Raw genomic sequence first — 44,632 nt, forward strand, 5'->3', positions numbered from 1 at the left:
TAAAACAGCTATCTTCTAATAGCTTAGGAGCCTATGATACTCAAAAAAATGAGTACATCAACGCACAAAGAATAAAAATTAGTGAGTCTAATCGCATTGAAGACCTTCTCAACATAAAGAAAGATCTGAGTACCAAGCTATTGGAAATTCTTCAATTTGAAAAAGCACAGTGTGATGAACTTTTAAAACAGCTATCTTCTAATAGCTTAGGAGCCTATGATACTCAAAAAAATGAGTATATCAACGCACAAAGAATAAAAATTAGTGAGTCTAATCGCATTGAAGAACTTCTCAATATAAAGAAAGACTTGAATGCCAAGCTATTAGAAGTAAAAAAATTCGTTCTGGAGCGTGAGAAAACCGTATGTTGTACTCTTTTGGAAAATATGAGGCATTATGGATTAAATAAAAATGATACAAATACAATGGAGTCCTTCATCGTAATCCAACAAACTAAAATTAGGGCAGCCACCAACGTTCAGGAGATAGAAATGATTAAGCATGAAATCAATGGACAAAAATTAAATTTAACATTTTTTAGGTTACCAGAGCATGTGGATAAAGATATGGAAGATCCGATATCCGAAGAGGAAAATATGGAAGTTGATTCAAATCCTTGTAAGTAATAATAGTAAATAGACCCTAAAAATATGACATAAAAACCAAATGAGGACACGCCCTCAACTTGTGAGATAAAAAATGATGATGAATACATTTACCAAATTATGTAAACAACTAAATTTAACTTCGACATATGAACATCAGTCTTCACTATTGAACTTAGAAAAATGGTGTTATAAGCATATATCTCAAGATATACGTTACCATGGGTCTGATGCCGAGCGATACCTAAAATATTTGACATTGGCTTCTGACTATCTGAATAATTTTTTACCTCAGATCCCTGAAAATCTTGCCCAAAAAATGCCTCAATATAATCATCTTAATGTTATTCAATATGCAGCACAACAAGGCTATGATCGATTTATTTCTGAATTACCTGCTTCTTCCGAGAAGGTAATTAATAAAGGAGATAAATATGATATGACTCCTTTGCATTATAGTGCTATCAAGGGTTTTGTATTTAGTATGTGCGCATTATTAGCTAAAGGAGCTGATCCGAGCAAAGTAAATGCCCAAGGACAGTCTCCTATACATAGCACGTTGATGCTCCCTGTATCCTATGATGAGGGATTGATTCAGCGCAAGATAGCTATTTTTCGAGCGCTTAAGTCACCCAAGTTGCTTACAATGAAAGATGGTGATGGAAATACATTGTTACATTTAATGGCAGCGGGCCCATTTCATGAACTTATGGCAGAGCTACTTCAGGATTACCAAGAGCTGGTTTTTTGGGAAAATAATATTTTCCACTATCCTATTCATATTGCCATTTTAAATCGGCAACAAAAAGTTGTAGATTTGCTACTCGCTGTTAAAGGAGTCGCAACCAAGAAAGATAGCCGCGCTCTTGTTCCCTTGCATTATGCTGCTTGTCACGGCTCTCTTGGCATAATGGAGTCTTGCTGTAAGGTTACAGATCTTGATATTCGTGATGATGAAGAAAGAACTCCTCTCCTTTGGGCTGCATCTGTAGGCAATCAAAGCGCTCTTGAGTTATTGATTAAAAAAGGAGCCGATCCTCTGCTTACTGACTATCAGGGATTATCCATCTTGCATCATGCAGTTATTAGAGAAGATGAAGCCATGGTATCTTGGATAGTCAATAATGAATCCCTTCTTCTTAATCAGCCTGATAGAGAAGGTAATTCGCCACTTTATTATGCTCAAATGGCTAGTCCTATTGAAAAACTTCTTTTGAGTAAAGGAGCAATAAACATGGAAAATACAAATACATCATTTTCATGTCGTTAATTATAGGGCACTCAAGTGTTAACATTGTAACAAGGTCACTGGGCCATCATTGCACAGATGAATTGTAACCGTTTCAGCCCTTTTGTATAAAAAATTTCTTTTATTTACAAAGAGGTTGAATGTTTACCAAGCAAAAAACATCACGATTTATCATGATGTCTTATCCAATTTTTTACGTGATATCATCTATCTTAAAAATATGTCTGTTGCTTCTAACCAAAGCTACAGGCTAATTAAGTAACGTTCCAGTTCAGCAAATAGTTAACATTGGCGTGTGAGACTCGTTGAACCACAATCAGCATGCGTCTGGCCCTTGTTTGGAAATTTCTTTAGTTGCATAGATTAATGCGTCAATAATTCCTGATTCGCGATCGGAATGCCCTGCATCACGAACTATTCGTAAGTTGGATGCTGGAATTGCTTGGTGTAGTTCATAAGCTCCTGCTAATGGGGAAATTAAATCAAAACGCCCATGGACAATATAAGTAGGGATATGTCTTATTTTGTGGATATTCTCTAAAACCTGATTCTCTCTAATAAAGAAATGATTAGTGACAAAATAAGATTCTAAGGTAGCAAGAGCTAAGGCAAAATGCGGGTCACTGTACTGATCAATAACGTACAAATGAGGATGCAAACTGCAACAACGTGCTTCCCAAAGTGCCCAATTTTTAGCCGCAGCCATACGTGCTAATTCATTAGAGCCTTGCAGGCATTGCGCATAATATTCAGGAATTGCATTCAGCATATTCGCAGGGACATGGTGGATGAATTCTTGCCAATAATCAGGATAAACTAAATTTGCTCCTTGTTTGTAGAACCAGTCAATATCTTCTTGTCGGCCTAAAAAAACTTGATGTAGCAAAAGAGCTTTAATTTGTTGTGGAAATTTTTGTGCGTAGAGTAAAGCAAGTAAAGAACCCCAACCGCCACCGGATAAAACAAATTCTGATAATTTTAAAAAATCTCTTAAGGTATCAATATCGCTGAGCAATAAAGCTGTATTATTTTCACGTGTTTCCATATGAGGAGTTGAACGTCCACAACCGCGTTGATCAAAAAGGATAATGCGATAATGTTGTGGATCATAAAAGCGTCTTAAATAACCTTCGGTGTTACATGCTCCAGGACCAGGGTGTAAAACAATGACTGGGATTCCTTCAGGATTACCTGTTTCTTCAACATAAAGTGTATGCATATCACTGACTTTTAATTCATGATGTGCATAAGGTTTAATTGCTGGGTAGAGGGAGTGCATGTTAATCCTTTAAGAATCAGTCTTATCAAATTCTCTTATTTTGCGCTTGGAATCTCTTTTATGCAAGAGGTCGTGCTCCTAATCGTGAAAGTAATATGCTAAAATTGTACATCAAATACTCTTTGTTTTTATCCTTTAAATTGATGATAATAGCCTCTCTTTTTTTGTTGGAATAAGCTTCTATGACCGATGTACTTCTCAAAGGCCTAAATGAACGACAGCGCGAAGCAGTGACTGCACCTTTAGGTAATATTTTGGTGTTAGCTGGAGCGGGTAGTGGTAAGACTAAGGTTTTAGTCAGTCGTATTGCCTGGTTAATTAAAGAAGAGCATTTGTCACCGCATGGAATTCTTGCGGTCACCTTTACAAATAAAGCGGCAGGTGAAATGAGAGCGCGTTTGAACAGTATGCTTGCTACTCCTGTTTTAGGGTTATGGGTTGGAACATTCCATGGATTATGCCATCGCTTGTTGCGCCGTCATTACCAGGAGGCGAATTTGCCAGAGCAATTTCATATCTTAGATTCTGAAGATCAGGCACGGGTAATTAAACGGGTGATCGCTTCCTTAAATCTAGATTTAGAGCAATGGCCTGTGAAACAAGCACAATCGTTTATTAATGGGCGTAAAGATGAAGGAGTACGTCCGCAGCATGTACATACTTTAAATTATGGTCCTGGTAAAACTCTACTTGCTATTTACACTGCCTACGAGCAAGCTTGCCAAACAGCAGGAGTGATTGATTTTGCAGAACTGTTGTTGCGAACTCATGAGTTATTACGAGATAATCCTGAACTTTTGGCGCATTATCGCCAACGTTTTCAAGCCATTCTCGTTGATGAGTTTCAAGACACTAATACCATTCAATATGCGTGGATTCGCCTTTTAGCTGGTGATAACACTGCAGTTTTAGCAGTAGGGGATGATGACCAATCCATTTATGGATGGCGTGGGGCTAAGGTTGAGAATATTCACCAGTTCATCAATGATTTTAAAGACACCAATATTATTCGTTTAGAGCAAAATTACCGTTCTACCGGAACCATTCTTGAAGCTGCCAATGCCTTAATTACTCATAACAGCTCACGTATGGGTAAAGACTTGTGGACTGCGGGCAGTGCTGGTGACAAAATTGTTGTGTTTAATGCTTTTAATGAATTAGAAGAAGCACGCTTTGTGAGTGAACGGATTATGATGGAAATCAATCAAGGCGTTAGTGCGAATGAGATTGCCATTTTATATCGTTCAAATGCGCAATCACGAGTAATTGAGGAAGCCTTATTGCGCGCTGGCATTGCTTATAAAATCTATGGTGGTTTACGCTTTTTTGATCGCGCAGAGGTCAAAGATGCTTTGGCTTATTTACGTTTATTGGTTAATTCAGGTGATGATACTGCTTTTGAGCGGGTAGTAAATTTCCCAACGCGTGGTATTGGTGAAAAAACATTAGATGATGTCCGTAGTTATGCAAAGTCAGAGCAATGTTCTTTATGGCAATCTGCAAAAACTTTATTACAGTCGGGTCAAATGCCACAGCGAGCGAGCTCTGCTCTAGCTAAGTTTATTGATTTGATTGAAGAGCTGCAACACAATACTGCTGATATGGAGTTAGATGAGCAATTGTCTTTAGTGATCCAGGTAAGTGGCTTATACGCTCATTTTGGTAAAATTAAAGGTGACAAATCAGAATCACGTTTAGATAATTTACAAGAGTTAATTAACGCTGCAAAACAATTTCGTTATGAACAGAGCGCAGAGGAGGAATTACCTTTGGTGAATGCGTTTTTAGCTCATGCTTCTTTAGAGTCCGGAGAAATGCAAGCTGAAGATCATGAGAGCTCCGTTCATTTAATGACTCTGCATGCAGCCAAAGGGCTTGAATTCCCCATAGTTTTTCTTGTTGGAATGGAAGAAGGCGTATTTCCTGGAAAGCAATCGTTAGAAGAGCCTGGACGGTTAGAAGAAGAAAGACGTTTATGTTATGTGGGTATGACACGTGCTATGCAGAAATTGATTATCTCTTATGCTGAAGTCAGACGCCAATATGGGCGTGAAGAATATCATCGCCCTTCACGATTTTTACGTGAATTGCCTAAGGCATTACTCGATGAAGTACGTGTTAAAGCACATTTCCAATCAGCACAAGTGCGCTCTCGCAGCAAAGAGCAAGTGATGGTAAAAACTCAAGCGCAAGAAATTGGTTTACCTTTGGGACAAGGGGTGACTCACACCAAATTTGGTCAAGGTGTGGTTTTGGCTGTAGAAGGGAGTGGTGCTCATACTCGAGTGCAAATTAAATTTCGTGAGCATGGTGTGAAGTGGCTGGTATTAGCTTATGCCAATTTAGCGTTAGAATCATAAAATCTTGTTAGCGAAATATAAACAGACCCTATTGAATTTTTTTTTCGTGGATGCTAGGGTGCGTTTGAAGTTAGTTTTATAACTATAATTAAGGGGAACTGTGTGAACTTAACAAAACTATTAACAGTAGGAGCTCTTGCAGCATCTTTAGCATCACCTGCAATGGCAGATGACAATACTGCTCCTTCGATATCTGAGGCACAAAAAAAAGAATTTGAAAAGATTGTGCATGATTATCTAGTGGCTAATCCAGAAGTATTACTAGAAGCTTCTCAAGCGTTGCAACAAAAACAACAACAAAACATGCAACAACAAGCTCAATCTGCGATTAAAGAAAATCCAGAACAATTATTCCAAGGTAAAACTACAGTTGTTGGTAACCCAAAGGGAAGCGTAACTATTGTTGAGTTTTTTGACTATCAATGCATTCACTGCAAAAAGATGTCACCTGTGATTAATGGCTTAATCAAAAAAGACAGTGACTTAAGAGTAGTATACAAAGAGTTTCCAATTTTTGGTAAGAGCTCTGAGTTGGCTTCAAAAGCTGCTTTGGCTGCAGGCATGCAAAATAAATATCAAGCAATGCATAATGCTTTAATCAGCGTTGATAAACGTTTAAATGATAAAATCATTATGGATCTTGCTAAGTCTCTCGGTTTAGACATGAAGAAGTTTAAAACCGATATGGACAGCAAAGAAGTAACTGATGTATTAGAAGCAAACCGTGCTTTAGCTGAAAAATTACATTTGATGGGTACTCCTGCATTTATCGTAGCTTCTACTCCAGACGGTCAATTTAAAGTAGGTTCTGAGCCTTCATTTGTTCCCGGTGCAGCAAGCGAAGAATCACTACAAGAATTAATTAAAAAAGCTGCGGGTAATTCCTGATTTAATCGATAAATTGGATGTGCTGCATGGCTGTGGCACATCGAATTGTGCTTCTCCTTTAATAGGAGGAAATAGGAACTGATACACTGTAGGTTTGGCCTTGGCTCAACAAATAGGCCAGGCTCAACCTACGTGGGAATTGATAGTCACCAGCACAAATTCTGCGTTAATCAGTGCTAATTTTGAGATCTTCATGACAAAACCAATGACCTTTCAAGATATTATTCTCACTTTGCAGCAATATTGGGCTGCTCAGGGTTGTATTATCTTGCAACCTTTTGATATGGAAGTGGGAGCGGGTACTTTTCATCCTGCAACTTTTTTAAGAGCTATTGGCCCTGAGCCATGGTCTGCTGCTTATGTACAACCCTCAAGGAGACCAACAGATGGTCGTTATGGAGATAACCCCAATCGGGTGCAGCATTATTATCAATTTCAGGTGGTGCTCAAACCATCGCCATTAGATATTCAAGATAAATACCTGGATTCATTGTGTGCTTTGGGTGTTGACCCCTTAGCTGATGATATTCGCTTTGTTGAAGACAACTGGGAGTCGCCGACTTTAGGTGCCTGGGGCTTAGGCTGGGAAGTGTGGCAAAATGGTATGGAGGTGTCGCAATTTACTTATTTCCAACAAGCAGGTGGTTTACCTTGCAAGCCTGTTACTGGCGAGTTGACCTATGGTTTAGAGCGCTTGGCAATGTACATCTTGAGTGTGGATAATTTATTTGATTTGCCTTGGAGCAAAACGGCAAATGGTATTGTGACTTATGGCAATGTATTCCACCAAAATGAAGTGGAAATGTCGGCATATAATTTTGAACATGCGAATGTCGATGAGTTATTTAGACAATTTGATTATTATGAGCGTGAAGCACAAAAGTTGATTGCCTTACAATTGCCTCTCCCAGCGTATGAAATGGTCATTAAGGCATCGCATTCATTTAATCTTCTTGATGCACGTAAAGCCATTTCAGTTACTGAAAGGCAACGTTATATTTTACGAGTAAGGCACTTATCCAGAGCAGTGGCGCAAGCTTATTATGAAGCACGCGAAGCTTTGGGTTTTCCAATGGCAAAAGGTGTGTAATGGTCAAAGATTTTATATTTGAATTAGGATGCGAAGAATTGCCTTCCGGTGCTGTTTGGCTTTTGGCTGATGAATTTGCTAACCAAATGATCGCAGCTTTAGACAAAGCACAATTAAGCTATGGGCAAGTGAAACATTTCGCTACACCACGTCGCATTGCCTTAGTGATTAGTGATTTACAAGAGGAACAACGCCCACAAGTCATTACCCGACGTGGCCCGGCTGCTGCTGCTGCTTATGATAAAGAGGGTAATCCAACATCGGCGTTAATGGGGTTTGCTAAATCTTGCGGTGTAGCGTTAGATAAGCTTACCAAAATTGGTACAGATAAGGGTGATTGGATTGTCTTCGAGACGCAAACTAGCGGTAACAAAACCAAAGATTTATTACCACTCTTAGTCAGCCAATCTTTAGCGGCCTTACCAATAGCAAAACCCATGCGCTGGGGAGCTGGTGATGATGAATTTGCAAGACCGGTGCACTGGGCAGTCATGCTGTATGGTGATGAAATCATTGAGCATCAGATTTTAGGCATTAAAACTGGACAAGACAGTCGTGGGCATCGTTTCCATTATCCTCAGGCAATTACGATTAGGTCTGCAAAAAGTTATGAAGACCAGCTGAAGGGAGGCTTTGTTGTTGCTGATTTTGCACTGAGAAAGCAAATTATTAAAGAGCAAGTCGAGCAGTTAGCCCTGTCCAAGCAGGCTACAGCAGTAATGCCTGAAGATTTGTTGGATGAGGTGACTTCTATTGTTGAATGGCCACAAGCTTTGCTGGCCAATTTTGAAGAAGAGTTTCTTGAGGTTCCAGCAGAATCTTTAATTGCTTCCATGCAATCGCATCAAAAATGCTTTGCTTTGAAAGATGCTCAAGGTAAGTTACTGCCGCATTTTATAACGGTTTCTAATATTGTCAGTAAGAATCCACAGCAGGTGATATTAGGTAATGAAAAAGTGATGCGTGCTCGTCTAAGTGATGCGGCTTTTTTCTATAGACAAGATAAAAAGCAACCTTTAAGCCAGCATATTCTGGCAACTGAACAGGTTGTTTTTCAAGTAAAGCTAGGTAGCTTGCAGGATAAGGCCTTACGTATTAAAGCGTTAATGACTGATTTAAGCTCGATGTTGAACTTACCTTTGCAACAAGCACAACGCGCAGCTGAGTTAAGTAAATGCGATCTAATGACGGGTATGGTTGGGGAGTTTCCAGAGTTGCAAGGGTTGATGGGGTATTATTATGCGCTTAATGATGGTGAAGCACCTGCTGTAGCACACGCTTTAAATGAGCAATACATGCCTCGTTTTGCTGCAGATGAATTGCCTCAATCTGATTTAGGTCTTGCTTTGTCTTTAGCTGATCGTATTGATACTTTAGTGGGTATTTTTGCCATTGGTCAAAAACCTTCTGGAGTAAAAGATCCCTTTAAATTAAGACGCCACGCTTTGGCAGTAGTTCGTATGTTAGTGTCTACTTCAGCACCACTAAATCTTAGTACTCTTCTTGAACAGGCAGTGACTCATTATGGTAATTCACTAACAATCGCTCCTGATTTAATAAGTAACTTAAAATCATTTATTCTCGAGCGCTTGCAGTCTTATTATCAGGGGCAAGGCTTTAGTGTGGATTTAGTTCATGCAGCGCGAGCGCGTCAAGATGAATGGTTTTATGATTTAAACAAGCGGTTACATGCGTTACAAAGTTTTGTAAATTTATCAGAAGCAGCAACTTTATCCGCTGCATGTAAGCGGGTAAATAATTTGCTGCATCATGCCGGCAAACAAGCTCTCTCTGTTGAGGTCGATGAGCAATTTCTGGAAGAAGGCGCTGAACGGTCTTTATACATTCATATCAATAAAATAGAACAATCTGTAGAGCCTTTATATTTTTCTGCAGAATATGGTTCTTTGTTAAAGTTGCTTGCTAGCCTAAAAGAGCCTATAGATGCTTTTTTTGATCAGGTGATGGTCATGGTAGATGATGAGAAGATAAAAGCTAATCGTTTAGCATTATTGGTACGCTTGCAGGATTTATTGCAAGGTGTCGCCGATATTTCTCTGTTACAGCTCTCATGATGGATATTTCTATCGTAGGCTATGAGCATGAAAGCCTACGAGATAAAGCACAATCTCTTGCGGAATCACTTCATTTTACTTTAGACAAGGAGGCGAATCCTTGTCTTTTTGTGACAACAAAACGGCTGACTTTAAAAATTCCACACTTTTCTTTACTCTATCCTGAGCTGGAAGCGGCCAGCTGGAATAAGAGAAAACAAGAAGGAAAAAAACAAGGGTTAGTACGTGCATGTAAGCCTAGTTCGGGTTTGAAAATTATTGATACAACCGCAGGGTGGGGGAGAGATGCGGCTGTATTAGCCAGTTGTGGTGCGGAGGTGCTGATGATTGAGCGTCATCCAGTTATGGCTGCTTTATTAACTGATGCGTTGCGGCATAGCACTGAGCAACAACAGAAATTACCTTTATCGTTGCATCAGGGAAGTGCTTATGCATTTTTAGATGCTTTAAGGCCAGAGGATTATCCCGATGTAATTTACATCGATCCTATGCATCCTGAGCGGAGTAAATCTGCGTTGGTAAAAAAAGAAATGCAGGCTTTACAGCAAATGATTGGTGCAGATGAAGATGCCTTAGACTTAATTGGTATGGCGGTAAAACGAGTTAAGCAACGGGTTGTGGTTAAATGGCCGCAGAATAAGAAACCCTTATTAGCAGCAGATGCGTTTATTGTTGGTAAAACGATACGTTTTGATATTTATTTTGCTAGGTTCTGTGAAAATTTCTACCGCATCCATATGTGGGCTCCCGCCAAATGCAAAAATCCAGAAAAAGCGTAAGTAGTTTTATCAAAGCGAGAAAAAATTCTGCGAAAATGCTTCAATTTAGAGAAAAAAGCCTCGATTAGAAAGCGTTCCTTATAAAGTGCTTTATCTATTTCTCTGGTAACCGTTCACACAATGGCGTCAACTTAAGGATTTTTAAATAGAGTTGTAGGTTGGGCCTTGGCCCAACTGGTATCATCATAACCTATTGTTGGGCCAAGGCCCAACCTACGATTTTCCTTAACTTAATGACAGAGAGAAAGAGGAAATAGCCTTAAGTTGACGCCATTAACCGTTCACACGGGTTGCAAAACAGCTAAATTTTTTTGAGGAGAAGCCCACTGATGTAGGGCTTCAATAATAAATGCCAAGACGTCTGTAATCGTTCATCCATGGGCACAAGTTCGTACTGAAAAGTAGTTACTGGGGGCAACATTATTTCGGGAACGCAAACGGGCAGGTAAACGTTCACGTGAATGAGCGCTTGCGCGAGCTATTTAATTTTTTAATACTTCAAAATTGAGTGCGATTGCCATGGCTTTGGAACCTGGGTAGAAACCAACAGTTATAACCCAGGAGGACTGATCACTGACTTTTAACCAAATTCAGCTAACTCTTCTTTTAACCGCTTTTCTTCAAATAAATCTTCTATTTTTCTGCGTCTTTCTAATTTTGTAGAGGGATTTGCTTCTGTTGTTATCGTTGCACTGGCACTAAAATCTTCTTGATCATTTTCGTCTTCATCAAAACCGCGAGTACTCATAGCCACTCCTTAGCATTAGGTCCGTTTAATCCATTATAAAATAACAGAATTTAATCAGGAGGAGTAGTGAAATTTTTTAAGCATAGTCGTCTGAGAGAGTAAATTTGTGGTTCTCTTGCATTGAATCAAGAGAACCAAGAACTTGAAGGAAGTAACTCAAATTATTTAATCTGGTATTTTTCTTGCTCTTCGTCATCTTCTGGTATTGATTTCGTCTCAAGGCTTACGTTTTCTTGAGGTTTTTCTTTAGCTTTTTCTTCGCCTTTAAGTCTGAGCTCTTCCATTGTTTTTTTCATCGCAGCTAAATCATCTTTGTTGGATGCTTTTTGAATGGGTTTTATTCCTTCTAATTCTTTACGAATAGCTTCAGCCCGACTAAGAATTGCTTGAAGTTCATGTTCTCTACCTCTATACAGCTTTTCTTTAATTGAATCATACTTTCTACCGTCTTTTTCATCTTTTTCTATGGCATCAAAAGCAAGCAGCATTTTGCCGTTAACATTTAATCTAATTTTGTCAGGAGGAAATCCACATTTAAGTGCTGCTTCAAATGCTTGACGTGCTCTTTTTTCTGCTATTTCTTGATTGCCAAAGTCACTAAGGGTGAACATGATGCCATCTGCTCCTGAAGCACGTACTGTTTGTGCCAAAGTAAGCAAATCATCTTCTTCCTTATCTCGAAAGTAGTAGTAAGGACTAGTAATTCTTTTGTCTAGTGTTAATTCAAATACAGGCGGATCATAAGAAATTTTTTTGAGCGGATCTTTATATTTTTGCTTTATCTCCTTACCACCTAAGGTCTGAATAACCTCAAGTTGTTCTAATTTTACTGAAGTAATGGAGTATTTGTCTGGGGTCACATGCACTTGCAGTCTTTGATCAATAGCTTCCCCTAGTTTCATTTTGTTTTCAAAAGCAATACGCTCGATTATACGACGCATGTTTGCATTGTCTTTGTGCAAACTGGCGATGAGTAAAAATGCTTTTAATTCATTTTGAGAAGCATTATGAAGTTTATTAAGTGACTCTTGAGTGGATTTATCAAAATCAGCCAAGGCTTGCTTATGTTTTTCTTGCAAATCTTTTTGGATGCTCTCTTTTACATTCGGCAGTTGAGCATCAGAGACATTAAGCGCTTTTTTAATATTTTCCCTAAAAGCATTATCATCAGTAAATTTCTTTTCTAGACGCTGAATTTCTAGTTTTTGCTGGGCTTCAATTCCTTTTCTACCTTCATCGACAGTATATCTCATAGTATCAATAAGACTAGAAGCTTGACGCTCATTGGGTACCTTTTCAAGTAACTGTTTAAAAGTTCCTATATTTCCTTCATAAATATTTTGCGCTTTTTGATAATCATCTGATAATTGCAGTACTTCATTAAGACCAGATTGCACTGCATTGATAGCATTTTGTTTTTCTGGATTCTTGCTTTCTTTAAGTTTTTTGATTACATCAGATGGGGTAGTTGCATTTTCTAGATCCGAAAAATCCCCGGCTCTGTTTTTGGTATAGACGCTATATGCTTCAGCACTAAAGGTAGTGCCTTTGGGGAGGCCTATATTATGCTGATATTCTGTTAAGAGCGCCTGTTGGGCTTGTGGGGAGTAACGCTCTGGAAAAGGCATAGAATCACCTATGATTTTATTTATTGCAGCTCGTTCAGAAATCTTATTAGAATTGGAGTTACTGTACGATGGATCGGATAATAACATTTCTCGAACATACTGAAAAAAACTTGGCATAATTCTACCTCTAAAATATTAGTTTAGATAAATTATAGCATTATTCCATTAAGGTAGAATTAAGCTAAATGTGATTTCTAATAACTCTTGGGTGATATAATTATTGGAGAATTACCAAGCTGGAATAGCTGCATCTCCAAATAATTGTTTTGCTTTTTCTTTAACTTCTTCTGAATTCAGTGCCTTAACAAACAGCTCTAATTGTTCTTTTTTAGGACTGTCGCTGCGGATTACGATAACATTGGCATAAGGTGAATCTTTATCTTCTATAAATAAGGCATCATGAGAAGGAGATAATCCAGCGGGCAATGCAAAGGTTGTATTAATTACTGCGGCGTCAACATCAGGCAATACACGAGGCAATTGGGCGGCATCCATTTCTTTAAATAGGAAGTGATGAGGATTATCGGCAATGTCTTGTAAGCCAGTGTTATTAGTACTTTTTAGAGTAATTAAATGCCCTTTCTCCAACAATTGTAGGGCACGCATTTCATTGCTAGGATCATTAGGAATCGCAATTGTGGCGTTTTCAGGAAGATCTTTTAACTCTTTATATCTTTTAGAATAAATACCGACTGGGTACACAAAAGTTCTGCCAATAGGTTCAATAGTGTAATGATGCGCTGTGATGGCTGCTTGTAAATAAGGTAAATGTTGGTATACATTAGCATCTAAGCTGCCATCCTGCAACGCTTCATTAGGCAAATTGTAATCATTGAATGACACCACTTTAATATCTAAATTGTATTTATTTTTGGCTACTTCTTTAGCCGTTTCAATCAATTCAGTTTCTGGCCCAGCAATAGCGCCGATTACTAGTGTGTTTGATGATGGCTTATTACAAGCAACCAAGCTAAAAAGTAACACGATACAAGTTAAAATCCGCATTAATCACTCCAAAGTCAATAGTATATAAAATAGGTATCAGGTTAATGAGTACAGCGTTTCGCCAAATAATCACCAAACATTTGCATGAGTTGTACCATAATAATGAGTACAATTACCGTTGAGATCATTACTCCAGCATTAAAGCGTTGATAACCATAGTTAATGGCTAAGGTCCCTAAACCGCCAGCACCAACAGTACCTGCCATTGCTGAATAATTAACTAAGGTAATTGCTGTGACCGTAATGGCATGGATTAGCGCAGGTTTTGCTTCAGGTAATAAAATTTGAGTGATAATTTGCCTGGTGTTTGCTCCCATGGCATGTCCTGTTTCTATTAAACCCATAGGTAAGCTTTGATAAACATTATCTACGAGTCTAGCAAAGAAAGGGATGGCACCAATAGTAAGTGGTACTATGGCAGCATTTATGCCAATTGAGGTACCCACAATAAAACGGGTAAATGGAATAATGGCAACTAATAAAATAATAAAAGGGATAGAACGTGCCATATTAACCAGTATCGATAAAAACTTATGCACTCTTGGTTGTGATTTAATGTGATTTGATGAATAAAGCAGAGTTCCTAAGAGCAAACCAAAGATGACTGAAAATGCAGTACTGATTGCTACCATATATAGGGTTTCGCCGGTTGCTATTAATAAATCATATGCCATCGGGAAGGACATAACCTATAACCTCCACAGTTAATTTAGCTTGTTCACAGCGCTCAATAAATGCTTCCAAAAGAAATTGATGAGCGGTCAATTCTACTATTAAAACGCCGCAGGTCACTGTGTCGAAACGGTCAATATTGGCCAATAAGATATTGATGTCTAGGTTTAATTCACGGCTGGTTTGACTGATAAATGGTACTGTTGCTTCCTTTCCTTGGAAAAAAAGACGCAGAAGCGGTTGCTCGGTCGCATAAGAGGAAAGTTTATTGATAAGACATTCAGGAAGCTCGGGGCTAAGTTGTGCATAAAGCATGCTGCGTGCCACACTCTCTTTTTTAGTGAAAACATTTGCCAAAGCGGTAGTTTCAATCAATTTACCTTGTTCAATCACTGCCAAACGGTTACAGATTCGTTTTACTACATTCATTTCATGCGTGATTAAGACTATGGTAATTCCATATAAGAGATTGATTTTTTTAAGTAAGGTTAAAATAGAATCCGTTGTTTCTGGATCTAAAGCCGAGGTTGCTTCATCACAAAGTAAAATTTTGGGTGAGCAGCTTAGCGCACGAGCAATAGCTACGCGTTGTTTTTGGCCACCACTGAGCTGATTGGGGTAGGTGAATTTTTTATCGCTTAGATCAACAATGGGAAGTAATTCTTCAATTTTGTCGCGAATAGATTCTTCACTCATCCCTTGAATGCGCATGGGCAAAGCAATATTGTCATAAACAGTTTTGGAATGGAGTAGATTAAACTGCTGAAAAATCATAGCCATTTTATGGCGAGCAAAAGCTAAAGCTTTTGGCGTAAGAGTTATTAAATTTTGGCCATCTATGATTACATCGCCTGCATTGGGACATTCTAACAAATTAATGCATCGTAATAAAGTAGATTTTCCAGCTCCACTTTTACCAATGATACCGAAAATTTCCCCCTCCTGAATAAACAGATCAATGTCTTGCAACACGGGTTTACCAGAAAAGGATTTGCTTAATCCAATTAAATCAATCATCGCTATAACCTAAGATTATGTATTTTGCTTGCAATAATGGCTGGGGGGGAATGATAGAATACCCGCTTTAGCCGTGTTTTCAAAAAAGTAGCTTTTTTGAGCGTCCGCAAGCTGAATTTCAAATCAACGCTGTTTTGAAGTATACACAAACTATTAGTTTAAACAAAGATGTATTTGTTACTTACATCATGATTTTTTAATTCAATTCATTGTTCAAAGAGTTATATCTAATAGTTTATTTTAATCTTTTAATTCAGAACGGTTTTTAAAATAATCTAAAGCCTTGGGATTGGCTAGAGATTGGAGATTCTGAACTTCTTCGCCGTGTACTATTTGTCTTACTGCTATTTCAACAATTTTACCACTAATTGTGCGTGGAATATCTGTGACTTGTAGTATTTTCGCAGGCACATGCCTTGGTGAAGCGTTTTGACGAATAGTCGTACGAATTTTATTGCTCAACCCTTCATCAAGCGTGATGCCTTCACGTAATTTAACAAATAAAACTATGCGTACATCATCTTGCCAATCTTGGCCAATGACAATACTATCTAGTACTTGATCTATTTTTTCTACTTGGCGATAAATTTCTGCAGTGCCGATACGGACACCACCAGGATTGAGTACGGCATCAGAACGTCCATAAATTATAAGACCATGATGTGTGGTAATTTCTGCAAAGTCACCATGCGCCCAAACATCAGGGAAATGTGTAAAATAAGCCTGTCGGTAAGCCTCGCGCCCCTTATCATTCCAAAAGCCTATGGGCATGGAAGGAAAGGGCATAGTGCATACGAGCTCACCACGAGTTTCTTTGACAGAAAGGCCTTTTTCATTAAACACTTCGACTGCCATGCCTAAACCTAAGCATTGTAATTCACCACGATACACTGGAAGCATTGGATTCCCTAGTGCAAAGCAGGAAATAATATCTGTTCCTCCGGAAATAGAGCTTAGTTGTAAATCATTTTTAATTTGTTCATAGACATAATCATAATTTTTCGGTAGCAAAGGTGAGCCTGTAGAAAGAATACAGCGTAAATGGCTTAAATCATGATCTTCTTTTGGTTTAACTCCTGCCTTCTCAATGGAGGAGATGAATTTGGCGCTGGTACCAAAAACGGTAACTTTTTCCTCTTCAAGTAATTGAAACATGCGATTGCTATTGGGGTAAGTTGGTGAGCCTTCGTATAAGGTAATGGTTGTACCAAGTGCTAAGGCAGAAACAGTCCAGTTCCACATCATCCAACCACAGGTAGTATAAAAGCATAAATTATCTTTGGCCTGCAGAGAGCAATGTAAACCAAGTTCTTTGATGTGCTGGAGTAACGTACCTCCTGCGCCATGGATAATACATTTAGGTTTGCCGGTAGTTCCTGAAGAAAACATAATATATATCGGATGCTCAAAAGGCAGAGAAACAAACTCGCATTCTTTTGCAGGACGGATAAAATCATCCCAATGCTTCGCTTTAGGCAAGTTTTGAATTTCTATGTCTTCATGGATGTTTGGGCAGATGATAAGCTGTTTTAAAGTAGGAATAGCTTCATTGATTTGTTTAATTTTTTCATTAGCATCGAATTTTTTGCCGTTATATTGATGCCCATCGCAAATAAATAAAATTTTAGGATCGACTTGTCCAAGACGATCAATTGCTGCCTGGACTCCAAAATCAGGAGAGCAAGAAGACCAAATTGCTCCCAAAGAGGTGGTGGCGAGCATGGCAATGATTGTGTATTGTGTATTAGGCATCAGAGCGGTTACGCGATCGCCTTGAATTACTCCGGCTGCTTTGAGTCCTTCGGCACATTGTGCTACTTCAGTATACAGTTGTTTATAATTTAATTCATGGCGTTCATTATTTTCGTTTAAACTAACCAGTGCAGGATGCTCATCTCGACGTGATAAAAGTTTTTGCGCAAAATTAAATTTAGCGCCAGAAAACCAATGCGCTTCCATCATTTCGCTGTAATAATTGAGTATTTGGTGAGGTGGAGTATCAAACTTTAAATGAAAAAATTCACAAAGTGTTGGCCAAAAAGAATCAGGATGTTTGATTGACCAAGTGTAAAGATCTTGGTAATTGTCAAAAATTTGGCAATGTTTCTGAGCGGCAAACTCCATAAAATGCCACATCCGGCTATTTTGTGGGTGTTTAGGTTTCCATACAAGTTCACTCATTTTATTCTCTCTTTTATAGTAATGCAGCCTGTTTGTTGCTTCATTGCATACAGGACATAATAATTATTTCCCATTAATGATATGGATTTGCCAATAAGGCATTAGCAACTTTTGATTGATTTTTGCGACCTAAAATCTTACAAATTTTATCGCCAGCAGCTACGATTTTAAATACATCGATACCTGTTTCAATCCCTAAGCCATGCATTAAATATAAAACATCTTCAGTGGCCACATTTCCTGTTGCACCCAAAGCATAAGGGCAGCCTCCTAAACCAGCTACTGTACTGTCAAAGCGGTGCACTCCATAACTTAAGGACGTATAAATATTGGCAATTGCTTGCCCATAAGTATCATGAAAATGCATGGCAAGTTGGTTTAAGGATAAATGGTTGAGTACTTTATCAAGAAGTAGTTTAGTTTGTTGCGGTGTGCCTACGCCTATAGTATCGCCAAAGGAAATTTCATCTACACCTAAATCCAATAATTTTTCTGTTACGGTAACTACTTGTTGTGGAGGAATGTTACCCTCATAGGGACAACCTAAAACACAAGAAATATAACCGCGTACTTTAATATTATTGATATTAGCCAATGCTATCACTGGCTTAAAACGGTTAATGCTTTCTTCAATAGAACAATTGATATTGCGCTGATTAAATGACTCGCTTGCAGCAGTAAACACGGCAATCTCTTTAACTCCAACTTCCATGGCACGATTCATGCCGAGCTCGTTGGGAACTAAAGCGGAGTAATGTATTGACGGTACTTTATTAATAGCACGAAAGACTTCATCATGATCTGCCAATTGTGGAATTGCCTTTGCAGATACAAAACTGGTCACTTCAATATATTCTAGTCCGGTTTGGCTTAAAGCATCGATGAGTTCAATTTTGTGTTTTGTGGCAACAAAAGCAGACTCATTTTGTAAGCCATCACGAGGTCCTACTTCAATAATTGTCACGTGTTGCGGATAATCCATATTTATCTCTTCGTTATACTATGAGTTTTCGTCTACCAATGACAACAATTCTTGCCCCTCATTAACCTGAGAGCCTACCGAATAGAATATTTCTGATAAGATGCCATCAGAAGGTGCATGGATGGTATGTTCCATTTTCATGGCTTCAAGCACAACCAGACGCTCACCTGCTTTTACTTTATCGCCGATATTTTTTAGTATAGCAACTACTGTGGCAGGCATGGGTGCAGTTAATTGCCCTTTATGGGTAGTGGCATGGGCGCCCAGAGTATTCCAATTAAAGCGCTCAATCGTGACTTGTCCTTGAGGTAAATATAAGATTAAACGCTCATGGTGATTATCAATGTTAGCTTGATATTTTTGCCCATTTATCCATAAAACCAACTGTTCTGAATGCAATTTGGCATGTATGTGGTGTTCTTGTTCGTGAATATGTACGGTGAACTCGCTGGTACTGATGGGATTGATTAAGGCCTCAATGACTTCATCTTCTTCATGATAGCGACAAATCCAATTGCTTGTTTTTTGTGATTGCCAGGCAAATGTATCTCGCAATAATGGATCTTGAATGGCGGTTACGGTTGCTAAATAATCAAAACTAACTGCTATAAGAAGAGCTAATTGTTTATCGGGAAGCACAATATCAATTTTTTCCGTGTTTAAAAAATCAGTGCTCAATTGCGCTTGACAGAATTTAGGGTGCTGACAAATTGCTTGCAAGAAGGGTATATTAGTTTTTAAACCCCCAATAAAATAATATTGCAATGCTTGTTGCATGCGTTGTAATGCTTCATCACGATTCTCTCCCCAGCTAATAAGTTTGGCAATCATTGGGTCATAATACATGGTAATTTGAGATGATTTACTGACTCCAGTATCAATACGTATTCCATCGCCCGTAGGTTCTTTCAGAAAATTAATTTGTCCAATTGAAGGCATGAATCCATTAAAAGGATCTTCAGCATAAATTCTGCATTCCAGTGCATGGCCATGTGCTTGGATTTGTTCTTGGCGCAAAGGCAAAGGTTCATTGGCTGCGATTTTTAACTGCCAAGCAACCAAGTCAATTCGGGTAATCATTTCCGTAACCGGATGTTCTACTTGCAAGCGTGTATTCATTTCCATAAAGTAGAAGTGTTCCTCATGATCTACGAGAAATTCTACTGTTCCGGCACCTCTGTATTTAATGGAGCGAGCAACCTCACAGGCTGCAGTTGCTAATTTTTGGTGCAGAGCAAGGGATAAATTCGGGGCAGGTGCTTCTTCAATGATTTTTTGGTGGCGGCGTTGAATGGAACAATCACGTCCGAAGAGGTGTACTACATTATCATGGTTATCTGCCATAATCTGCAATTCGATATGGCGTGGGTGCTGCACTAATTTTTCAATAATCATGGTATCATCAGCAAAGCTTGCCATGGATTCCCGTTTTGCACCTGCTAGAGCGGTGCTAAATTCTGATTCCGCAAAAACAGTACGCATTCCTTTACCACCGCCACCGTTGGCTGCTTTAAGCAAAACTGGGAAGCCAATTTTTTTCGCTTCTGCCAATAATTTTTCTTCTGATTGCTCGCTGCCGTGATAGCCAGGAGTTAGAGGCACATTTGATTTTTCCAATAATTGTTTGGCTAATTGTTTTGAGGCCATTGCTTTCATGGCTGCGACTGGGGGGCCGATAAAAATAATTCCTGCTTCTTGACAGGCTTGAGCAAATTCAGGATTTTCAGATAAAAAGCCATAACCGGGATGGATGGCTTGGGCCTCACTTTTCTTAGCGGCTTGGATAATGGCTTCAATATTCAAATAACTGTCTTTTGCAGCCGCATTGCCTACACAATAAGCAGTGTCTGCACGATGCACATGCATACTGTCTTTATCAACTGTAGAGTAAATAGCAACAGTATGAATGCCCATAGAACGTGCAGTTTTAATGATTCTGCAAGCAATTTCACCACGGTTAGCAATAAGAATTTTATTAAACATGCAATCCTCTAGTTCCAGTTGGGTGTTTCTTTATTTAAAAATGCTTTTAAGCCTTGTTGTCCTTCCGCAGAGACTCTTTTTTTCGCGATTAATGCAGCAGTGTAGTGAACTAATTGTTTATCAATAGTTTGGTGAGCAACATAGGTAGCCAATTTTTTTGAGGCACTTACTGCTTCTGGGGCATTTTTACTGATTTGTTGGGCGTAATTTAGGGTAAATTCCAATAAATGATCTTCAGATACGCAATAATGAATCAGATTTAATGCCAAGGCTTTGGCTGCATCAAAAATTTCAGCACTCATAAATAAAGCTTTAGCGTTGCGCTCGCCAATTGCGTTAATCACATAAGGACTGATTACTGCTGGAATTAATCCTAGTTTTACTTCCGAAAAACAAAAGTGTGCTGAGTTGGTTGCAATACTGATATCACAAGCAGCAGCAAAGCCAGCACCACCACCAAAAGCAGAACCATGTACCATGGCGATTGTTGGCTTGGGGCTTTGGTTTAGGGTATACATCAATTTACCTAAAACTAAAGCATCCTTTAAGTTTTCTTCTTCGCTAAACCGTGCCATGTCTTGCATCCAAGCTAAATCGGCGCCCGCTGAAAAATGTTTGCCATTTGCTTTCAGGATAATAACGCGTACTTGTGTAGAAGCAATTGCTGCATCAAGTTGGTTTTGCATTTCAGTTAATAAATGATGATTAAAGGCATTGTGTTTTGCTACTCGGTTTAAGGTGAGTAAACACAGACGGTCTTGAATTTCGTATAATAAGTCGCTCACGTTTTGTCCTTTACATGCGAAACACGCCAAAGCGTGTTGACTTTGTTGGAGTATTTAAGGCTGCGGATAAGCCTAATCCTATAATTTTTCGTGTATCTTGAGGGGCAATTACCCCATCATCCCATAATCGCGCACTGGCATAATAAGGGTTACCCTGAGCCTCATATTGAGAACGTATTTGTTGTTTAAATTGCTCTTCTTCTTCAACAGGCCAATTTTGTTCTTGCTTACTGAGTTTATCGCGATTAACCTGAGCTAACACATTTGCTGCTTGCTCTCCACCCATGACGGAAATGCGGGCATTAGGCCATGACCAGATAAAACGTGGCGCATAGGCACGGCCGCACATGGCATAATTGCCGGCGCCAAAACTACCACCGACGATGACCGTAAATTTGGGGACATTGGCATTAGCCACGGCGGTAACCATTTTGGCACCATGCTTGGCAATTCCTGAGGCTTCATATTTAGAACCAACCATAAATCCAGTAATGTTTTGTAAGAAAAGCACAGGGACTTGGCGTTGACAGCAAAGCTCAATAAAATGACTGCCTTTAAGTGCGCTTTCACTAAACAAAATACCATTATTAGCAACAATGCCAATAGGGTAGCCATAAATATGAGCAAAGCCACAAACAAGGGTAGTACCATAAAGTGCTTTAAACTCATCAAACTCAGAGCCATCGACAATACGAGCGATGATTTCATGGATGTCAAATGGTTTACGAGGATCAGCTGGAATAATGCCATTTAATTCTTTAGCATCATAAAATGGCTCTATGGTTTCTATGCGTTTGATTTGTAATGGTTTGCAGCGATTTAAATTGGCTACTGCAGCACGAGCCAAATGCAGAGCATGGGCATCATTTTCGGCATAGTGATCCGCGACCCCTGAATGGCGGCAGTGTACTTCAGCACCGCCTAATTCCTCAGCACTAATTATTTCACCAGTAGCTGCTTTAACGAGTGGTGGGCCGCCAAGAAAAATGGTCGCCTGGTTTTTTACCATGATGGATTCATCTGCCATAGCAGGAACATAAGCGCCGCCAGCAGTGCAAGAACCCATGACTACCGCAATTTGTGGAATATTCTGTGCTGACATTTGTGCTTGATTAAAGAATATTCGTCCAAAGTGATCGCGATCTGGAAATACTTCATCTTGCAACGGTAAAAATGCACCACCAGAATCTACTAAATAGATGCAGGGGAGATTATTTATTTGCGCAATTTCTTGCGCTCGTAAATGTTTTTTAACGGTTAAGGGATAGTATGTACCGCCTTTAACTGTGGCATCATTAATTACGACGACACATTCCATACCGGCAACCCATCCAATTCCAGTAATAATACCCGCGGCAGGAACCACATCGTCATAGACTTGAAAAGCAGCAAGCTGTGATAATTCAAGAAAGGGGCTTCCAGGGTCCAATAATTGCTGTAAACGCTCTCTAGGCAATAGTTTTCCATGCTTTAAATGTTTGGAGCGTGCTTTTTCATCACCACCTAAGGCAATGTTTTGTAAGTGCTTATGTAACTCATTAACCAGTATTTGCATGGTAGACTGATTTTCTTTGAATTCTTGACTTTCAGTGTTGATTTGACTGATTAATTTGGCCATGCCTTAATCCTTACCGTGCTAAAATGTCGCTTAAAACAATGATTGTCCATAAAGTCCAGGTGATTGCGATAAAATGAGGCATATCTTTGCCTTTAATTGCTTTATAAATAAGCGCTGGTACGGCAGTAATAATTACTGGCAAAATGGTCAGAACTAAAATTTTGCGAATCACTAGCCCCCAGCCAGTGTGACTGAATATTGGGGTGAGTTTGATATTCACATAAGTGAAAAACATATCGATATAAACAACAAGAAGATGAGCGTATTTTGCGAAAATAACTACCAAGATGCTGAACACCAGGTAGACAAGGCTTTGTCGTAGCATGTACATCCTTTATTTTTATTATGTCTAAGTCGGGCCTGGCTTTACTACCATTGAATTAAAAGTGTTAAAGACAAAACTCTTAACCTAATGGCAGTAAACCATGTCGATTTTTACATTAATTCAATGGCCATGGCGGTTGCCTCACCACCACCAATACATAATGAGGCAATACCGCGTTTTTTACCTTGATGTTTCAGGGCATGAATTAAAGTTACTAAAATACGTGCACCAGAAGCACCAATTGGATGGCCTAAGGCACAAGCACCACCGTGAATATTAACTTGTTCTGGATTTAATTCAAGCTGAGTGATTGCTGCCATTGCAACTACAGCAAATGCTTCATTAATTTCGTACAGATCCACATCACCTTGGTGCCACCCGGCTTTATTCATTACCTTGCGTATGGCATCAATTGGTGCTGTGGTAAACCATTGTGGTGCTTGAGCATGGCTTGCATGAGCAACGATGCGAGCAATAGGACGAATGCCGCGTTTTTCAGCTTGAGCTGCAGTCATTAAAATTAAGCTGGCAGCACCATCAGAAATTGAACTGGAGTTCGCTGCAGTTACAGTACCATCTGCTTTAAATGCAGGTTTTAAAAGAGTGATTTTTGCTAATTTGCTTGCATCTGGGCCTTCATCAACAGAGATAGTGACATCACCTTTACGTGAGTTTACAGTTACAGGAACAATTTCTTCAGCAAAGGCACCCGTTTCAATTGCACTTAAAGCCTTTTTCATGGATTGTTCAGCATAAGCATCTTGTTGTTCTCTGGTAAATTTAAAATGTTCTGCGGTTGTTTCAGCAAAACAACCCATTAATTGGCCAGGAGTATAGGCATCTTCAAGCCCATCCAGAAACATATGATCTTTGATTTCACCATGACCTAAGCGGTATCCTGCACGTGCTTTTTGCAGTAAATAGGGAGCATTAGTCATGCTTTCCATACCGCTGGCAAGAATGACATTGGCAGAGCCTGCTTTGATTAAATCATGAGCAAGCATGACTGCCTTCATACTAGAACCACACATTTTATTGATGGTTGTTGCCCCCGCAGCATCAGGAATACCTGCTTTGAGTGCTGCTTGCCTTGCTGGAGCCTGGCCAATTCCTGCTTGTAATACACAACCACTGATTACTTCTTCAATCTCTGCAGGATTGATTCCTGCTTGTGCTAATGCGGCAATGTGGGTAAAGGCATTTAATTCTGGAGCTGAAAAGGCAGATAAATTGCCTAGTAAACCACCCATAGGTGTTCTTTTGGCTGCAACAATTACAATCTCATTTTGATTCATTTACTATTTCCTTATTCAGTTTCTTTAAAAAGTTCACGTCCAATAAGCATTCTTCTGATTTCTGAGGTGCCTGCTCCAATTTCATACAGTTTAGCATCACGTAATAGACGCCCTGTTGGATATTCATTGATGTATCCATTGCCACCAAGAATTTGTAGTGCTTGCAAGGCCATTTGTGTTGCTTTTTCTGCTGTGTATAAAATTACACTTGCAGCATCCTTACGACTTACTAATCCTGCATCACAGGCCTTAGCGATGGCATATAAATAGGCTCTGCTTGCGCCGAGATCCGTGTACATATCCGCAATTTTACCTTGGATGAATTGAAATTCGCCAATTGGTTGGTCAAATTGTTTGCGTTCATGCACATAGGGTAAGACTACATCCATACAGGCTTGCATGATGCCAACAGGTCCGGCTGCCAAGATAGTGCGTTCGTAATCAAGACCGCTCATTAAAACGTTAACCCCTTGATTCATCTGCCCCAAAACATTCTCAGCAGGTACCTTGCATTGTTCAAAGACCAATTCGCAGGTATTTGAACCGCGCATCCCTAGTTTGTCCAGTTTTTGAGCTGTCTTAAATCCTGGCATTCCTTTTTCAATCAGGAATGCAGTAATGCCTTTACTGCCTGCTTGTTTGTCTGTTTTGGCATAAACCACTAAAATATCCGCATCCGGGCCGTTAGTAATCCACATCTTGGTACCATTAAGAATAAATTGATTCTCTGAAGTTTCGGCGTGTAATTGCATGCTGACAACATCTGAACCTGAGTTGGATTCGCTCATAGCTAGAGCACCCACATATTCTCCAGATATAAGTTTAGGCAAATATTTTTGTTTTTGCGTACGGTTTCCATTTAAAAAAATTTGGTTCACGCATAAATTGGAATGAGCACCGTAACTTAAACCAATAGAGGCAGAAGCGCGAGAAATTTCTTCCATGGCAATTGCATGCGCTAGATAGCCCATATTGGCACCACCATATTCTTCGCTCACGGTAATACCTAATAGCCCCATTTCTCCAAGTTTGCGCCATAAATGATTAGGAAAAGTATTGGTTTCATCAATTGCTGCAGCTATAGGGGCAATTTCAGTGCGGGCAAATTGACGAACACTATCACGCAATAGATCATAGGTTTCGCCCAAAAGATAGTTTGGCCCAGTATACATAGGTAACTTCCTGTGATTTTTTGTAAATACTTTAGACTATACCTCATCAAATTGAACTTGCAACCAGAATTTAGATTCTGTGATAATTTAGTTACTTATATTCTGTAATAGCAATACTGTCGCCGTCAAAAATTGTACTTCCTGCGGCCATGATATGTATATTTCCTTGATTGTACATTTTTTACATTATTTTTTTAAAAGCTTCTTTACCTGATTTAAAAAATCGCCTAATCTTAAACCAACGTTTAGGGGTAACATTTTAGACATTTAGGAGAGTCGCTTATGCGAAAATTAGTACTCTGGGGACACGGTGTTGATGAGTATCGTGAGATGTTTGATTTGTCTCAAGAGGATATGAGTTCCCGGATTTTAGAATACGGATGCGGCCCAAGCGCTGTGAATACACAGCAATTTCATGAAGCACACAAAGCAGTTAGTTGTGATCCCTTATTTGTTTTAGATAAAGATACCTTATTATCTAAATCAGTGATGATTTTTGCCCAAATGGTCGATGAAGTTCGCCAGGCACAGCATCAATTTGATTTCAGTCGTATAGGAAGTTTAGAGCAACTTATTGAGCAGCGCAAAAATGGAATGAAACAGTTCTTTGCTGATTATGAGCAAGGCAAGAAAGAAGAGCGTTACTACGGAGCTGCTGATTATCACTTACCTTATCCTGATTTTTCTTTTGACTATGCACTTAGCGCCCATTATTTATTCGCTGATTTGGAGAATCAATCGATTGATTTTCATGTGCAGATAATTCGTGAGTTAGCACGTGCGGCCAAAGAAGTACGAATTTTCCCTTTAATCGATTGCAATGGAAAAACTTCAGAGTTTTTAAATCCAGTGCTTTTACACCTGCAACGGGAAAATTACGGTGTTGAAGTTAGAGAAGTAGATTACCATTTACATAAAGCAGAAAATGCCATGCTGCGAGTATGGGCTCAGAAGTGTGATGTTTAATATGTATTCTGTTGTACGCCCTTTATTGTTTTCTATGGATGCAGAAAGGGCACATTCCTTTAGCTTAGCTGCCTTACATTATTTACCTCAAATCTGTTTTAAACCAATTTCTACTAATACAGTTCATTCTATGGGCCTGCAATTTCCTCATGCAGTAGGTTTGGCTGCGGGCCTGGATAAAAACGGCGAACATTTGGATGCTTTAGCCAAATTAGGCTTTGCTTTTATTGAGTTAGGAACGGTAACACCAAAACCACAGGTTGGTAATCCCAAGCCACGTTTGTTTCGTATTCCTCAAGCTCAGGCCATTATCAATCGTATGGGATTTAATAATCAGGGTGTGGATGCATTAATTGCTCATGTACAGCGCGCTAGATATCAAGGTGTGTTAGGGATCAATATTGGCAAAAATAAGGATACACCTTTGGATAAGGCGGTAGAAGATTATCGTTATTGTTTACAAAAGGTTTATCCATATGCTTCTTATATAACAATTAATATTTCATCGCCCAATACTCCTGATTTACGTCAATTACAACAAAGAGAGTATTTTTCTAACTTACTGAAGCAATTAGTGGCAGAACAGAATCAATTAGCACAAAGACATCAACATGATGTTCCTTTGGTTGTTAAGATTTCTCCTGATGAAGATCCAGAAACGTTAAAACAAATGACAGATGTCATTTTAACTCAGGGGATTGCTGGCATTATTGCGACCAATACAACCTGTAGTCGTGAAGGAGTTAATCATTTGCGTCATGGTGATGAATCAGGAGGCTTAAGTGGTCGGCCGGTGCACGAATTATCTTTGCAGTGTTTACGTTTGTTAAAACGTTATGTGGGCGATGCAGTTACTTTAATAGGCGTTGGAGGCATTGATAGTTGTGAGAGTGCCCAAGCTAAATTAGAAGCCGGCGCATCTTTAATTCAGATTTATAGTGGTTTGATTTATCAAGGGCCACAGCTTGTTCGTGACTTAGCAGTTGGACTAAATAGAAAATGAAATGTATTACCAAGGAAATGGCAGCAAAAATGGAAGGGTGCATTAAACAAACTCATATTGAAGTAACAAAGCAGTATGAGCACGGGCGTTTCTTGGAGCTTAGTGGCGGTGCAGCCTGTTTTTCGGGTTTTGATTCGTATTTATCACAGGTAGTAGGTTGGGGCTTTGCTACTTTGCCTAAACAGTTTAAATCTGAAATTGAGCAGATAGAACACTTTTATAAAAAACATCAACATCAGCGAGTAGATATTGAGTTATGTCCCTTCATTGGAAATGATTTACCGATTTTTTTAAGTCAACGCGGTTATCAGATCAGTGAAATGAATAATGTTTCTGCCTTGAGTTTAAATACTTATCGATCAGTGGATGTGAAAGAAAAGCAATTTATGATTCGCAAAGTGCAAGCAGATGAATTAAAGACTTGGGCAATGCATGTTGCGCTGGGGTTTGGCTATCCTGAAGCACAAGAACAATTTTATCGTTACGTACAAGCCAATGGTGTGCATACTTTTGCTGTTTATAAACAAGAAGAAATGGTTGCTGGGGCTGTCATTGCTATGTATGGCGAGTTGTGTGATTTGGGAGTCACTAGTACATCGCCTGCGTACCGAGGGATGGGATTACAAAAGAAATTGTTACAAGCTCGGTTGAATTTTGCGCAAGAACACGGGCTGTCTTGGGCCATTGTGACTACAGAGCCTGGTACGATTTCGGACGCAAATGTACAAAAAATTGGATTTCAGTGCGTTTATACACGGATTAAGATGACCTTGGAGCGTTAATTTGTTTATAGATAGAGGTTAAGATTAAATTAGCACTTCTGACCAATAAGAGGTACAATTCGTCCCATTTGCTAGCAAAACAAGTCCCAGTTGATGAAAAAGAAACTCACAGTTAAAACCAGCATCTTATATAAACGCCTGCTTTCTTATGTCAAACCGTTTTGGCCAATCTTGGTTTTAGGCATTGGTGCTAATATTCTTTACTCATTAATTGATGCTGGGTTTACCTACATGATGCGTCCCTTTTTTGATAAAGGATTTATCAATATCGATATGGGTTTCATTAAAAAAATCCCTTACATCGTATTGGTTGGTATTACTCTAAGAGGCCTAGTCAGCTCTCTTGGTAGTTACTGTATGACTTGGGTTGCGCGTTCTGTGGTTAAGGTATTGCGTGAAAAAGTATTTAATCACGTGCTACGATTACCTGCTGATTTTTATGATGAGGCAACTTCCGGCCAATTACTTTCGAAAATTCTTTATGATGTTGAGCAAGTAGCGCAAGTAAGTGCCGAAGCACTAACTGATTTTGTCCAGAATACCTGTCTCATTATGGGCTTACTTACCGTAATGATGGTAATTTGTTGGCAACTGTCCTTAATGTTTTTACTTACCATCCCGTTTGTCGGAATTATTGTTAATTATACCAACAAGAGAGTACGTCGCATCAGTCATAAAGTACAAAAAACTATGGGTGAGGTGACGGAAATTGCTAGTGAGGCCATTGATGGTTATCGCGTGGTGCGCATCTTTGGTGGTATTGATTATGAATCTGGAAAATTCGGCAAAGCTATTGAACGCTCACGACAAAATGACATGAAAGTTGCTGTGAGTAAAGCCATTAATGTCTCTGGGGTACAGGTTGTCATTGCCATTGGGATTGCTGTCATTATTGCTGCGGCCATTCAATTGTCTACTCTAGTCATTATTTCAGCAGGCTCGTTTTTAGCCATTATTGCCGCAATGTTGCAATTGATTAAACCGATGAAAACATTAACCACTTTAAATGCCGTTATCCAAAAAGGACTCGCTGGTGCTGAAAGTGTATTTAACCTTTTGGATAAGCCAATCGAAAAAAATGCAGGAATTGTGCTGCCAACTCGAGCAAGAGGAGATATTGAATTTAAAAAAGTTTCCTATGCTTATCGACAAGGCCAGGAAGTATTGCATGCTGTAAGTTTTACAATAGAAGCAGGTAAAACGGTTGCCCTGGTAGGGCACTCAGGAAGCGGTAAAACCACCATCGCCAGCTTATTACCGCGTTTTTATGAAGTAGTTTCAGGAGAAATTACGCTTGATAATACGCCAATAAACCACATAAGCCCTGTCAGTTTGCGCGAACAAATGGCGTTGGTAAGTCAGCATGTGACTTTATTTAATGATACTTTAGCCAATAATATTGCCTATGGACGTCATGATGTGACTCGTGAGCAAATGATTCATGCGGCAAAATTAGCTTTTGCCGATGAGTTCATTAGTAAATTGCCTCAAGGTTATGACACACGGGTTGGTGAAAATGGGGTACTCTTATCGGGTGGTCAGCGTCAGCGAATCGCTATTGCGCGCGCTATTTTAAAAGATGCACCGATTTTAATTCTTGATGAGGCTACTTCTGCATTGGATAGCGAATCAGAACGCTACATTCAAATCGCTTTGGAAGAGGTGATGAAAAACCGAACTACTTTAGTTATTGCACATCGCTTATCAACTATTAAAAATGCAGATAAAATTATTGTGATGCAGCAAGGGGAAATTGTCGAACAGGGGACCCATCAAGAGCTTATGAATTTACAAGGATATTATGCACAACTTCATGGAGTGCAACAGACGAATATGATGCATGAGGAACTATTAATTTGATCTCTTCATTCTTGAATAATTTATGGTATGGAAACCATCTTCTTCAATGGATTCTTAGTCCTTTTTCATTAGTCTACCATCATATCGTCTTTATAAGGCGTTGGTTTTTGCAGCGTTTTTTACAAGTGAAATGTCCAGTACCCTTGATTGTTGTTGGTAATATTAGTGTTGGTGGCGTAGGAAAAACGCCTCTGGTGATTGAGTTAGCAAAAAAACTCCAGGAAAAAGGATTAAAGGTAGGGATTGTTAGTCGTGGTTATGGGGCTCGCATAGACAATTTTCCTTATGAAGTGCAACAAGATGATGCCGCAACTCAAGTGGGTGATGAACCTTTATTATTAGCACAAAGAACACAATGCCCTGTAGTGATTGCGCCTAAACGACTTGATGCTGTACGTTATCTTTTAGAAAAACATCACAGCCAAATCATTGTTAGTGATGATGGTTTACAGCATTATCGTATGGGACGGGCAATTGAAATTGTTGTGATTGATGGTACAAGAGGGTTAGGGAATGGATTTTGCTTGCCTGCGGGCCCTTTACGCGAACCTGTACAACGGTTACAGGATGCTGATTTTATTGTAGTTAATTCCGGAACATGGAAAAATGCATATCCTATGGCTTTAACTCCTGGTAAAATAACGCAATTAACAACTGGTATTGAAATAGAAGCTGGTACATTTAAAGGTCGATGGGAGGCCATCGCTGCAATTGGCAATCCGCAACGTTTTTATTCCACTTTAAACCAAATAGGGATAGAATTCGATACCTGCTCTTACCCGGATCATTACCAGTTTAAACCCCATGACTTGGATTATGTGCAATCACCCATTATCATGACGGAAAAAGATGCAGTGAAGTGCCAAGCGTTTGGCACGGATAATATGTATTATTTACCTGTAAATGCAGTATTGGATGATGCATTTTGGAACGCATTGTGGTCACATCAACAGTTAAAAGGTTATTGCTAATTATGTTGCCTATTCGATCTTGTGCTTTTTTATTTGGGATAATTTTTTTCATCAGTGCCCCTTTGTTTGCAACCGAACTTTTAGAAGCGAAGCCTGAGGTACTACAACTGGTAGAACCTTCTGTTGGTAGTTGGACTTTTTCGGGCATGGTGAATAATGAAAGCGGTGATAAATACGGTTATTTTTTTGAAATGCAGCGTCAAGGAACTGATTTTCATACTAAAGCTGCCTTGATTGATGGGCAGACAAATCAGTTAGTATTTTATTACGAAGGCGATGAAAAAATCGTACCAAGCATTCCCTTTGATTGGCACGTGGGGCGTTCTTTTTTGCGTTTTAATCCTATTAATGACAGTTGGATCTTTGGAGTTAAGGGCAAAGATAAAAAAGGATTTAATTTTAAAGTGGACATGCTAAAGCAAGACAATCACCGCAATGAAACGTTAGTGTTACGTCCTGGTGTCCAATTGCAAGCTTTGCAGACAAGTCAATTAAATGGTCATGTGCAAGTAGATGATAAAGAGCAATTTGTTACCGGTAATAAAACTTGGTTTGGCAAGTTAGTATTGAGTGATGGTCAAAAAGATACACACGATGTCAGTACTGCTTTTTGCCGTTTGAATGATGATAATGGCTTTTATTCTGCAAATCTTAAAGAAAAAGATGCGACCAGTGCAGCTATTGCTGGTTGGTTGGATCCTGCGGGTAATCGCATAAAAATGTCACAATTTGTTTCGATTAAGTCTTTAGATAAGAAGCAAAGTGTTTTGCATATAGGTTTGCCTAAATTAACTTTAAAATTATTGAATACCTTAAAATCAGATAATCCTTCTCATTCAATTGCTGGTTTTTCTAAAGAAAGTAAAGGAGCTTTTTGTTTTGTGACGGAACACAGCTTTAAGGAACATGCTACGGTATAAATAATATTTCTAAGATAACACTCGAGAAAGTACTTCAAATTCAAACCATTCAGAAAATAAATTAAAAGAGCGCTTTTCTGGCCAAAGTTTCTCATCCTTAATAAACTGTTCCAATTCAAATTCTAACATAGGGGCTGCTTTTTTCACCAAAAATTCAGTACATTTGTTCACAGAATCTACGGATTGTGGTAGCAAATAAACGGTTGCATCTCGTTCAAGAAGAGAAAAATCGAGTTGCTCTATTTGAGTTGGCAATTCAAATTTGGAAATAAAAATCTTTTTTAGCCACGTTTTTATTGCTGGTTTTGGTTTGACTACAATAAGATATTGTTGTTTAACATTCATATGTTCTCCAGGCAATTTCGATAGTCAATAACTGTTGTATGAACTTCCACATCAAAATATTGATACAGTAACTCAAGATCAAAACGAGGAGGCCACAGTGTTTCATCCGTTGTCCAACGTGAAAACTCGCTTCTCAAAATTTGTTCTACATGGCTAACCATATAAAGGGTAAATACTTCTGATGATTGGCCGTTCGGAATTATTAATACGGTTATTCCTGAGGAAATTTCCTCAGTATTTGTTGGCATTTTTTCTTCAAGTGATAAAGTAACTTCGGTTACCCAAGCATAAAAGATTGATTTAGGACGTAATATAACAACAGCTAATTCCTTATTTCTTTTCATGATTCGCGCTTCTCTTTACCTTATGAATAAAACACAGTTCCTTATTTATATTATATACAGTCTGCTGAAATACACATAATATGATTAAATAAAAGGCATTTTGATTGTAATTGATCTATATTAAAAGTAGCTATTTACTTTATTAGACCTGACTTTGCTTGAATAGCAAAAATAAATGCAAGCATTTACAAAAAGAGATCATGATGAAACCATTAGTTCAAATGTTAGTTAAGCAGCCTTATCTTGGTACCAAATTGACACGTTTTATAAGAGGGTATAGTACAGAGGCAACGTTTCAGCCACCTATTTTGGTAGGGCCTAGTACTTTCTCTTTTCCCAAAACAACCGAAGAACGTATAGTTCCAAAGACCAAGGAGCTATTTCTTATAGGTGGCCCTGCGATGCACCAAGTTGCATTTAATTTAGCTAAGAAAGATCCATCGTCACATTTTACCTTGCTTAGTGCGTTAACATGGATAGAACAAATTCATCCAGATTGGGATAATCTTCCTTGGGGGCAATCGAGTGAATATCTACCACCATTCGCCAAAGGCATTGCGATGAAGGAATTTCCTTTTTATCCTGCTGATAAACCTTTAACTTTTGCCATGATGCGTACACTCTTACAAATTGGAAGACAAGAATTAACCAAAATTGGTGTAAAGGTCATCCCTGAACATATTGAACGATTTACCGAAACTAAGGAAGGAGCATTGATAGCAACTATTCATGGCAAGGAAGTACCATTAACTAGTCATGATGATTTCCATATTGTACATGCAGGGCGTCGACAAAAGGGTATCGAGCAATTTCAACTTTGTCACTTTGGTAGCTTTTATTCGAAATCTAAAGCAGAACATAAGGAATATCTTAGAATAATTGTTGCAGGTAGTGGTGTTAATTTGGATTGGGCTCTTCGGGATATAGAAGGGGTTTCTCGAGTAATTCATTTAATATTTGAAGGAGACAGGGAGCGACCAGATTTACGTGATAGACTTCATGGTTGTCTTAAATTCGAAGAATGCAGGTGGGAGGTGTTGGAAGATTCAATAGTGATTGAGGGCAAAGATAAATTTACAGGTAAACAATTAAACATTCGTGTTCCTAATAATGAAATTTATTCAGCAAAAGGATTAGAATTGGATACAAGCTTAACGTCTTCTATATCCTCACATAAGGTTACTACTGTGGATACGGCACCGAGTCCGGAAGCATTAAAAAAATATCTTAATGCACAAGGACAGCAAATAATACAAGCAGATGATATGCGTGGTACAAAAGTTCCAGATGGAAATATGGCAAGGAATCGTTTGGTAATTGAACATAAAATCAAGGGTGAAATACCCACTACAGAGGCACATGCAGTAATGTTTATGCCGGGATGGCAAAATGTTATAAACAAGAAGGCAATATCAATGGGTGTATGTATTGAACCAGAATTTTTCAAATCTTTAGTACCCATAATTAAGCATATATATACTCATAGTATTCCTAATGAAAACCAAATATGGAAGATAATTCAGGTTGCTTTTAATAAAGGAGTGAGTGGGCATGAGCATTCAGATCAATGGAGGCCAACGGCAGTGGATCAAAATAAAAAGCCTCTCAATTGGAATGAGTTTAAAAAGTTAATTCATACCCCAATAGAAGAGCTTATAAAAGAAGCACATGTTATTAAAGAAGAAAATGCTGAATACAAGCCTTCAATGTAATAGTTTATAAATTTTTTCTTAAAGGGGGCCCCCTGAAAGACTTACTTGTGTTAATATATTGGCCATAAGGTTTTGTATTGGAGCATTATGTGGAAATACAAGTTACCTATGATATAAATTCTAATTAATTCAGTTGCATACACAGTTTTTGACTAATGGAGAGATTATGTTATCAAGATTAACGTTGTTGAGTATAAGAAGAACTCCTCTAATAAACGGAGTTGGATTTTTTGCCAAAAATTTTAGCACCTATTTATCAGAGCCTCATAGTGCATCTTATCTTGAACAACAATTAGAGGAACTCAAAACCAAAAATATTTCTGCTGAACTTGTTACCTTACCCCAAGGAAAATTACTGGTAGGTCTTGATATCAATGAAAATGATAATGTACTGGGAGGTGGCATCCCATTATATGAGCAAGATACTCTAAATGCTCTTTCAGATGCTGAAAAAAAGCACTGGATTCACATGAGTACCACTTATTTTGCTAGAATAGCCAAATTTTCAATTAAAAAAGATACTCTCTGCGTTAAAGCTGAGACAGAAAATGGATTGCCTATTTACTATGTTCATCATAAAATGACTAAAATGGATGATTTAAAACCAGTTGAGGAGTTAATCGAATTGCCTCAAATTACCTGTTGCCGAAAAGTTCTCTAAATAAGCATGTAAATTGCAATGAAAAAATCACGTTATACAGAAACCCAGTGGGGAAGTTGGGGATGGGGCCGATGTGGTCGACAGTTCATCGATTCCAAGAGTGGCTGTGTTATCCACATCACCACTTGTAGTGTCATCCCCATTGGAGCTCCAAATAATACTCGTTGCCTGGGTGATGTGGTGAAAGGTTCTGCCTGATCTATCAGTGATACCACTTTACCGCCGATACTGCCTGTATTGGCTGTCGTATCATCTACCGAATAAAGAAACCCCCCTTGATATTGGCAGCCATAGTCCAATACCACAACATCGCTCGTTACTGCTGTGACAACATTGGTGGCACTCACTGTAATCGTGCTCGGTGTTGGCGCAATCCCTGTATTGCAGCTCGAGGTGGCGTTGTTGCCTGGGCTGATTGTAATTGTGCACGTAGCTCCTGCGGCCAGAGTAGCACTACAAAATGAAGATTAGTAGAGAGGGTGCAACTATGTGAATTTTACTGGTTAGATTAATTTTTATTCTGTCTTCTCAGGCAAGTCCTGCGAGAGAATACTCGCAAGCACCAAAGCAGCGGGGATAATAAGCAAGGCCAGTTGATAATTCCCCAAAGAGTAATGGCCAGGTTTTCCACTCAAATAATCCAATAAGTAACCGACAACAGGCTGTAGGAGTGGTGCTGATAACATTCCTAAGGTGTTGGTAAAACCAGTACATGCTGATAGAGATTCAGGCGGAGCGAGTTCATTGGCTATGGTAAAAGCAAGCATATATGCGCCACAACATAGACCAATCATAAAATAGAGAAAGCCTAGAATAAAGGCATTATGTATAGGGATAAAAAGCGCAAGTAGCATTAATCCTGCAGTAGTCAAACATGAAATGTGAATTAGTGGTTTACGTCGGCTAAGATGTATAGATAGCCAGCCATACAGAGGACAACTTAAACCTGTTCCAAATAAGATTAATGAAGTTAGAATACTTGCCATTTGAATATCACAGTCTAGCTTATGTTGTGTGAAAGGCACGGCCCACATGGCAGCAAAGACTGTAATTACAGAAAACTCTAAACCTACAAATACACCATTAATCCAGATTAATTTGTTTTTGAGTATCACTAGAAACTGTTGCTTGTAATTTTGTGGGTCATTATTGATGGGTTTACTGCTAGGAATAAAGATTCTACATAAACAGGCAATGATAAGGCCAACAATGCCTGCGATGGTGAGAAAATATCGCCAACTAATATGACTAATTAATGAACCCATGCCAATCATGCAGGTAACGGTTACTGTAAATCCCAATGTCTCCGATAAGCCAATCATAAATGCATACTGCCTGATCGGAAAGTGTTGTCGTAAAATACGGCTCATGCCCACAAAGGCAAACGCAGAACCCGCACCGATAATTAAGCGGCCACAAAATAGGGCAGTTAAACTTTGACCGCTGGCAAAAAGAAAACAGCCTAATGCGCATAGCAGGGCATTTAAGGACAATAAGGTTCGGATATTAAAGCGATCAAAAAGTAACCCAACAGGAATTTGCATGCTGGTATACACATAATAAAATGAACTGCTTAACAGTCCTGCAATGGATGCCGTGAAACCTTGCTCATGCATGATGGCACCCATGACAATGCCTGAAGATAATTGCAATAAGAACTGGAACAATAAAAAAGAAACGCCAACTGACCAAATAATGGTTCTTTGCAGGCTACTTACTGGTGTTGAATTCAATACGATTATCCGCTTTGTTTAAATAAAAGACGGAATATATAGGATTGTATATGATGTGTAAATTTATTTTAATCTTTGATTCCTCTATTATTATTCATGCTGGTTAATTAGTAAGCATTAAGAGCGATTGTTTTCTGATTCTTGTTTCAGAAATAGGTAGATGTCTAAAATTATATTTTGACCTATATGATTTTTGGGGTTGTTTTGGTCTATTTCCTCATTTGTTTGCTATGAGTGTCTATCAAAAGTTTAAGTGATTTGATGAATTTTAACGATCATGCCAATATGATCATTATCCAAATAATAAACTTGATCTTTTTTTAATCGGTGCTTTTGCGCGACGGTAAACGAAGACTGTGGATTACTCGGAGGTGATACTTGCAAATAAGCATCAAAGGTATAGTAATTAGTTTGACTTACTCGAAGCGTACCTTGTATTTGCCAGCCATTATGCTCTGTTAATGGTATTGTAACGGTACTTTGATTATTTGCAGGTTGACGCCAAGAGTAATAAGCTAAAATAGGATAAGAAGAACGTCGACTAAGTTGATAATATTCATCACTTAAGCTTGAATAGGATTTAGGTAGTAAAGCATAAGGCCTAGGAGGCTTACTAGAACTTACTTTTAAGAAAATAGCACCCTTGTTGATTGGAATAAGTGGTGCATCTTTGGGAAGTGCATCATTACGCAGCATTGTAGGATGTTGAGCAAAGATAATCAGATCAATTTGGTACTCTGATTTTGCCGCCAAAATCACAGAAGAAGACAGCATACTTAACATGAGGATGAATAGTCGTTGCATGATTCAAATTTTTATTGTTTTTCAGCATTATACTCATCAGAATTGTATTCACTCAACTACAATTTTGGGAAATTTATCTGCATAATTAAGCGGTTTTTTTGCGAGCTCAATAGCACTGCGTATTGCTGTCTTTATAAAGGCATCAGTTAGTTCATTTTGTTCGTGTGTAGCTGTAGGGGAGCCTATATCACAATCTTGACGTATTTGCGCATTTAGCGGCAATTGACCAAGTAGCATATATTGGTGAGAAGCACATAAAGCTTCAGCGCCACCAGCACCAAAAATTGCCTCTTCATGACCGCATTGACTACAGATATGTGTTGCCATATTTTCCACAATTCCCAAGACGTCAATATTCGTTGTTGAAAACATGCTTAATGCTTTTTGTGCATCTAAAGTAGCTACGTTTTGCGGAGTAGTGACTACGATTGCTGCTGTCAATGGAATTTTTTGTACCAAAGTGAGCTGGATATCTCCAGTTCCTGGGGGTAGATCAATAAATAAATAATCCAATTCATCCCATAGCGTAATGTCTAACATTTGAATTAAGGATTTAGCCAACATGGGACCACGCCACATCAAAGCCTGCTCATTATTAGTAGTGAGATAACCAATAGACATGGCCTGAATGCCGTGAGTTTGCACAGGGACATAACGATCATCGTTAACTTGTACTGGTTTTGTCTTACCTAACATTAAAGGGATACTTGGCCCATAAATATCAGCATCCAAAATTCCCACTCGTGCACCAGATCGCGCTAAAGCGATAGCAAGATTTACGGTCACCGTAGATTTGCCAACACCTCCCTTTCCTGAAGCAACGGCAATAGTATTTTTTACACCACGTAAACCTTTACCAACTAATTGTGTTTTATGTGCTTTAATCCATTGTTCGATATTGATGCTGATCGCATAGTCAGGATAGATAGCCTGCAATGCTTTTAGTAGTAAAGGTTGGTAATTTTTTTCCAATGATTGTGTAGGAAAACCGGCTAGCAAATTAATTAGCAATTGATTTCCTGAGATATCGAGGGCGCATTGTAAATTCATTTCTTTGCCTGTGAGGTTCAGAAATGGATCTTTAAGGGTATTTAATAGGTGAATTACAGTGCTCTCAACAGTCATTGCTTAGCCTTCATTGCAAAAGGTTAATCATAACGTAGCCTGACACTGTTGCATAGTGCTTAGCTATTCTCTATGATAAATGGTCACTCAATTTAACGGACTATAAAACTTAAGGTAGCATAGGATTTGCTATGAAAAAAAATGAATTCTTTTTAAGAATACTTTGCTTTACTTATTCTTTATGCATGACAGTCTTTGCGCATGCAACATCAACACCAATGTTTACCTTTGCAGCACTAACCCCCACGACCGCTTCCATAGCCAATAATGAAAATGCCATTGTTCAATATATAGTCACAAATATGTCGCCTAAGGCTCATACACTGATGATGATGCCTGTATCTGGTATCACGCAAATAACAAGCCCTGGGAATTGTCCCAGTCCTTTTATTCTTGCTGCTAGGCAATCTTGTACGCTTACCTTACAGATTTATGGTAATCAAATATCCTCTCATTTAGTTGGAGGACCCAAAGTATGCCAACAAGGGCCTAATGGGAAACCCAGTCCGTATCAATGTTATCAACCAAGCCCGGCAAATATTTTAAATATTAGTGTGGCTACAGCGCACCCTCTTATTTTATATGCGGGCACACAAGCTGGGAATGTGTATTACTCAATAAATGAAGGCAATACCTGGACTGCGACTAATCCTCCGGCAGCAGGTAATGCCATTAATAGTATTACCGCGACGAGCACAATATTATATACGGGTAATGCGAATGGTCGCATTTACTCTTCATTCAATAATGGTCAAACTTGGTCGTCTATTGCGACACCGGCCCCTGGTTTTGCGGTAAATGGTCTTTATATTTCTGCAAATTATAAACTCTATGTTGCTAGTGCAAATGGTTATATCTTTATTTGCGCTCTTAATGGAACTAATTGTCTACCTACCACTTCACCTGCATCAGGCTCTGCAGTCAATAGCGTTTTTGTAAGGGCTAATCTGGTGTATGCGGCAAGCGCAAACGGGTATGTTTATTATTCTGATAACAATGGGCTTACGTGGAGCGCTATTAATGGCCAACCTGATGGCAGTGCAGTAAAAACAGTATATGTTGCTACAAATACTTTATATGTAGGAACTGCAAATGAGTATGTATACACAAGTACAGCCTTAGCTGGTGGTGGTACCTGGACTTCTTATGCACAAACAGTATACAGCTTATTTGTTAATGCAAATGGCTCAATAATCAATGCCGGTACTCAAGGGGGTTACGTCTTCTCATTAGTTAGCGGTAATGAGCTTGGTTTCATTACCTATAGCCCAATTAATAGTGTGTGGGGATAAAGAATATTAAACCCCAATTTTTACCATGGAGGTAATTAATGTTTACAATACTCCGAATCATCATTTCTATTGGTTCATTGGCTTTGCTTATACCTGATGCTTGGGCTAACGTGGATATAAAACAAGTGAATTTTCATAATGTTGAGTTTTCGTCATTGCAACAGGCGCAATTGATTGGGCCTGTCAATCCGCAACAAGAAATAACCTTCACCGTTTGGCTTAAACTCCGAAATAAAAATCAGCTTGAGCAATTTATCAGTGAATTATATAACCCACAGAGTTTTTCTTATCAAAAATTTTTAACCAAACAGGAATATAATACAAATTATGCTCCGGATGCACAGGCAGCACAAAAGGTAGAAAATTATTTTCGCTCCCAAGGAATGCAAACCAAAAGGGTTTACACAACAATTCAGGTGACAGGAACTGCGAGTAAAATTGAACAAGTATTAAAGATAAACTTTAATAATTATCGCCATAAGAATAAACTTGTTTATGGAAATGCTTCTGAACCAAAACTAAATTTTGATATTGCTCAATATGTATCAAACATTAGTGATCTCAGTAATATTTCTTACGGCCATCCTAAAATCCATCGTCGCTCATCAGAAGAAATAGCATCGCAAGTAAACCAAAAAGTAGAAATACTGAATTTGCGGTGGGATTCATTTGTGCCTACAGCTATTCCTACAACAATTTCTTTGCAAGGTTTTACCGGTCAGCAAATACGAATGGCTTATAATGTTGCTAATGTTGCTCCGATTAATCAGACAGTCATTGATGGTAGTGGGCAAACGATTATTATTGTTGATGGTTGTGGTACAGGTACTGCCGACGACATTATGAACGAGGCCAATAATTATAATAACGCCAATTCGTTACCACAGTTTAATGTGAGTAATTTTGCAGTAGTTGACTATCAAGGTCAGCCCTATGTCAGAGGTTCTATAACGTGTAGTGGCGCCTCTGATTGGGACGGTGAAATCGCTCTTGATGTCGAAGCATCGCATACGATGGCCCCAGGAGCCAATATTGTATTGGTAATGACCAATGATGTGAACAATACCCAAGTAGCAACAGCAATCCATACAATTATTGATAATCAATTCTCTCTTGGTGGTTTTCCTAATGCTTATGTGGTTTCTAATAGCTGGGATAATAATGATGATTCACAGAATGAACCTCTGGATAGCACATTGCAAACGGCTGCAGCCATGGGTTTAAGTCTTAATTTTGCAGCGGGTGATTGTGGTGATCAAACCTATAATAGCTCTTGGTCTTGTTCAAGTTATGGCAGCAGTCCTTCAATCCAATATCCGGTGAGTTCTGCTTATGTGACCGCAGTATCCGGCTCCAGTTTATTTGTTGATGCTCACTATAATTATGCATTTGAATCAGGTTGGGGTAATTACCGAAATGGTCATCCCTATTCAGGGAGTATGGGCGGAATCAGTCAATGGCGTAGTTTCCCATCTTGGCAAGCGCCTATTAGTAATTTTATCGCAGGTGGTTATGGTGTGGTAGGTAGTCACAATCGAGCGATTCCTGATATTGCTATGGATGCAGATTATTACACAGGATTGATTATTTATCAGGGAGGTTCTTTTTACAAAACAGGCGGGGCGAGTCAGTCCACACCATTATTTTCTGGTGTTCTTACTTTGGTTAATCAGGTGCGTACACTTTTAAACAATGATGTGCCAAAACCAATAGGTTTGGCAGCACCTTATTTTTACACCTTTAATAATCAGTTACTTCATGACAAAGCAATAAATCTCATCACACCACCTCATCAAATAATCAGTGGTGCAACACCGGTAAACAATGCTCCTGTTGGTTCTACACCGCCTAATTCTGCGTTTAATCTTACTGTGGGCGCAGATATTATTACCTTTAATTGGGATGGTGTACTTAGTATTATCGAGAGTCAATTTTGGAATGATGTAGTCGGTGTGGGCTCGCCTAATGTACCTAATTTTGTTCGCGTTATGTCGCAATTATAGGTAACAATGCTATTAACTGTACAAACATTGGGTAATAGCTCAGCCCCTCCCATCACTGATGTTGGTCACGTGGAGTACGTCATCCCGATCCTGAATGTAGTATAGACGTTGTGTATGAGTATTGTACCCTATTTAAGAGATTTTTCGTCGTAAACATCCTTTGGATGACGGGACTTTTCAGGGCCTCTGAGCTATTACCTGTAACCCAGAGAGGGCTCTTCTAGAATGCCTCTTTGTGTTTTTAAACTCATTATCCAAATAAAGTTCAATAGAAAGTTTCTCCATTCTAATGTCCTTTTTTATATAACCTCAACACCATTATATGAATATGAGGTATTTCTATCGAAATCAGATTTAAAACAAAATAATACTATTTTTTTTCAAAATGTCCATTCATGATTCTGTTATTGGCGTTGTTTTAAAACTTGGATATTCGACATTAAATAGAAATGGCGTATGTCATGGGATTTCTGTTCGATGGATAGAAGCCTGTCTTCTAGGGGAAGAGCGGTTGTTTGATGCTCGAATTAAACGCATTGAGCATCTCATTTCTTCAGGTGAAGACATTACTCAATTAGTTAGTGCGGTTAAAGCAAAAAAAGGCAAAAATTTAACGAAAGAAGATCAGGAATTGTTCGATGTTCTTGCTTTTTTTGATAGTTTAGAATTATATCATTTACCGCACATACATTCTGATCTGTTTAATCTACCTTATCATAGTAACCAGGATAACATTGCTTTTCATTCTAATTTTGCAGCATCGGAGCAAATTAGTATTTTAGGTGGTTTGGCTCAGGTTTATTCTGAGCCTTTGATTCTTACAGAAGCGGAATTAAAGGACTATTTAGATCACTTAGGTTCAATTTTACGAGAAGGTTCTGATAAAGCAACAGAAACTTTCGGAGTGATTCTAGGTAGTTCTAATCACACCATTGCATTGAACTATAAGCCTATGATTGGGTGGAGCTTGATGGATATTAATCAATATCCTTCACAATTATTTAAGACGGAAGATACAGCGTTACTCGCAAAAAAAATAAAGGAGGGCTTCCTTAATGAAATGAATGTTAATCAATCTCCTTTTCAATTCTGGGGTTCCCTTTTTAACTTGTCAATCCCATTTAATGCTAGAATTTTCACAACAAAAAATAATACATTATTACCCCAGCTGGCAGAGCAATTAGCATTATTTCAATCAACTCATGAAATAACCAAAAAGGAAGCATCAAGAGAATATGCTGGAGTAAGTTTAGCCTACATTGCAGCACGAGAAGGTAATGTTCCAGTCATAGCCGAGCTCGTTAAGAATGGTGCCGATTTAAATCGAGCGTTCATCACTTCATCTTATAATTTCAAGACATTGGTTAAATCAAAAGGACTAGGGGTTATCTCCAGAATGAACTCGTTTCTTGAGCAGCATCAAGATAAAAATAAGATTGCAATGACGCCTTATGACATCGCTGTCATCATGGGGCATCCAGTAAAACAAATAAAAGATATGTTAAAAAATAAAACAGATAGTATTCTAGAGAGTGCTATAAACTCCAAGAAGTGGGAGGTTTTATTGTCTATCTGTAATCTCACCACAGAAAACCGGCCAGATATAGAACACTGAATAAAATTCTAAATGTAGCTTTGAAAGAAAATGCACGACTGGCAGCGGATAGCCGATCTGATAAAATATTAATAAGCGTTATTCATAGTGCAGAAAATGCAATAAAAGTCGATAAATTATATCGCTGCATTACTGAGCTTAATAAACATGGTCACTATGCAATAAATCAAGCAAAGCAACTGAGCGAACTAGTTAATCGTTTCGTTGAAGTACGAAAACAAAGCGCTACAAGTAAGGATTTACTCGTCATAAGAGAAGAGTTTAAATACAAGCTACAAGAAAACTATCGGAAAATGGGGAGGCACAGCCAATTATGGGGATTGATGTTAGATAACATCTCTATGGAAGCAACAGCTGTAGGTTTAGGTTCTTCATTTGCTAAGACGATGCTTCAAGCCAGAACAGGTTTTTTTGCTCCTAAAAATCTTGACAAGAATGTCCAGCGGTCTGAACAAAAGACACAATCTGATCAAACAAGACCTAGTAAGCCATGGAAATAATTATAATTGCTCAGATTGACTGTCCATATGATAAAATTAATTATCTCTAAGTTCCATGAACAAAATTTTTATGGATACAAAAAAAGTAATAACTGAAGCATTAGGCTCTATTGAATTAAAAGAAGACTATCAACGACATCAAGTATACGAACTTTCTAAAATAAAACTTCATATTTCTGAGAAAAAAATGAGGTCATTGCTCGCATAATGGCGTCAACTTAAGGATTTTTAAATAGAGTTGTAGGTTGGGCCTTGGCCCA

Annotated in this window: 39 protein-coding genes and 1 pseudogene; 19 read left to right on the top strand and 21 right to left on the bottom strand. The window is 38.7% G+C overall.

Going from position 1 to position 44,632, the window contains the following annotated elements:
• Positions 1-626 (top strand): hypothetical protein (locus QM652_RS06725; protein ID WP_415074101.1); only part of this gene is annotated, 626 nt, incomplete at its 5' end.
• Between the two features lie 73 nt (positions 627-699).
• The gene (locus QM652_RS06730) at positions 700-1,875 is read left to right on the top strand and encodes an ankyrin repeat domain-containing protein (RefSeq protein WP_415074103.1); all 1,176 of its coding nucleotides are present in this window, start codon (positions 700-702) and stop codon (positions 1,873-1,875) included.
• A 295-nt stretch (positions 1,876-2,170) separates the two neighbouring features.
• On the opposite strand, the gene pip is transcribed toward QM652_RS06730, so the two are convergent.
• The gene (pip, locus tag QM652_RS06735) at positions 2,171-3,133 is read right to left on the bottom strand and encodes a prolyl aminopeptidase (protein WP_415074105.1); all 963 of its coding nucleotides are present in this window, start codon (positions 3,131-3,133) and stop codon (positions 2,171-2,173) included.
• Positions 3,134-3,315: 182 nt separating this feature from the next.
• Between pip and uvrD the strand changes: the two genes are divergently transcribed.
• The 5 genes from uvrD to QM652_RS06760 all read left to right on the top strand — a co-directional run bounded on the left by uvrD (position 3,316) and on the right by QM652_RS06760 (position 10,325).
• A complete protein-coding gene (gene uvrD, locus QM652_RS06740) occupies positions 3,316-5,493 on the top strand; it encodes a DNA helicase II (protein WP_415074107.1) in 2,178 nt (725 codons plus the stop codon).
• Positions 5,494-5,595: 102 nt separating this feature from the next.
• The gene (locus QM652_RS06745) at positions 5,596-6,381 is read left to right on the top strand and encodes a DsbA family protein (RefSeq protein WP_415074109.1); all 786 of its coding nucleotides are present in this window, start codon (positions 5,596-5,598) and stop codon (positions 6,379-6,381) included.
• Positions 6,382-6,574: 193 nt separating this feature from the next.
• Positions 6,575-7,471, top strand: a complete 897-nt coding sequence (gene glyQ / locus QM652_RS06750) for a glycine--tRNA ligase subunit alpha (RefSeq protein WP_415074173.1) — start codon at positions 6,575-6,577, stop codon at positions 7,469-7,471.
• Entirely contained in the window at positions 7,471-9,546 is a 2,076-nt protein-coding gene (gene glyS, locus QM652_RS06755) for a glycine--tRNA ligase subunit beta (protein ID WP_415074111.1), read from the top strand. Before glyQ ends, glyS begins: the two co-directional genes overlap by 1 nt.
• On the top strand, positions 9,543-10,325 hold the full coding sequence (locus tag QM652_RS06760) for a class I SAM-dependent methyltransferase (protein WP_415074113.1): 783 nt from the start codon (positions 9,543-9,545) through the stop codon (positions 10,323-10,325). The genes glyS and QM652_RS06760 overlap by 4 nt, the downstream gene beginning before the upstream one ends.
• On the opposite strand, the pseudogene QM652_RS06765 reads toward QM652_RS06760, so the two are convergent.
• The 14 genes and pseudogenes from QM652_RS06765 to QM652_RS06830 form a co-directional block, all read right to left on the bottom strand.
• Positions 10,271-10,429: pseudogene (locus QM652_RS06765) on the bottom strand (IS5/IS1182 family transposase); the annotation flags it as partial. The gene QM652_RS06760 and the pseudogene QM652_RS06765 overlap by 55 nt on opposite strands.
• 476 nt (positions 10,430-10,905) lie before the next feature.
• Entirely contained in the window at positions 10,906-11,073 is a 168-nt protein-coding gene (locus tag QM652_RS06770; RefSeq protein ID WP_415074115.1) for a PA3496 family putative envelope integrity protein, read from the bottom strand.
• Between the two features lie 161 nt (positions 11,074-11,234).
• Entirely contained in the window at positions 11,235-12,818 is a 1,584-nt protein-coding gene (locus tag QM652_RS06775) for a hypothetical protein (protein ID WP_415074117.1), read from the bottom strand.
• Between the two features lie 111 nt (positions 12,819-12,929).
• Positions 12,930-13,706 (bottom strand): MetQ/NlpA family ABC transporter substrate-binding protein, encoded by a 777-nt coding sequence (locus QM652_RS06780; protein WP_415074119.1) that lies wholly within the window; start codon positions 13,704-13,706, stop codon positions 12,930-12,932.
• 41 nt (positions 13,707-13,747) lie between these two features.
• Positions 13,748-14,392: a methionine ABC transporter permease gene (locus QM652_RS06785; protein ID WP_415074121.1), complete on the bottom strand. Its 645-nt coding sequence runs from the start codon at positions 14,390-14,392 to the stop codon at positions 13,748-13,750.
• Positions 14,370-15,395: a methionine ABC transporter ATP-binding protein gene (locus tag QM652_RS06790; protein ID WP_415074123.1), complete on the bottom strand. Its 1,026-nt coding sequence runs from the start codon at positions 15,393-15,395 to the stop codon at positions 14,370-14,372. The genes QM652_RS06785 and QM652_RS06790 overlap by 23 nt, the downstream gene beginning before the upstream one ends.
• A gap of 240 nt (positions 15,396-15,635) precedes the next feature.
• The gene (locus QM652_RS06795; RefSeq protein ID WP_415074125.1) at positions 15,636-17,576 is read right to left on the bottom strand and encodes an acetoacetate--CoA ligase; all 1,941 of its coding nucleotides are present in this window, start codon (positions 17,574-17,576) and stop codon (positions 15,636-15,638) included.
• A gap of 73 nt (positions 17,577-17,649) precedes the next feature.
• Positions 17,650-18,558 (bottom strand): hydroxymethylglutaryl-CoA lyase, encoded by a 909-nt coding sequence (locus QM652_RS06800; RefSeq protein WP_415074127.1) that lies wholly within the window; start codon positions 18,556-18,558, stop codon positions 17,650-17,652.
• A gap of 18 nt (positions 18,559-18,576) precedes the next feature.
• The gene (locus QM652_RS06805; RefSeq protein ID WP_415074129.1) at positions 18,577-20,541 is read right to left on the bottom strand and encodes an acetyl/propionyl/methylcrotonyl-CoA carboxylase subunit alpha; all 1,965 of its coding nucleotides are present in this window, start codon (positions 20,539-20,541) and stop codon (positions 18,577-18,579) included.
• Between the two features lie 8 nt (positions 20,542-20,549).
• A complete protein-coding gene (locus QM652_RS06810; RefSeq protein WP_415074131.1) occupies positions 20,550-21,326 on the bottom strand; it encodes an enoyl-CoA hydratase-related protein in 777 nt (258 codons plus the stop codon).
• 10 nt (positions 21,327-21,336) lie between these two features.
• The gene (locus QM652_RS06815; RefSeq protein ID WP_415074133.1) at positions 21,337-22,944 is read right to left on the bottom strand and encodes a carboxyl transferase domain-containing protein; all 1,608 of its coding nucleotides are present in this window, start codon (positions 22,942-22,944) and stop codon (positions 21,337-21,339) included.
• A gap of 10 nt (positions 22,945-22,954) precedes the next feature.
• Positions 22,955-23,269 (bottom strand): hypothetical protein, encoded by a 315-nt coding sequence (locus QM652_RS06820; protein WP_415074135.1) that lies wholly within the window; start codon positions 23,267-23,269, stop codon positions 22,955-22,957.
• Between the two features lie 110 nt (positions 23,270-23,379).
• On the bottom strand, positions 23,380-24,564 hold the full coding sequence (locus QM652_RS06825) for an acetyl-CoA C-acyltransferase (protein WP_415074137.1): 1,185 nt from the start codon (positions 24,562-24,564) through the stop codon (positions 23,380-23,382).
• An 11-nt stretch (positions 24,565-24,575) separates the two neighbouring features.
• Positions 24,576-25,736, bottom strand: a complete 1,161-nt coding sequence (locus tag QM652_RS06830) for an isovaleryl-CoA dehydrogenase (protein ID WP_415074139.1) — start codon at positions 25,734-25,736, stop codon at positions 24,576-24,578.
• Between the two features lie 282 nt (positions 25,737-26,018).
• Between QM652_RS06830 and QM652_RS06835 the strand changes: the two genes are divergently transcribed.
• From QM652_RS06835 to QM652_RS06860, 6 genes are all read left to right on the top strand, one after another.
• The gene (locus QM652_RS06835; protein ID WP_415074141.1) at positions 26,019-26,702 is read left to right on the top strand and encodes a hypothetical protein; all 684 of its coding nucleotides are present in this window, start codon (positions 26,019-26,021) and stop codon (positions 26,700-26,702) included.
• Position 26,703: 1 nt separating this feature from the next.
• Entirely contained in the window at positions 26,704-27,705 is a 1,002-nt protein-coding gene (locus tag QM652_RS06840) for a quinone-dependent dihydroorotate dehydrogenase (RefSeq protein ID WP_415074174.1), read from the top strand.
• Positions 27,702-28,487, top strand: a complete 786-nt coding sequence (locus QM652_RS06845; RefSeq protein WP_415074143.1) for a GNAT family N-acetyltransferase — start codon at positions 27,702-27,704, stop codon at positions 28,485-28,487. Before QM652_RS06840 ends, QM652_RS06845 begins: the two co-directional genes overlap by 4 nt.
• A 93-nt stretch (positions 28,488-28,580) precedes the next feature.
• On the top strand, positions 28,581-30,347 hold the full coding sequence (gene msbA / locus QM652_RS06850; RefSeq protein WP_415074145.1) for a lipid A export permease/ATP-binding protein MsbA: 1,767 nt from the start codon (positions 28,581-28,583) through the stop codon (positions 30,345-30,347).
• Positions 30,347-31,318, top strand: coding sequence for a tetraacyldisaccharide 4'-kinase (gene lpxK, locus QM652_RS06855; protein ID WP_415074176.1), 972 nt, complete (start codon positions 30,347-30,349; stop codon positions 31,316-31,318). Before msbA ends, lpxK begins: the two co-directional genes overlap by 1 nt.
• Before the next feature lie 2 nt (positions 31,319-31,320).
• Positions 31,321-32,238 carry a hypothetical protein gene (locus QM652_RS06860; protein ID WP_415074147.1) on the top strand — a complete coding sequence of 306 codons (918 nt, stop codon included), beginning with the start codon at positions 31,321-31,323 and terminating at the stop codon, positions 32,236-32,238.
• 9 nt (positions 32,239-32,247) lie between these two features.
• On the opposite strand, the gene QM652_RS06865 is transcribed toward QM652_RS06860, so the two are convergent.
• Both QM652_RS06865 and QM652_RS06870 read right to left on the bottom strand, forming a co-directional pair.
• Complete coding sequence (locus QM652_RS06865; protein ID WP_415074149.1) at positions 32,248-32,583, bottom strand: hypothetical protein; 336 nt, start codon at positions 32,581-32,583, stop codon at positions 32,248-32,250.
• A complete protein-coding gene (locus tag QM652_RS06870; RefSeq protein ID WP_415074151.1) occupies positions 32,580-32,927 on the bottom strand; it encodes a hypothetical protein in 348 nt (115 codons plus the stop codon). Before QM652_RS06870 ends, QM652_RS06865 begins: the two co-directional genes overlap by 4 nt.
• 200 nt (positions 32,928-33,127) lie before the next feature.
• On the opposite strand from QM652_RS06870, the gene QM652_RS06875 reads away from it, so the two are divergent.
• Together QM652_RS06875 and QM652_RS06880 are read left to right on the top strand one after the other, a co-directional pair.
• On the top strand, positions 33,128-34,639 hold the full coding sequence (locus QM652_RS06875; protein WP_415074153.1) for a hypothetical protein: 1,512 nt from the start codon (positions 33,128-33,130) through the stop codon (positions 34,637-34,639).
• Positions 34,640-34,805: 166 nt separating this feature from the next.
• On the top strand, positions 34,806-35,300 hold the full coding sequence (locus QM652_RS06880; protein WP_415074155.1) for a hypothetical protein: 495 nt from the start codon (positions 34,806-34,808) through the stop codon (positions 35,298-35,300).
• Between the two features lie 32 nt (positions 35,301-35,332).
• Here the strand turns inward: QM652_RS06880 and QM652_RS06885 are convergent, their stop codons facing one another.
• The 4 genes from QM652_RS06885 to apbC form a co-directional block, all read right to left on the bottom strand.
• Positions 35,333-35,647 carry a hypothetical protein gene (locus QM652_RS06885; RefSeq protein WP_415074157.1) on the bottom strand — a complete coding sequence of 105 codons (315 nt, stop codon included), beginning with the start codon at positions 35,645-35,647 and terminating at the stop codon, positions 35,333-35,335.
• Positions 35,648-35,815: 168 nt separating this feature from the next.
• On the bottom strand, positions 35,816-37,033 hold the full coding sequence (locus QM652_RS06890; RefSeq protein WP_415074159.1) for an MFS transporter: 1,218 nt from the start codon (positions 37,031-37,033) through the stop codon (positions 35,816-35,818).
• 249 nt (positions 37,034-37,282) lie between these two features.
• On the bottom strand, positions 37,283-37,837 hold the full coding sequence (locus QM652_RS06895; protein WP_415074161.1) for a CsiV family protein: 555 nt from the start codon (positions 37,835-37,837) through the stop codon (positions 37,283-37,285).
• Between the two features lie 48 nt (positions 37,838-37,885).
• Entirely contained in the window at positions 37,886-38,962 is a 1,077-nt protein-coding gene (gene apbC, locus QM652_RS06900; RefSeq protein WP_415074163.1) for an iron-sulfur cluster carrier protein ApbC, read from the bottom strand.
• Between the two features lie 131 nt (positions 38,963-39,093).
• Between apbC and QM652_RS06905 the strand changes: the two genes are divergently transcribed.
• The 4 genes from QM652_RS06905 to QM652_RS06920 all read left to right on the top strand — a co-directional run bounded on the left by QM652_RS06905 (position 39,094) and on the right by QM652_RS06920 (position 44,372).
• On the top strand, positions 39,094-40,254 hold the full coding sequence (locus tag QM652_RS06905) for a WD40/YVTN/BNR-like repeat-containing protein (RefSeq protein WP_415074165.1): 1,161 nt from the start codon (positions 39,094-39,096) through the stop codon (positions 40,252-40,254).
• Positions 40,255-40,292: 38 nt separating this feature from the next.
• Complete coding sequence (locus QM652_RS06910) at positions 40,293-42,257, top strand: S53 family peptidase (protein ID WP_415074167.1); 1,965 nt, start codon at positions 40,293-40,295, stop codon at positions 42,255-42,257.
• 385 nt (positions 42,258-42,642) lie between these two features.
• Entirely contained in the window at positions 42,643-43,872 is a 1,230-nt protein-coding gene (locus QM652_RS06915) for a hypothetical protein (RefSeq protein ID WP_415074169.1), read from the top strand.
• A gap of 20 nt (positions 43,873-43,892) precedes the next feature.
• Entirely contained in the window at positions 43,893-44,372 is a 480-nt protein-coding gene (locus QM652_RS06920; protein WP_415074171.1) for a hypothetical protein, read from the top strand.
• Positions 44,373-44,632 lie beyond the last annotated feature (260 nt).

This window comes from Legionella sp., from assembly GCF_047605385.1.
Taxonomy (GTDB): Bacteria; Pseudomonadota; Gammaproteobacteria; order Legionellales; family Legionellaceae; genus Legionella.

Bases quoted from the DNA above. Each gene is read 5' to 3' on its own strand.
- QM652_RS06730 (WP_415074103.1), top strand. From the start codon at position 700: ATGATGATGAATACATTTACCAAATTATGTAAACAACTAAATTTAACT.
- pip (WP_415074105.1), bottom strand. From the start codon at position 3,133: ATGCACTCCCTCTACCCAGCAATTAAACCTTATGCACATCATGAATTA.
- uvrD (WP_415074107.1), top strand. From the start codon at position 3,316: ATGACCGATGTACTTCTCAAAGGCCTAAATGAACGACAGCGCGAAGCA.
- glyQ (WP_415074173.1), top strand. From the start codon at position 6,575: ATGACAAAACCAATGACCTTTCAAGATATTATTCTCACTTTGCAGCAA.
- glyS (WP_415074111.1), top strand. From the start codon at position 7,471: ATGGTCAAAGATTTTATATTTGAATTAGGATGCGAAGAATTGCCTTCC.
- QM652_RS06760 (WP_415074113.1), top strand. From the start codon at position 9,543: ATGATGGATATTTCTATCGTAGGCTATGAGCATGAAAGCCTACGAGAT.
- QM652_RS06770 (WP_415074115.1), bottom strand. From the start codon at position 11,073: ATGAGTACTCGCGGTTTTGATGAAGACGAAAATGATCAAGAAGATTTT.
- QM652_RS06775 (WP_415074117.1), bottom strand. From the start codon at position 12,818: ATGCCAAGTTTTTTTCAGTATGTTCGAGAAATGTTATTATCCGATCCA.
- QM652_RS06780 (WP_415074119.1), bottom strand. From the start codon at position 13,706: ATGCGGATTTTAACTTGTATCGTGTTACTTTTTAGCTTGGTTGCTTGT.
- QM652_RS06785 (WP_415074121.1), bottom strand. From the start codon at position 14,392: ATGTCCTTCCCGATGGCATATGATTTATTAATAGCAACCGGCGAAACC.
- QM652_RS06790 (WP_415074123.1), bottom strand. From the start codon at position 15,395: ATGATTGATTTAATTGGATTAAGCAAATCCTTTTCTGGTAAACCCGTG.
- QM652_RS06795 (WP_415074125.1), bottom strand. From the start codon at position 17,576: ATGAGTGAACTTGTATGGAAACCTAAACACCCACAAAATAGCCGGATG.
- QM652_RS06800 (WP_415074127.1), bottom strand. From the start codon at position 18,558: ATGGATTATCCGCAACACGTGACAATTATTGAAGTAGGACCTCGTGAT.
- QM652_RS06805 (WP_415074129.1), bottom strand. From the start codon at position 20,541: ATGTTTAATAAAATTCTTATTGCTAACCGTGGTGAAATTGCTTGCAGA.
- QM652_RS06815 (WP_415074133.1), bottom strand. From the start codon at position 22,944: ATGGCCAAATTAATCAGTCAAATCAACACTGAAAGTCAAGAATTCAAA.
- QM652_RS06820 (WP_415074135.1), bottom strand. From the start codon at position 23,269: ATGCTACGACAAAGCCTTGTCTACCTGGTGTTCAGCATCTTGGTAGTT.
- QM652_RS06825 (WP_415074137.1), bottom strand. From the start codon at position 24,564: ATGAATCAAAATGAGATTGTAATTGTTGCAGCCAAAAGAACACCTATG.
- QM652_RS06830 (WP_415074139.1), bottom strand. From the start codon at position 25,736: ATGTATACTGGGCCAAACTATCTTTTGGGCGAAACCTATGATCTATTG.
- QM652_RS06835 (WP_415074141.1), top strand. From the start codon at position 26,019: ATGCGAAAATTAGTACTCTGGGGACACGGTGTTGATGAGTATCGTGAG.
- QM652_RS06840 (WP_415074174.1), top strand. From the start codon at position 26,704: ATGTATTCTGTTGTACGCCCTTTATTGTTTTCTATGGATGCAGAAAGG.
- QM652_RS06845 (WP_415074143.1), top strand. From the start codon at position 27,702: ATGAAATGTATTACCAAGGAAATGGCAGCAAAAATGGAAGGGTGCATT.
- msbA (WP_415074145.1), top strand. From the start codon at position 28,581: ATGAAAAAGAAACTCACAGTTAAAACCAGCATCTTATATAAACGCCTG.
- QM652_RS06860 (WP_415074147.1), top strand. From the start codon at position 31,321: ATGTTGCCTATTCGATCTTGTGCTTTTTTATTTGGGATAATTTTTTTC.
- QM652_RS06865 (WP_415074149.1), bottom strand. From the start codon at position 32,583: ATGAATGTTAAACAACAATATCTTATTGTAGTCAAACCAAAACCAGCA.
- QM652_RS06870 (WP_415074151.1), bottom strand. From the start codon at position 32,927: ATGAAAAGAAATAAGGAATTAGCTGTTGTTATATTACGTCCTAAATCA.
- QM652_RS06875 (WP_415074153.1), top strand. From the start codon at position 33,128: ATGATGAAACCATTAGTTCAAATGTTAGTTAAGCAGCCTTATCTTGGT.
- QM652_RS06880 (WP_415074155.1), top strand. From the start codon at position 34,806: ATGTTATCAAGATTAACGTTGTTGAGTATAAGAAGAACTCCTCTAATA.
- QM652_RS06895 (WP_415074161.1), bottom strand. From the start codon at position 37,837: ATGCAACGACTATTCATCCTCATGTTAAGTATGCTGTCTTCTTCTGTG.
- apbC (WP_415074163.1), bottom strand. From the start codon at position 38,962: ATGACTGTTGAGAGCACTGTAATTCACCTATTAAATACCCTTAAAGAT.
- QM652_RS06905 (WP_415074165.1), top strand. From the start codon at position 39,094: ATGAAAAAAAATGAATTCTTTTTAAGAATACTTTGCTTTACTTATTCT.
- QM652_RS06910 (WP_415074167.1), top strand. From the start codon at position 40,293: ATGTTTACAATACTCCGAATCATCATTTCTATTGGTTCATTGGCTTTG.
- QM652_RS06915 (WP_415074169.1), top strand. From the start codon at position 42,643: ATGTCCATTCATGATTCTGTTATTGGCGTTGTTTTAAAACTTGGATAT.